A 43,765-nucleotide genomic window follows, 5' to 3' on the forward strand; every position below is an offset into this window, starting at 1 on the left:
CGCCATCCTCGCGCAGCGCGGCGCCGACCCGCAGGCGCTCGCCGCGGGCTACCTCGGCGAGGCGGTGCCGGGCGTGAAGGAGGCGCTGGAGGGCGCGCGGCAGATCCTCATCGAGGAACTGAGCGAGAACGCCGCCCTGCTGGGCCGGCTGCGCGAGTTCATGCGCGCCGAGGCCGAGATCACCGCCCGCGTCACCCCCGGCAAGGAGGAGGCGGGCGCCAAGTTCTCCGACTATTTCGACCACCGCGAGAAATGGTCCGGCATCCCCTCGCACCGCGCGCTCGCCATCCTGCGCGCCGCGAAGGAGGAGGTGGTGACCGTGGCCATCGCGCCCGAGCCGGAGGCCGGCGTGGCCCGGGCCGAGGGGATCGTGGCCTCCGAGATCGGCATCACCGGCACCGGCCCGGGCGACACCTGGCTGCGCGAGGCCGCCGCCTGGACCTGGCGGGTGAAGCTCTCGCTGTCGATGTATCTCGACCTGATGACCGAGCTGCGCCGCCGCGCGCATGAGGAGGCGATCGAGGTTTTCGCCCGCAACCTGAAGGACCTGCTGCTCGCCGCCCCCGCCGGCGCGCGCCCCACGCTGGGCCTCGACCCCGGCATCCGCACCGGGGTGAAGGCCGCGGTGGTCGACGCCACCGGCAAGCTGGTCGAGACCGCCACCCTCTACCCGTTCCAGCCGAAGAACGACCTGCGCGGCGCGGAGGAGACGCTGAAGCTGCTCATCCGCCGCCACGGCATCGAGCTCGTGGCCATCGGCAACGGCACCGCCAGCCGCGAGACCGAGCGGCTGGTGGCCGAGGTGCTGAAGGCGCTGCCCGAGGGCGCCGCGCGGCCCACGAAGGTGATCGTTTCCGAGGCCGGCGCCTCGGTCTACTCCGCCTCCGAGCTCGCGGCGAAGGAGTTTCCGGACGTGGATGTCTCGCTGCGCGGCGCGGTCTCCATCGCCCGCCGCCTGCAGGACCCGCTGGCCGAGCTGGTGAAGATCGAGCCCCAGTCCATCGGCGTCGGGCAATACCAGCACGACGTCGACCAGCGCCGCCTCACCAAGGCGCTCGACGCCGTGGTGGAGGACGCGGTGAACGCCGTGGGTGTGGACCTCAACATGGCCTCCGCGCCCCTGCTGGCGCGGGTGGCGGGGCTCGGCCCCTCGCTCGCGCAGGCCATCGTTTCGCACCGCGACGCGCAGGGCGCCTTCGCCACCCGCAAGGCGCTGATGAAGGTGGCCGGCCTCGGGCCGAAGGCCTTCGAGCAGAGTGCCGGTTTCCTGCGCATCCGCGACGGGGCGGAGCCGCTCGACGCCTCCTCCGTCCACCCCGAGGCCTACGGCCTCGCGCGGCGCATCGTGGCCGCCTGCGGGCGCGACATCCGCCAGATCATGGGCCATGCCGGCGCGCTGAAGGGCCTGCAGCCCGAGCGTTTCGCCGACGAGACCTTCGGCCTGCCCACGGTGCGCGACATCCTCTCCGAGCTGGAGAAGCCGGGGCGTGACCCGCGCCCCGAGTTCCGCACCGCGAGCTTCGCCGACGGGATCGAGACCATGGCCGACCTGCGCCCGGGCATGCTGCTCGAGGGCACGGTGACCAATGTCGCCGCCTTCGGCGCCTTCGTCGACATCGGCGTGCACCAGGACGGGCTCGTCCACATCAGCCAGCTCGCCGACAGGTTCGTGAAGGACCCCCACGAGGTGGTGAAGGCCGGTGACGTGGTGAAGGTGCGCGTGACCGAGGTCGACCCCGCCCGCAAGCGCATCGGCCTGAGCATGCGCAAGGAGGCGGCCGAGCCCCGCGCCCCCGGTGGCCGCCCCGCGCAGGGCCGCCCGGCCCCCGGGGGCGGCCGCCCGCCGCGCGGCAACGGCCCGAAGCCCGGATCCGGCCCCGGATCGGGCTCCGACGGCATGGGCGCGCTCGGTGCCGCGCTCTCGAAGGCGATGAAGCGCAAGGACTGACCGGGAGAGCACCCGGCGCGCGCGTTCCGCGCGGCCGGGTGCGGTCAGCCCCTGCGGTTGTCGTTCGGCCGCACGGTTTCGCGGATGCGCAGGGGTTCCTGCCCGTTCGGCAAGGGCCGGGGGCGACAAGCGGCGGAGATGGCGAGTCCCACCGTGGGCGCCCCGGGAATGCCCGGGCGCCGGGAGAGCGTCGCCGGGGCGTGCAAGGGGGCGTTCGGCGCGCTATACCCCGGGAAGCAGACCCGAGCCGGAGAGGAGCAGTCGCCCGTGCCCAGCGGCCCAGAGCATCCCGACCCCGCGGCGCGTCCGGCGGAGGCGCCTGCGCGCCGGGGGCGTCCGCGCTCGGTGGCCACGCAGCGCGCGATCCTGCGCACCGCCTACCGAATGATGGCCGGGGAGGGGCTGGCCGCCACCAGCATCGAGGCGGTGGCCCGGCGCGGCCGGGTGTCGAAGATGACCATCTACAAGTGGTGGCCCTCGCGCGAGGAGCTGCTGATCGACGCCTTCCTCGGGGAGGCGGCGGAGCTGCTGGAACTGCCCGGCGAGGGCGCGCCGCTCGCCACGCTGGAGAGCCATGCCGCCCGCTACGCCGAGGCGCTGGCCGGCGAGTTCGGCCGCGTGCAGCTCGCGGTGGTGGCCGATTGCGTGGCGCGCAGGGGCTCGGCGGAGCTGTTCTCCGAGCGCTACCTCGGGCCGCGCCGCGCGGCGATCTCGGCGGTGATCGCGGCCGGGCAGGCGGCGGGCGAGGTGACCGCGCAGCGCCCCGCCGAGGAGCTCTACGACCAGATCTACGGCACGCTCTTCTACCAGCATGCCTTCGGCTTCCGTCGCCCTGAGCCCGAGCGGGCCCGCACCCTCGTGCGCGCCGTGCTCTGCCCCGGGGAGGCGAAGGGGAAGTAGCGGGCAGGGCCCCCCGCTCCGGCACCGCGCGGCAACCGGGCAGGGGCCCCGACGCGCCCCCCCAACCGCGGGCAGGGCATGGGCACCATAACTGTCACCGTCTTGCGCAGCCGGCTCGGGCCTTCCGCCCGGGCGACCAGCCCGGGCCGCGCCCGACCCTCTCCATGGGAGGGCGCGATGGCGATGTTACCGGCCGTTCAGCCCGCGTCCGGGCTTTCGGGATAAACCGCTGACCACAGGCGGAGCGGCGCCCACCCGGGGTCGGGCGCGGCCCTTCGTGCCTGGCAGAGGTCGGGTTGAGTGTCGGGGAAGGGTCCGGTGCGCCCCGCTCTGGCGCCGCCGGGACAACCGGGCATGAGCCCCCGCTCATCGCTGCCGCAGGCACGGCAGGGGCATCACGGCCATCACCGTCTTGCGCACCCGGCTCAGCCCTCTCGCCCGGGCGACCAGCCCGGGCCGCGCCCGACCCTCCCCCCGGGAGGGCGCGATGGCGATGTCTCCAGCCGCACAACCCCGGTCCGGGGCTTTCACGATAAACCGCTGACCACAGGCGTGGCTCGCGCCCACCCAGGGTCGGGCGCGGCCCTTCGTGCCTGGCGGAGAGCGGGAGTGGCGCTGCGTGCGCGCTCCCGGCCGCCGCGCCCGCTCAGGCCCGGCCGCCGCGCGCGGCGCGGAACCAGGCCCAGGTCTGGCGGGTCACGGCGCGGTAGCCCCGGCCGGGGTGGCGGATGCGCCCCGAGATCACCGTGTTGAGCGCTGGCAGGGCGTGGAAGGGCACCGAGGGGTAGGCGTGGTGCTCCACGTGATAGGGCATATTCCAGGCAAACCAGCGCACGAGTGCCGCCGTGTAGGTGGTGCGGGTGTTCTCGTAGGCGCTGCGCGTGTGCTCGCAGCCGGTGTGCTCGGCATAGAGATAGGGGCGCAGGAAGAGCTGCCCCAGCACCAGCGGCACCGCCCACACCCAAAGCAGCAGGCCCGAGCCGAACGCCACCGACCCCGCGATCAGCGCGAGATACCCCGCCATGTAGAGCCGCACCTCGGCCACCACCCGGCCGCGCTTCTTCTCCGGCACCCAGGGCGCGCGCACCCGCCCCGTGAGCGCGTGGCGCAGGTGCAGGCGGATGCGGTTCACCAGCTGCACGATGCCGGTGTAGGCGATGGCGAGCCGGGTGTCGGAGCGCGGGATGCTGGCGGAGACCAGCTCGGGGTCGCGCTCGGGGTCCTGGGTGTAGCGGTGATGGTCCCAGTGGAAGAGCTGGTAGTACTCGTAGGGAAACACGATCAGGAAGCCCGAGAGATGCCCGAGGGCGAGGTTCGCCCGGCGCGAGGTGAACACCGTGCGATGCGCCGCCTCGTGCAGCGCCATGAACAGGAAGGCGATGAAGAAGCCCTGCAGCAGCATCAGCGGCAGGGCGAGGAGCAGGCCGTAGCGCCCCGACACCCACCAGATCAGCGCGCCGGTGGCGAGGATGGCGCCGAAATGGGAGGCGGCGCGGACGAGGCCGGGGCCGGGGCGGCGCTCCGAGAAGGCGCGCACTTCGGCCGCACTGAGGGGGGCACTGAGTGCGGGATCGGGGCGGGTCATCGGCGGGCGCTCCTTCGGTCAGCCGCGCAGGAAGGCGGAGACGGTGTCGTTGAGGAAGGCCCGGTCCGCCGGAATGCGGATCGGGTTGCCGGCGCGGTGGCCGTGCAGCGAGGGGATCGGGCGCAGCGATACGGAGGCGGCCCCGGTGAGGAGCGGCACCTCGTCCTCGCTGTCGCGGCGCTGGAAATAGGCGTCGGTCTCGCCCGGCATCAGCAGCACATGGGCGCGGATGGCGGCCATGGCGGCGGCGAAGTCTCCTCCCCAGCGGGGCGAGGCGCTGATGTCGCCGCGCTGCCAGGTGGCGAGCTGGGCGAGCAGGTCGTTCGCGTCGCGGTGGGCGAAGGCCGTATCCCAGGAGCGGGAGAGATAGTCCTCGAGCGAGGTGAAGCCGCCCTCGCGCCACAGCTCGTTCCGGTAGAAGCCGTGCGACATCGCCCAGCCGGCATAGACCCGGCCCATGGCGCGCAGGCCGGCGGCGGGCCGGGCGGTGAAGCGGGTGCCGTCGAAGGCGGGGTCGGTGGTGAGCGCCGCGCGCACGCTTTCCAGGAACACCGCGTTGTAGGGCGCGCAGCGCGCGCTGCCGCAGACCACGGCGATGCGCTCGACCATCCCGGGGTAGAGGCTCGCCCAGTGATAGGCCTGCATGCCGCCCATCGACCAGCCGTAGACGAGGGCGAGCCGCTCCAGCCCCAGCTCCTCGGTGAGCAGCCGGTGCTGCACCGCCACCGCGTCATGGTAGCTCACGAACGGGTAGGCCCCCGCGAAGCGCGCCCCGGCGTTCGACGGCGAGGCGGAGAGCCCGTTGCCGAACAGGTCCGCGATCACGATGAAATACCGCTCGGGGTCGAGCGCGCCGCCGGGCTGCACCAGCCACGCGATGTCGCTGTGCTGCGCGCCGAAGGAGGTGGGGTAGAGGATGGCATTGTCGCGCGCGGCGTTGAGCGTGCCGTAGGTCTGGTAGGCCAGCACCATGTCCGGGTAGACGGTGCCGCAGCCCAGGGTAACGTCGCCGGCGCGGAACAGGCGGGGGGCGGTCATGCGACGAGCTCCGTGTAGAGGGCGGTGATCTCGGCCTCGCCCAGGGGGCGGGGGTTTGTGGGGCGGGAATGGTCGGCGAGGGCGCCGACGGTGAGCCCGGGGATCATCTCCGCCCGCACCCCCATCTCGCGCAGCGAGCAGGGCAGGCCGAGCCGGGCGTTCAGCCCCTCCAGCGCGTCGGCGAGCGTGGTGCCGGCGGGCAGGGCCAGCGCCTCCTCCAGCGCCTCCAGCCGCGCCTGCGCCGCGGGGCGGTTGAAGCGCAGCACCGCGGGCATCACCGCGGCGTTGCAGCTGCCGTGATGCAGCGAGAGCCCGGGCAGCGCGCCCAGCGGGTGGCTCAGCGCATGCACCGCGCCGAGGCCCTTCTGGAAGCCCAGGCCGCCCTCGATGGAGACCATCATCATCCCGGCGCGGGCGTCGATGTCGTCGGGGGCCGCGACGGCGCGGGGCAGGGCGGCCCAGCCGCGGCGCAGCCCGTCGAGCACGATGGCATCCACCGGCGGGTTCCAGCGCGGCGAGAGCCAGGCCTCGATGCAATGGCTCAGCGCGTCCACCCCGGTGGCGGCGGTAAGGCCGGGCGGCAGGCCGAGGGTGAGCCCGGGGTCGCAGAGGGCCACCACCGGCAGCAGGTGCGGCGAGGCGATGACGAGCTTCTCCCCGGTCTCGAGCGTGATCAGCGCGCCGCGCCCCACCTCCGAGCCGGTGCCCGCCGTGGTGGGCAGCACGATCACCGGCAGGCAGGGCCCGATGCGCGCGGCACCGCCGCGGATGGCGGCGTAATCGCCCAGCGGGCCCGGGTGGGTGGCGCTCAGCGCCACCGCCTTGGCGAAGTCGATCGGCGAGCCGCCGCCGAGCGCCACGATGCCGTCGCAGCCCGCCTCGAGGCAGAGGGCGCGCGCCTGCGCCACCGCCGCCTCCGTGGGGTTGGCCGGCACGGCGAGGAACTCCGCCGCAGGCGCCGGCATCAGCCCGCGCAGCCGCGCGACGAGCCCGGCGGCCACGAGCCCTTCGTCGCTCACCAGCAGCGGCCGGCGGATGCCGGCGGCGGTGAGCTCTTCGCCCAGGGTTTCGGCCGCCCCGGGCCCGAAGACCACGCGGTTGAGGAAATGGAACTGCGAGACGGTCATCGGAGCCTCCGGCGACGGGGCGCCCGGCGGGGCGCTCCTATTTACTGTACGGATGGTACACTAAAAATGACGCCACGCCAGCCTTTTCACGCGGGCGTGTTCAGGAACCTCCGGAAGCATGATTCAAATCAAGTTCCTTTCCCCACCGGCTGGTTAACCTTTGCTCCGGACGCCCCGAACACCCCGGCCCGGCCGGCGGACGGCAGGCCCGCGCGACAGGTGGCGGGGCGTCGGCGGTTCCTTCCCGGGGGGAAGGGCCGCCGGGCGGGAGCTCCCGGATCGCATCCGGGCGCGCCCCGCTCCGGCGATACGGCGGGTGCCGGGCCCGTCGCCGCCTTGCGGATGCTGAACGTGAAAGGAACCCGTCGTGGGCTACGCAACTACCTACCCCTTCACGGGCGAGGTCCTGAAGACCTTCCCCGATGCCACCGACGCCGAGGTGCAGGCCGCCATCGCCGCGGCGCATGAGAGCTTCCTCGCCTGGCGCGAGACCGGCTTTGCCACCCGCGCCGCGGTGATGCAGAAGGCCGCCGACATCCTGCGCGCCGAGGCCGATGCCTTCGCCCGCCGCCTCACCACCGAGATGGGCAAGCTGCTCGCCGAGGCGCATGCCGAGGTGGAGCTCTCCGCCCGCATCTTCGAGTATTACGCGAAACACGCCGAGCGCCTGCTGGCCCCCGAGCCGCTGCCGGTCGATGACCCCGCCGAGGGCGAGGCGGTGCTGGTGCACGAGCCGCTGGGCGTGCTGCTGTGCATCGAGCCCTGGAACTTCCCCTATTACCAGATCGCCCGGATCATCGCGCCGCAGCTCTCGGCCGGCAACACGATGCTGCTCAAGCACGCCTCCAACGTGCCGCAGAGCGCCGCTGCCTTCGACGACCTGATGCGCCGCGCCGGCCTGCCCGAGGGCGCCTTCCGCAACCTCTACGCCACGCGCGAGCAGATCCGGATGATCCTGGAGGACCCCCGGGTGCAGGGCGTGGCCCTCACCGGCTCGGAGGGGGCGGGCGCCGAGGTGGCGGCCATCGCCGGCCGGGCGCTGAAGAAATCCACCATGGAGCTCGGCGGCGCCGATGCCTTCGTGGTGCTCGCCGATGCCGACCTGGAGAAGACGGTGAAATGGGCGGTGTTCGGCCGCCACTGGAACGGCGGGCAGGTCTGTGTCTCCTCCAAGCGGATGATCGTGGTGGACGAGGTGTTCGACGCCTTCCTCGAGCGCTACACCGAAGGCGTGGCCGCGCTGAAGGCGGGGGATCCGTTCGACCCCGACACCACGCTCGCGCCGCTCTCCTCGCAGGGGGCCGCGGACGAGGTGAAGCAGAAGATCGCCGCCGCCGTGGCCGCCGGTGCCACCGCGACCGAGGTCGGCGCCCCGGTGCCCAACCGCGGCGCCTTCGTGCAGCCCACCATCCTCACCGATGTGGGCGAGGACAACCCGGCCTACTACCAGGAGTTCTTCGGGCCCGTCTCGATGCTGTTCCGCGCGAAGGACGAGGCCGACGCGGTGCGCATCGCCAACGACTCGCCCTTCGGTCTCGGCGGCTCGGTCTTCACCTCCGACCCCGCCCACGGCCGCGAGGTGGCGGCGCGGATCTCCACCGGCATGGTGTTCGTGAACCATCCCACCATGGTGAAGGCCGACCTGCCCTTCGGCGGCATCCGCCGCTCGGGCTACGGGCGCGAGCTGCTGGGCCTCGGGCTCAAGGAATTCGTGAACCACAAGCTCATCGACGTCGTCGACATCGACGCGCCGTTCTGAGCCGGCCCTGCCGCGCGCCGGGGAGGGGCCCCGGCGCGCGGCCCCGGCAGAGAGACAGGAACAGGAGAGATCCGATGGAAAAGACCATGAAGGCGGCAGTTGTCCGCGACTTCGGCAAGCCGCTGGTGATCGAGGAGGCGAAGGTGCCGCAGGTGGGCCCCGGCACCATCCTTGTGAAGATGGCCGCCACCGGCGTGTGCCACACCGACCTGCACGCAGCCGAAGGCGACTGGCCGGTGAAGCCGAAGCCGCCCTTCATCCCCGGCCACGAGGGCGTGGGCCACGTGGTGGCCGTGGGCCAGGGTGTCACCCATGTGCGCGAGGGCGACCGGGTGGGCGTGCCCTGGCTCTACACCGCCTGCGGGCATTGCAAGCACTGCCTGGGCGGCTGGGAGACGCTGTGCGAGCAGCAGCAGAACACCGGCTACTCGGTGAACGGCAGCTTCGCCGAATACGTGCTGGCCGACCCGAACTACGTCGGCCATCTGCCCGACAACGTGGGCTTCACCGATATCGCCCCCATCCTCTGCGCCGGTGTCACGGTCTACAAGGGCCTGAAGGTGACGGACACGAAGCCGGGGGACTGGGTGGTGATCTCGGGCGTCGGCGGCCTGGGCCATCTCGCGGTGCAATACGCGAAGGCGATGGGGCTGAACGTGATCGCGGTCGACATCGACGACGGCAAGCTCGCCCTCGCCGAGCGGCTGGGCGCGAGCCTTTCGGTGAACGCGCTGAAGGCCGACCCCGCCGCCTTCGTGAAGAAGGAGATCGGCGGCGCGCAGGGCGTGCTGGTGACGGCCGTCTCGCCCAAGGCCTTCGAGCAGGCGCTCGGCATGGTGGGGCGCGGCGGCACGGTGTCGCTCAACGGGTTGCCGCCGGGTGACTTCCCGCTGCCGATCTTCGACACGGTGCTCAACGGCGTGACGGTGCGCGGCTCGATCGTGGGCACCCGGCTCGACCTGCAGGAGGCGCTGGACTTCGCCGGCGCCGGCAAGGTGAAGGCCACCGTGCGCACCGACCGGCTGGAGAACATCAACGACATCTTCGCGAAGATGCACCACGGCGACATCGAGGGCCGGGTGGTGATCGACTACGCCGCCTGAGCCGGAACCCGAGCCTCAGCGCACGCGCCCGGCCGTCTCCCCGACGGCCGGGCGCTCCGTTTCCCGGCCTGCAGGCGCCAGCCCTTGCTCCGGCGGATGAGGAACGCCGCTGCCATCCGGGCCCCCATGCCCCGGCCCGGACGCGCGAAGAGCTCCTTCCGGCCCGGGACAGCCGGGGCGACGGCCCATGTCCGCGCGTCCGCCGGCCCTCCCCGTTGCGCCCGGCACGGGCCCCTCGCCCTCGGGGGCATCGAGCCCCCTTCGGCCGAGGGCCGGCGCTGCCGGCCGGCGCCCGGCCCCGCGCGGATCCTTGAGGACACGCCGGGGGTCACACGCCCCGGCGGTTGCCCCAGATCAGCACGTGGAGCTGGGGCAGGATGCGCGGTGCGAACCAGCCGGCGCCGGCGGTGCGCTCGACCAGCCAGAGCATGCGGTCGGCGAGGGACTGGGGGTCGACCGGCGTTTCGGGGTCGGTTTCCGGGTTCCCGGGCTGCAGGAACAGGGGCAGCCCGGGGTGGCGGGCGGCGGCCTCGCGCGCCCAGGCGAGGTCGGCCTCGTCGAAGATCACGATCTTCATCACCGTGCGGGCCCCCCCCGCGCCGGCCGCGACACAGGCGGCGAAGGCCTCCCAGTCCACTCGTTCACCGCTGGAGGGCGGTTTCGGCGAGAGCACCAGCGTGTCGAGCGCGCCGAACCAGGGCCGGGCCACCGAGCCCTGCGTTTCGCAGGCGAAACGGTAGCCCTCCGCCCGGCCGAGCCCGATGAGCGGCCCGAAATCCTGGAGCGCCGGGTTGCCGCCCGAGAGCGAGACGGTGAGCGGGCGGCCGCCGGAGAGGCGCTTCACCTCGGCCCAGACCGCCGCGCTCTCCATCCGCGCCCATGTGTAGCGATGGACGCTGTCGACCGCGTGCAGGCTGTCGCACCAGCTGCAGCGGTAGTCGCAGCCGCCGGCGCGCACGAAGACCGTGGCCTCGCCGATCAGCACGCCCTCGCCCTGGATCGTGGGGCCGAAGATCTCGGCGATGCGCAGGGGCGCGGCCGGGCCCTCGTGCCGGCTCACGGCCGGTACTCGGCCCAGGTCTTGGGCGTCTCGGAGACCCTCACCGCGGTGGTCTCGGGCCAGCGGGCGGCGCACCAGTCGTAGAGGTGGCGCGAGAGGTTCTCGGCGGTGGAGGGCACATTCAGCACGTCGTTGAGATGGCGGTGGTCGAAGCGCTCGTCGAGATAGGTCTTGAGCGGGGCGAGGTCGTGGTAGTCGCGCACGAAACCGTCGGCGTTGAGCTCTCGGGCGGCGAGCTCGACGACCACGATGTAGTTGTGCCCGTGCAGCCGGGCGCACTGGTGGTCGTCGGGCAGGTGGGCGAGCCGGTGGGAGGCGGAGAAGTGGAACTCCTTCGAGACGCGGTACATCAGCGTCCCTCCCGCGCGGCCACGGCCTCGGCCCAGTAGTCCGGGTCGTCGTAGGCGGTGGGGTCCGCGACGCCGGCGAGGTGGAAGGCCTCGCGACGCTCCACGCAGGTGCCGCAACGCCCGCAATGCCGCGCGCCGCCCTTGTAGCACGACCAGGTCTCGGCGAAGGGGGTGCCGGCGCGGGCGCCCTCGGTGACGATATCGGCCTTGGTGCGGTGCACGAAGGGCGTGTGCAGGGCGATCTCGGCGTAGCCGTCGAGCGCGGCGGCCTGCATGCGGGCGAAGGCCTCGGTGAAGGCGGGCCGGCAGTCGGGGTAGATGAAATGGTCGCCGCCATGCACGGCGGTGGCGACCGCGTCATCCCCCGCCGCCGCCGCCACGCCGAAGGCGATGGCGAGCATGATGGCGTTGCGGTTGGGCACCACGGTTATGCGCATCGTCTCCTCGGCGTAATGGCCGTCGGGCACGTCGATGTCATCGGTGAGGGCGGAGCCGGTGAGCGCCGCGCCGATGCCGCGCATGTCGATCACCGCATGCGGCACCGAGAGCCGCCGGGCAGCGGCGGCGGCGAAATCGAGCTCCTTGGCATGGCGCTGGCCGTAGTTGAACGAGATGAGCCGGGAAAGCCGGCCCGCGGCCGCCTCGACATGGGCGAGCGATACGGAATCGAGTCCGCCAGAGCAGACGACAGCAGTCTTCATGATGTGAACCCTTGTTTTGATGACCGGGTAGGCTGCGACCGGTTGCGCGGCCAGATATCCCCGATCCGCGCCACATGCAAGCCGCGCGGGGCAGGGAGGAGGGGGCCATTGACACGCCGCCCGCCCCGGCGCTGAAGCCCCGACAGGTCTCCGGCACCTGCCGCCTGCGGACGAAAGTCACGGTGAAGCCCGGAACGCGCGCCCCCCCATCCTCACCCCGGACGCATTTCGGCGGTGGGCAATGCAGGCCCCCCGACCGCAGCCGGACTGCGCTCCGGAGGAGTGAACGGTGACCTGTGGACGTCTCGCGGACACCATTCGCCACAATCCCCCGCCGCCCTTGCCGATGTCCGGCAGGGGCACGCTTCCGGGCCGATCCGGCGGGCCGGCCGCCCGGGTGCCGGCATGAGCGGGCTCACCACCGCCGCGGCGAAGGCCCTGCGCCGCCCTCGCGGCGCAGGGCACCGCCGTCTTGCATGCGCAGGCGCTCGAGCTTCTCGCCCGCCCGCACGGCGCGCGGGACTGGAACACCCTGCACGCCCGGCTCGCGGACGCCCGGACGGGTGGCGCCGAAAGTGCCGCACAGGCCGTTGCGCCGGGCCCCTTCCGGCTGGACCAGCGGGTGCGGGGGCTCTACCTCGGCCAGCCGTTTTGCGGCGAGATCGTGGCGCTGGCGGCCACGGGCGAGAGCGCCTTCCGGCTGGAGCTGGCGCTCGACAGCCCGGTCGACACGGTGCGCTGCGCGCGCTTCCCGAACCTGCGCCGGCGCATCCGCGCCACGGTGGGGGCGGATGGCCGCTCGCCCCGGCGCACCGGGGACGGCGCGCCGCAGCTCATCCTCGAGCGCGCACGAGCGGGGGGGCGGTGCCCCCCTTAGCCGAGGTCGCCGCGCAGCAGCACGATCTCGCGCTTCGCCGATTTCAGCGCCCAGGCCTTCGCCTCGGCGTATTCGGGGTCGTCGTAGCAGGCGCGGGCCTGCTCGTAGCTGGGGAATTCCACCACGATGAACCGCGTGGTGCCCAGCCGCTCCAGCAGCGCGGCCTCCACCTCGGCTGGGTTCACCCGCACGCCGTAGCGCTGCGCGATCGGCGCCCAGAGGCTGCCGTACATCTTCTGTGCCTCCGTGTCGGTCACCTCGCCGCCGAGCACAAGCCAGTAGCCCTTCATCCCGCTCTCTCCTCGCAGTGCCGGCCTGATCCGGCGGCCGCAGCCTAGGGCGACGGCGCGGGAAAGGACAGCCCCCGCCGCCGCGCATTCCCGCTCGACCGGGCGGCGCGCTTGCGGCAGGCTGGCCCGGCAGCCGCCCGGAAAGGACCCCCCGATGAAGGACACGCCCGAGACACAAGCCCCATGGCCCCCCGCGCCCTGGACCGCCGGCGCCGCCTTTCTCGACGGCCGCTACATGCCGGTGGGGGAGGCCCGCATCCCGGTGACCGACTGGGGCTATCGCCGCTCCGACGTGACCTATGACGTGGTGGGGGTGTGGGAGGGCGCCTTCTTCCGGCTCGACGATCACATCGCCCGTTTCCGCCGCTCGATGGAGGCGCTGCACCTGCGCCCGCCCGAGACCGACGACGAGATCCGCGCCATCCTGCACCGGGTGGTCGCACTCTCCGGCCTGCGCCACGCCTATGTGGCGATGGACTGCCTGCGCGGCGCGCCGCCCCCGGGCGCCCTGCGCCACCCGGCCTTAGGGCGCGCCTATCTCTCCTGCTACGCCGTGCCCTGGGTGTCGGTGGCAAGCGAGGAGATGCTCGCCCGCGGCATGCACCTGATGATCCCGCAGGTGCGCCGCATCCCGCCCGAGAGCTTCGACCCGAGGGTGAAGAACTTCCACTGGGGTGATCTCACCGCGGGCATGTTCGAGGCGCAGGCGGCGGGTGCGGATTTCGCCATCCTGCTCGACGGGCAGGGCAACGTGACCGAGGGGGCCGGCTTCAACGTGTTCTGCATCACCGACGGCGTGGTCGCCACGCCGGCGCGCGGCGCGCTGGAGGGGGTGACCCGCGCCTCGGTGATGGAGCTCTGCGCCGAGGCCGGGCTGGCCTGCGAGGTGCGCGACATCCCGGCGGAGGAGTTCCGCGCCGCCGACGAGATCTTCGCCTGCACCACCGCGGGCGGCATCATGCCGGCAAGCCGCATCGACGGCCGGATCCTCCGCAATGACCGCCCCGGCCCGATCTCCGAGCGCCTGCGCGCCCGCTTCTGGGAGAAACGCGCCGAGGGCTGGCACGCGACGCCGGTGAACTACGCGCTGGCGGAAGAGCCGGCGGGCTGAGGCCCCGGCTGCCCGCCGCTGCGCCCGCGCAAACGCGTCCCCGGCCTCCCGCACCTCGGGTTGGCCGGGGATGCCCGCATCCCGGACAACCCGCCCCGGCGCAGCCGCGCAGACCTGCGCCCCCACCACCGCGCAAACCCGCCGCCCGGCGGCCGGGCAAGCCCGCCCCTCGACACAGCCACGGCCCCCCGCGGCGGCCCTGTGAGGGAAATCCTGTATGTACAGCCGGCCCGGGGCGGCGCTATGCCTGCGCTTCCAGCCCCCGATACGGAGACCACGCGATGGAGAGCGCCCCCTGCATCAGCTTCGATGACGTGAAGGAGGCCGCCGCCCGCCTGAAGGGCCACGCGCTGCGCACGCCGCTGCTGCGCTCGGCGGCGCTCGATGCGCTGGCGGGCGGGCCGGTGCTGCTGAAGGTCGAGGCGCTGCAGCACACCGGCTCGTTCAAGTTTCGCGGTGCGTTCAACCGGCTGTCGCGCATCGCCGAGGGCGACAGGCCGCGCGGTGTCGTCGCCTGGTCCTCGGGCAACCACGCGCAGGGCGTGGCGGCGGCGGCGGCGCGGCTGGGCATGCCCGCCACCATCGTGATGCCGGCCGACGCGCCGCGCATCAAGGTGGAGAACACCCGCGCCCTCGGCGCCGAGGTGGTGTTCTACGACCGCGAGACGGAATCGCGCGAGGACATCGCCACCGCCCTTGCCGAGGCCCGCGGCGCCGTGCTGGTGCCGTCGTTCGACGACCCCCACGTGATCGCCGGCCAGGGCACCGCCGGCATCGAGATCGTCGAGCAGGCGGGCGCGCAGGGCCTCGCCCTCGGCCGGGTGCTGGTGTGCTGCGGCGGCGGCGGGCTCACGGCGGGCATCGCCACGGCGGTGCACGCGCTCTCGCCCGGCACGGCGGTCTACTCGGTGGAGCCCGAGAGCTTCGATGACACCGCGCGCTCGCTCGCCAGCGGCCGGCCCGAGGCCGTGGTCCCCGGCGCGCGCTCGATCTGCGACGCGCTGCTGGCGCCGATGCCCGGTGCGCTCACCTTCCCCATCAACCGCCGCCTGCTCGCCGGCGGCCTGAGCGTGAGCGACGAGGAGGTGCGCGCCGCCATGCGCTTTGCCTTCGGCACGCTGAAACTGGTGGTGGAGCCCGGCGGCGCGGTGGCCCTCGCCGCCCTGCTGCAGGGCCGCGCCCCGGCGGCGCAGGGCGCCACGGCGGTGGTGATCTCGGGCGGGAATGTCGACCCCGGCGCCTATGCGGCCGTGCTGGCGGGCTGAGGCTCAGCCGCCCTCGCAGGCGCCGCGCGGCAGGGCCTCGGCGGCGGCGAAGATGTCGCGCAATTGCGCCCGGCCGGCGAGCACGTCGGCCAGCGAGTAGCCGTCGAGCACGGCGTAGAAGGCCTGCAGCGCCTCGCGCAGCATGCGCGGCAGGCTGCAGGCCGGCGCGATCAGGCAGGTCGAGCAATCCACCAGCCCGGGGCCCTGCTCGGTGTGGCGGATGAGCGCCCCGATGGAGATCTCCTCCGCCGGGCGGCCCAGCCGCAGCCCGCCGTTGCGGCCGCGCACGGTCTGCACGAAGCCGGCCTGGCCCAGGTCCTGCACGATCTTCATCAGGTGGTTGCGCGAGATGCCATAGGCCTGCGCGATCTCCGCGATCGACGACAGCTTCCCCTCCTCCTGCACCGCGACATGCACCAGCACGCGCACCGCGTAATCGGTGTAGCGGCTCAGCTGCATGGCGCGGCTCCGGTGTGGGTGCGGGCAGGGCAGGGCATCGGCGCGGGGTCCTCGGGGGCTGTGGCCCGGCCCTTTTAGCATGCCGGGGCGGGACGGAAACAGCGGGTGCGACAAAGAGGCATTTGCAGTGCATCTTATATGTTCTTAATACATGCATTGTAAATGCATGTAAAGGAGATGCACCATGACCGGTGACGCCCTTCCCGAGGACGCCGCGATCCGCCCGCTGATCGAGGCCTTCTACGCCCGTGTCCGTGCCGACCCCGAGCTGGGGCCGGTCTTCGCCGCCGCCGTGACCGACTGGGACGACCACCACGGCCGCCTCGCCGATTTCTGGTCTTCGGTGATGCTCACCAGCGGCCGCTACAAGGGAAACCCGCTGGCGCTGCACATGCGCCACGCCGCCGCCATGACCCCGGCGCGCTTCGAGCGCTGGCTCGCCCTCTGGGCCGAAGTGACGGCGGAGCGCATGCCCGCCCCTGTCGCCGCCGCGATGCAGGAGCGCGCCGCGCGCATCGCCGCGAGCCTGCAGGCCGGCATCGGCCGCCTGCGCCCCGGCCCGCCGGTGTTCCGCTATTCCGCCCCGGCCCCCGAGGCCGGCTCCGCAGCCTGATCCCCACCTCGTCCGCACACACAGGAGACACCCCATGCCCCGGACCCTGAGCCCCGAGACCATCGCGCTGGTGAAAGCCACCGTGCCCGCCATCGCCGCCCATGGCAGCGACATCACCCGCACGATGTACGCGAAGCTCTTCGAGGACGCGCATATCCGCGCCCTGTTCAACCACTCCAACCAGGAGAGCGGCGCGCAGGTGAACGCGCTGGCCGCCGCCATCCTCGCCTATGCCCGGCACATCGAAACCCCGCAGGCCCTGGGGCCGGTGGTGGAGCGCATCGCCCACAAGCACATCGGCTATTCCATCCTGCCCGAGCATTACCCCTACGTGGCCCGCGCGCTCATCCGCGCCATCGAGGAGGTGCTGGGCGCGGCCGCCACGCCGGAGATCCTCGCCGCCTGGGGCGAGGCCTACTGGTTTCTCGCCGAGGTGCTGATGGAGCGCGAGGAGGTGCTGCGCGCCGAGCTGCTGGCCCTCGAGGGCGGCTGGACCGGCTGGCGCCGCTTCGAGGTGGCCGAGCGCCGGCCCGAGAGCGAGGTCATCACCTCCTTCGTGCTGCGCCCGGCCGACGGCGGCCCGGTGGTGCGCCACCGCCCCGGCCAGTACCTCACCCTGCGCTTCGACATGCCCGAGCAGCAGGGCGCGAAGCGCAACTACTCGATCTCCTCCGCCCCCTCGGACAGCACCTACCGCATCTCGGTGAAGCGCGAGGCCGCGGGCCAGGGCGGCTCCCGCCACCTGCACGACCGGGTGGAGGTGGGCGACGTGCTCGACATCGCACCGCCCGCGGGGGATTTCTTCCTGCCCGAGCGCCCGGAGCGCCCGGTGATCCTGCTTTCCGGCGGCGTGGGCGTGACCCCGATGATCGCGATGGCCGAGACCATTGCCGAAGCGCATCCCGGGCTGGAGACGCATTTCGTGCACGGCGCGCTCAACAGCGCGGTGCACGCGATGGCCGGCCATGTGCGCGGCCTCGCCGCCCGCCACGGCCGCATCCGCGCCACCACCTTCTACAGCGCGCCGCTCCCGCAGGACGTGCTGGGCGCGAGCCATGACGCCGAGGGCTTCATCTCGGTCGACTGGCTGGCGGCGAACACCCCGCTGGGGGAGGCGGATGTCTTCCTCTGCGGGCCGAAGCCCTTCCTGCGCGGGCTGATCACCGGGCTGCAGGCGGCGGGCGTGGCGCCCGCGCGCATCCATCACGAGCTCTTCGGCCCCACCGACGAGGCCGTGGCCGCCTGAGCCCGTCCCCGACCCCGCGCGCCCTCCCGCGCGCGGGGCCTTCGACCGGCGGCCGGCCCGCCCATACCAATGGATAGGCTTGTCCCCCCTGTCAGCCGCGTGCAGGCTTCCCATGTCTGTTGCAGTGCAGCACCCCTGACGGAGGAGACCCCCGCATGCGCCTGCCCCTGATCGACCCGAGCAAGCTCACCGAGGCCCAGAAGCCGCTCTACGCGGACATGAAGGAGGGCATCGGCCAGAAGTTCAACGCCTTCGAGACCATCCACGAGAGCGGTGCCCTGATGGGGCCGTGGAACCCCTGGCTTCACGAGCCGCGCATCGGCGGCGCGATCTGGGAGCTGACCAAGGCGATGTCGATGGAGGCCACGCTGCCCGACAACGCGAGGCAGATCGCCATCCTCGTCACCGGTGCGCATTTCAACGCGGGCTACGAGATCTATGCCCATGCGGCCGTGGCGATAAAGGAAGGCATGAGCGCGGAGCGTCTCTCCACCCTCTCCGCCGGCGTGAAGCCCACCGGGCTGGAGGCCGAGGAAGAGGTGGCCTATGACGTGGCCCACGCCCTCGTGACCGGCGGCACCCTGCCGCGCCCCACCTACGACATGGCGGTGAAGAGCTTCGGCCAGCACGGCGCGAACGAGCTGATCTACCTCGTGGGCCTCTACTGCCTCGTGTCGGTGACGCTGAACGGCTTCAACGTGCCGGTGCCCGAATGCGACTGAGGGGCGAAGGCGCAACCTGACGCCCCGGCCCGCCCCGCGCCGTATGGCACGGGCGGGCCGTGCCTTTCTTCATGCCGCGTGCCGGATAGGTCCGGGCGCACCCGGAGGGGTTGTGATCACGAAGCGATTGCGGCGCCGGTTCGGCTAAGCGGCATGCAGCGCGCCCTGTTTGTGATCACGAACTGTCATTGCGGCGGTTCCCGGTGCCTGGGATGAAGGGAACCACGCCGGCCGGCCGCGCTGCGCAACGAGTACCAAAACGTTGAGACGTGCATCGGTTTCGGGTGTTGTTCCCCACGGTGTCGTGCACGCTGTGATCACATCAGAGCCTCAGCAGTTTCGTTGAAGCCAAGGCGGATCACCAATCGGATGCTTCCGCGCCGTGATCACAGCCGTGGTTGAGGCAGATGTGCCGCGTCAGGGTGTGAGCCGGTCTCCGCGTGGTGGCAATGCATCGTGATCACATCGGTGAAACGCCTGATAGCCACCGGTTCGTGTGACGATCGGGTCCGCCCACCAGCTCCCACACCGATGTGATCACAAACCCCACGCACATCCGCGTCATGCACCACCGCGCGTCGGCTCAAGGCAGCCTTGCCCTTCGGGACTGTGATCACACGCCGGGCGGGGCGTTCACAGGCCGAGTGCGGTCGTCGTGTGGTGGGCGATCATCCGTTCCTCGTCCGTCGGGATCACGTAGGCGGCCACGGCGCTGCCGTCGGCGCTGATGAGGGGGCCGCCGGCGAGGTTTGCCGTGGTGTCGGGCGCAAGGCCCAGCCAGCGGCAGCCGTCCATGATCCGGGCGCGGATCTCGGGGGCGTGCTCGCCGATGCCGGCGGTGAAGACGATGGCGTCGACCCCGCCGAGGGCCGCGGCGAGCGAGCCTGCCATGCGTGCCGCCCGGTAGCAGAACAGCGCCACCGCCTCGGCCGCCTCGGGCGCGGGGCTGGCGAGCACGTCGCGCATGTCGTGGCTCACGCCCGAGACGCCGAGCAGGCCGGAGCGGTTTGACAGCAGATCGTCCACCTCCGCCACGCTCATGCCGCGGTCGCGCATCAGGTGGAGGAGCACGCCGGGGTCGATCTCGCCGCTGCGCTTGCCCATCATCAGCCCGTCGAGCGCGGTGAACCCCATGCTGGTGGCCACGCTGGCGCCATTCTCGAAGGCGCACATGCTCGCCCCATGGCCGAGATGGGCGGCGATGATGCGCCCCTGCGCCCGCGCGCCCATGTACTGCGGCAGCACCGAGGCGATGTACTCGTAGGACAGGCCGTGGAAGCCGTAGCGCAGCACGCCTTCGTCCGACAGCGCGCGGGGGATGGCGAAGAGCTGCGCCAGCCGTGGCTGGCTGCGGTGGAAGGCAGTGTCGAAACAGGCCACCTGCGGCACGTGCGGCAGGGCGGCGGCCAGCGCGTCGACACCCGAGAGGTTGTGCGGCTGGTGGGCGGGGGCGAGGGGGCTGAGGGCCGCGAGCTTCGCGTGCACCTCCGGTGTCACGATCACGGGGGCGGAGAACTCGGCCCCGCCATGAACCACCCGGTGCCCGCCGGCGATGATTTCTATGCCGTCGAAGCGCTGCATGAGGGCGGCCACCAGCCAGTGCATGGCGCCGGCGTGGCTGTCGCCGTGGCCCTCGGGCACCGGGGCCACGGGGTCATGCCCGAAGCGGTACATCGCGCCCGCGCCGATGCGCTCGATCAGCCCGCTCACCAGCGCCTGCGTGTCGGCCGGCCCCTCGGCCGAGAACAGCGCGAACTTGATCGAGGAGGAGCCGGCGTTGAGGACGAGGACCGCGTCGCTCATTCCGCCGCCCTCCGGTGATGGTGCACGAAGAGCTGGGCGAGAGCGGCGGAGGCGAGGCGCGCCAGCGCCCCGTCGGCCCGGCTGGTGAGCATGATCGGCACCCGCGCGCCCAGCACCAGCCCGGCGGATTCGGCGCCGGCGAGATACATGAGCTGCTTGGCGATCATGTTGCCGGCTTCCAGATCGGGCGCCACCAGGATGTCGGCATCCCCCGCCACGGGCGAGGTGATGTGCTTGGCCTCGGCCGCCGCCTTCGAGATGGCGTTGTCGAAGGCGAGCGGGCCGTCGAGCAGCCCGCCGGTGATCTGGCCGCGGTCGGCCATCTTGCACAACGCCGCGGCATCGAGAGTGGAGGCGATCTTGGGGTAGATGGTTTCGACCGCCGAGAGGATCGCCACCTTGGGCAGTTCGATGCCGAGGGCATGGGCGAGGTCGATGGCGTTGGCCACGATGTCGCGCTTGGTGTCGAGGTCGGGGTAGATGTTGATCGCGGCGTCGGTGATGAAGAGCGGCTTGGGGTAGGTGGGCACGTCGAGGGCGAAGACATGGCTCATCCGCCGCTCGGTGCGCAGGCCCCGGGTGCGGTCGACCACGGCGGACATGATCTCGTCGGTGTGCAGCGCGCCCTTCATCAGCGCCTGGGCCCGGCCCTCGCGCACCAGCGCCACGGAGGCACTGGCGGCGGCATGGCTGTGCGGCGCGTCGAGGATCTCGAGCCCGGAGATGTCGACCCCCGCAGCCTCGGCCGCCGCACGGATCTTGCCCTCCGGCCCCACGAGGATGGGCTCGATCAGCCCCTTCTCGCGCGCGTCCACCGCGCCTTCGAGCGAATTCGCGTCGCAGGGGTGGGTGACGGCGGTGGGAATGGGCGAGAGCTCGGCCGTGGCGGCGATGAGCCGGTCGTAGCGCGCGCCGCGCTCGTGCAGGTGCACCTCGGGCAGGGTGGTGCGCGGGCGGCGCACCTTCTCGGTGGGGGCGATCACCTCCGCCTCGCCGCGGATGGCGAGGGAGCCGTCGGCGAGTACCCCCTCGCAATCGAGGATCACCCGCTTCTTCGCGTCGTTCTTCTCGCGCACGGTCACCCGCACGGTCACCGTGTCGCCGAGGCCGATGGGCTTGCGGAAGCTCAGCGACTGGTTGAGGTAGATGGCGCCGGGGCCGGGCAGCTCGGTGCCCAGCACCGCCGAGATCAGCGCGCCGCCCCACATGCCGTGCGCGATCACCTTGTGGAACATGTCGTCGCGCGCGTAGTCGGCGTCGACATGGGCGGGGTTCACGTCGCCCGACATCACGGCGAAGAGCTCGATGTCGCGCGGCCCGAGGGTGCGGGTGATCTCGGCGCTGTCGCCCACCGACATCTCCTCGTAGGTCTTGTTCTCGATGTATTGCACGGGTTTTCCCTCAGGACATCACGTGGTAGCCGCCGTCGATGTAGGCGATGTTGCCGATCACCGAGCGCGAGTAGTCGGAGACGAGATAGGCGGCCATCTCGCCCACCTCCTCGATGGTCACCAGCCGGCGGATGGGCGCGCGGGAGCGGGCTTCGTCGATCAGCTCGTCGAAATGCCCGATGCCGGAGGCGGCGCGGGTCTGCAGGGGGCCGGGGGAGATGGCGTTCACCCGGATGCCCTGCGGGCCCAGCTCGGCGGCCATGTAGCGCGTGACGCTCTCCAGCGCCGCCTTCACCGGGCCCATGAGGTTGTAGTTGTCCACCACCTTCTCGGCGCCGTAATAGCTCACCGTGAGCAGGCTGCCGCCCTCCTTCATCAGCGGCTCGGCGAGGCGGGCCATGCGGATGAAGGAATGCACCGAGATGTCCATCGCCATGGCAAACCCCTCGCGCGAGCTGTCGACCACCCGGCCGTGCAGGTCTTCCTTCGGGGCGTAGGCGATGGAGTGGAGCAGGAAGTCGAGCTTGCCCCATTTCTCGGTGATCTCGGCAAAAACCGCCTCGAGCTGGCCGTCGATCTCCACGTCGAGCGGCAGCAGGAGCGCGGCCTCCACCTCCTCGGCCACCGGCGCGACGAAGCGCTTCGCCTTCTCCGAGAGATAGGTAACCGCGAGCTCGGCCCCCGCGGCGTGGAACTGCTTCGCACAGCCCGCGGCGATGGACTGGTCATTCGCGATGCCGATCACGAGGCCCTTCTTGCCCTCGAGAATGGTGTTGGTGAAGGACATGCGCTCACTCCATCAGGACATAGGTGCCGGGCGCGGGGCCGAGCGGGGCATAGCCCTTGTCGGGTGCGCCTGTCGGCGGGGGAGAGACCGGCGCGCCGGAGCGCGCGCCGAGCCAGGCGGCCCATTCCGGCCACCAGGAGCCCTGTTTCAGCTCCGCCGCCCCGGCCCATTCCTCGGCGTCCATGAACGGATCGTCGCGCAGGGTGGTGTGCACCCGGTAATGGCGGCGCGGGTGGCCCGGCTCGGAGACCACGCCGGCATTGTGCCCGCCCTTGGTGAGCACGAAGGTCACGTCGGTCTCGGTGAGCCGGTGCACCTTGTAGGCGGATTTCCACGGCGCCACGTGGTCGGTCTCGGTGCCCACGGCGAAGATAGGCGCGTCGATGTCGGTGAGCGACACAGGCCGGCCCTCGACGTCGAACTTGCCGTTGGCGAGGTCGTTGTTCAGGAACAGCCGGCGCAGGTACTGCGAGTGCATGCGGTAGGGCATGCGGGTGGAATCGGCGTTCCAGGCCATGAGGTCGTTGAGCTCCGGGCGCTCGCCCATCATGTAGACCTTGAGGTTGCGCGACCAGATCAGGTCGTTCGAGCGCAGGATCTGGAAGGCGCCGGCCATCTGGCTGCTGTCGAGGAAGCCGCGCTCCCACATCATGTCCTCGAGGAAGGCGACCTCGCTCTCGTTGATGAACAGCATCAGCTCGCCCGCCTCCGAGAAGTCGGATTGTGCCGCGAAGAGCGTGATGGAGGCGAGGCGGTCGTCCCCGTCCCGCGCCATGGCCGAGGCTGCGATGGTGAGCAGCGTGCCGCCGAGGCAATAGCCCACGGAATGCAGCTTCCCGGCCCCGGTGATGGTGAGGGCGGCGTCGAAGGCCGCCATCGGCCCCAGGGTGCGGTACTCCTCCATGCCCAGCTCGCGGTCGCCCGCGTCGGGGTTCTTCCAGGAGATCATGAACACCGTGTAGCCCTGGCCGGTGAGGTAGCGCACCATCGAGTTCTCCGGCGAGAGGTCGAGGATGTAGTACTTCATGATCCAGGCCGGGCAGATCACCACCGGCTCGGGGCGCACGGTGTCGGTGGTGGGCTCGTACTGGATGAGCTCGATCAGCCGGTTGCGGTAGACCACCTTGCCGGGGGTGACGGCGAGCTTCTCGCCCACGCGCCAGTCTTCGCGGCCGGGAGCGGGCTTGCCGGTGAGCTCGGTGTCGAGGTCCTCGAGGAAGTTCACCATGCCGCGCACCAGGTTCTGGCCGCCTTCCGCGCGGGTGCGGGCCAGCACCTCGGGGTTGGTGAGCAGGAAGTTCGCCGGGGAGAACACGTCGAGCATCTGGCGGGCGGCGAACTCGATGGCGTTCTCGTTGGCCTTCGAGACGCCGCGCACCCCGGTGGTGGCATTGTGCCACCACTGCTGGGTGAGCAGGAAACCCTGGAAGAGGAAGTTGAACGGCGGCTGCTGCCAGGCCTCGTCGCGGAAGCGGCGGTCCTGGGGCAGGGGGGTGATGCAGGGCTCCTCGCCGCCGGTGCCGCCGCCCACCATGCAGCGGGTGACGTATTCGCGGAAGCGCGCGTGCTTGCGCAGTACCTTGACCACCAGCTCGCTCTGCTTGCCGGGCGATGCGGCGAGGTGGATCGCCCAGTCGGCGTAATGCTCGATCATCGCGGCGGGCGAGAGGCCGCTGGTGGTGCGGGCGAGGGCGGCGCGGGTGGCATGGTCGATCAGCCGCGCCCATTCGGACATCGGGTCGACCGGGTGGTTGGTCTGCGGCTCGGGCAGCGGCGCCATCGGGGCGGTCGGCACGGCGGGCACGGGCACCGCTTCGGCCGGCGGTTCGGCGGGCGCGGGGCCGGTGGAACGGGGGGCGGGGCCGGCGCGCCGCTCGGGGCTGCGGGCGGTCCGTCGCGCCGGGGCGGGCGACGGTTTCGGGTCTTGGGCAGGCATGGTTTCCCCTCGCCGTTGAGAGTGCAGGATCTCGGGACCGGAAAGTGTGAAAACGCGACGTTGCGGGCATACTGCACCGCACAACCCTTTCATGCAAACCCTTTAACCAATTCTCGCCGGGCGGGAATGTCGCGGTGGCGGGCCATCGGCCACGGCAGCTAAACAACAGCTATTACAAGGCGGTAATTGTTTCGCCCTCGCGCGGCGCAGCGTCGCGGCCCGGGCCGGGCGCTTGCCCCGGCGCCCGGAGCTGTGACAGGCTGCCGCCACAGAGGCCGGCGCCCGAGTCCCCCTTCATGGCCCCGCGCGGCTGGTCTCCCGAACCCCGGGGGAGGGAGCAGATGCCGAGCAACAGATGGGTGGCGATCGTCGTGGTTCTCGCGGTGGCGCTCGGCGCGGGGGCCTACTGGTATTTCGGCCGCGAGCCGGGCCTGCCGCCGGGCTTCGCCTCCGCCAACGGGCGCATCGAGGCCGAGCGGGTGACCGTGGCCACCAAGTTCGCCGGCCGCCTCGCCGAGGTGCTGGTGCACGAGGGCGACACGGTGGAGCAGGGGGAGGTGATCGCCCGGCTCGACGCCTCGCAGATCGAGGCGCAGCTGCGCGAGGCGAAGGCGGGCGTGACCCAGGCCGAGCAGAGCCTCGCCGAGGCCCGCGCCGTGCTGCGCCAGCGCGAGGCCGAGCTCTCCTTCGCCGAGCAGGAACTTTCCCGCGCCGCGAGCCTGGGTGACCGGGGTGTGGCCAGCCGCCAGACCCGCGAGCTGCGCCAGTCCGAGCGCGACACGGCCGCGGCGGCGGTGCTCTCGGCCCGGGCCGGCATCGCGCGCACCGAGGCGGGGATCGAGGCCGCCCGCGCCACGGTGGACCGGCTGCAGGCCGACCTCTCCGAATACGTGCTGCGCGCGCCCCGCGCCGGCCGGGTGCAGTACCGGCTGGCCGAGCCGGGCGAGATCCTCGCCGCGGGCGGCGGCATCGTGACCATCCTCGACCTCGCGCAGGTCTACATGACCGTCTACCTGCCCACCTCCGCCGCCGGCATGCTGCGCTACGGGGCGGAGGCGCGCATCGTCTTCGACGCGGCGCCGCAATACGTGGTGCCGGCCAATGTCACCTTCGTGGCGAGCGAGGCGCAGTTCACCCCGAAATACGTCGAGACCGAGAGCGAGCGCGAGAAGCTGATGTTCCGGGTGAAGGTGACCATCCCGCCCGAGCTGCTGGCCGCACACTCCCGCATCGTGAAGGCCGGGGTGCCGGGCGTGTCCTACGTGCGCCTCGACCCCGGTGCCGAGTGGCCGCAGGATCTCGCGGTGGCCCTGCCCGATGCCGAATGACGAGCGCCCCGAGGCCGGCGCGGTGGCCGTCCGCATCGAGGGGGTCAGCCACCGTTACGGGCGCAAGGCGGCGCTGAGCGGGGTGAGCCTCAGCCTCGGCGCCGGGCGCATGGTGGGGCTGATCGGGCCGGACGGGGTGGGGAAGTCGACCCTGCTGGGGCTCGTCGCCGGGGTGCGGCGCATCCGGGAGGGCCGGGTGGAGGTGCTGGGCGGCGACCTCGGCGATGCCGCCACCCGCGCGCGGCTGAGCCAGCGCATCGCCTACATGCCCCAGGGGCTGGGGCGAAACCTCTACCCCACGCTCTCGGTGCGCGAGAACATCGACTTCCACGCCCGGCTCTTCGGCCAGGCCGAGGCGGAGCGCGCGGCGCGCATCGCCGACCTGCTGCGCGCCACCGGGCTCGACCCCTTCCCCGACCGCCCGGCCGGCAAGCTCTCCGGCGGCATGAAGCAGAAGCTCTCGCTGTGCTGCGCCCTCGTGCATGACCCCGACCTGCTGATCCTCGACGAGCCCACCACCGGGGTGGACCCGCTGTCGCGCCGGCAGTTCTGGGAGCTGATCGCCCGCATCCGCGCCCGCCGGCCGGGCATGAGCGTGATCACCGCCACCGCCTACATGTCGGAGGCCGAGGGCTTCGAGGACCTCGTGGCGATGGACGCGGGCCGGGTGCTCGCCACCGGCACGCCGCAGGAGCTGCGCGCCCGCACCGGCCGCGACACGCTGGAGGAGGCCTTCGTCGCCCTCCTGCCCGAGGAGAGCCGCGCCGGCCACCACGCCGTCACCCTGCCACCGCGCGAGCGCGCCGAGGGCCCGCCCGCCATCGAGGCCGAGGGGCTGAGCATGCGCTTCGGCACCTTCACTGCGGTGGATGACGTGAGCTTCCGCATCGAGCGCGGCGAGATCTTCGGCTTTCTCGGCTCGAACGGCTGCGGCAAGACCACCACGATGAAGATGCTCACCGGGCTGCTCGCGCCCAGTGAAGGCACGGCGAAGCTCTTCGGGCGGGAGGTGAACAGCGGTGACATCGCGGTGCGCCGGCGGGTGGGCTACATGTCGCAGTCCTTCTCGCTCTACGCCGAGCTCACCCTGCGCCAGAACCTCGCGCTGCACGCCGATCTCTTCGGCATCCGCGGGGCGGAAAAGGCCGCGCGCATCGAGGAACTGCTGGAGGAGTTCGACCTCGCCGACGTCGCCTCCGCCCGGCCCGAGAGCCTTCCCTTGGGCGTGCGCCAGCGCCTGCAGCTCGCCGTCGCGGTGCTGCACCGGCCGGAGATCCTGATCCTCGACGAGCCGACAAGCGGGGTCGACCCCGTGGCGCGTGACGGGTTCTGGCAGCTGCTCATCGACATGTCGCGGCGCGACGGCGTGACCATCTTCATCTCCACCCATTTCATGAACGAGGCCGGGCGCTGCGACCGCATCTCGCTCATGCATGCCGGCCGGGTGCTGGCGGTGGGCGCGCCGGAGGAGCTGCGCCGCGAGGGCGGCCACGACAGCCTGGAGGAGACCTTCGTCGCCTGCCTCGAGGAGGCCACCGCCGGCGGCCCGGCCGAGGCCGCGCCGGAGGTGCCGGTCTCCGACGCGCCGGCGGAAGAGGCGCGCCGGCCCCTCTTCTCGCCCCGCCGGGTCTGGGCCTTCGCGCGGCGCGAGGGCACGGAGCTGATGCGCGACCCCATCCGCCTCGCCTTCGCGCTGCTCGGGCCGCTGGTGCTGATGCTCGCGATGGGCTTCGGCATTTCCTTCGACGTGGAAAACCTCTCCTACGCCGCCCTCGACCAGGACCGCTCGGAGGAGAGCCGCGCCCTGCTGCGCCAGTTCGAGAGCTCGCGCTACTTCTCCGAGAAAGCCCCGGTGGACAGTTTCGCCGAGCTCACCGGGCGCATGGTGGCGGGCGACATCGGCTTCGCCCTCGTCATCCCGCCCGACTACGGCCGCGACCTGGTCGCCGGCCGCGCGCCGGAGGTGGCGGCCTGGCTCGACGGCTCGATGTCCAACCGCGCCGAGACCGCACGCGGCTACATCCAGGGCGCCTTCTCCGCCTATCTCACCGAGCTCGGCACCACCCGCAGCGGCGCGGCCCCGCAGCTCTCGCAGGTCGATGTCGTGCCGCGCTTTCGCTACAATCAGGCGTTCCTCTCGGTCTATGCCATCCCGCCCGGCGTGCTGATGCTGCTGCTCATCATGATCCCCACCATGATGACCGCGCTCTCGGTGGTGCGCGAGAAGGAGCTGGGCTCGATCGCCAACCTCTACTCCGCCCCGGCGCGCAAGATCGAGTTCCTGCTCGGCAAGCAGTTGCCCTACGTGGCCGTGGCGCTCCTGAGCTTCCTGTCGCTCGTCGGGCTGATGCGGGTGGCCTTCGGGCTGGGGATCACCGGCAGCTTCGCAGCCCTCGCGCTCGGCGCGCTGCTCTACACGGTGGCGGCCACGGGCTTCGGCCTCGTGGTGTCGACCTTCGTGCGTTCGCAGATCGCGGCGGTGTTCGCCTCCGCGATCATCGTGATGATCCCCACGGTGAACTTCTCGGGCATGATGTACCCGGTCTCCACCCTCGAGGGCTCGGCGCGGGTGGTGGGGCAGGCGTTTCCGCCGCTCTATTTCCAGAAGATCTCCGCCGGCGTGTTCAACAAGGGCCTCGGCCTCGCCGACCTGTGGAGCAACCATCTCGCCCTCGCGGGCTTCTGCGCCGCCTTCTGGCTGCTCGCCACCCTGCTGCTGAGCAAGCAGGAGGCCTGAGCGATGCGCGCGCTCACCAACATCTTCCGGCTCGGGGTGAAGGAGCTCTACTCGGTGATGCGCGACCCGGTGCTGGTGGGGCTCATCCTCTACACCTTCACCATCGCCATCTACTCGGTGGCCAACAACGTGAAGACCGAGGTGAGCAACGCCTCCGTCGCCGTGGTGGACGAGGACCGTTCGGTGCTCTCCGAGCGCATTCGCGGCGCCATACTGCCGCCCTATTTCAAGCCGCCGGAGCTGATCTCCTGGGCCGAGGTGGACGCGGCGATGGACCGGGGCCTCTATTCCTTCGTGCTGGTGATCCCCGCCGATTTCCAGCGCGACCTGATGCGCGGCGAGGTGCCCTCCGTGCAGCTCGACATCGACGCGACCGCGATGACCCTGGCCGGCAACGGTGCGGCCTACCTGCAGAGCATCGTGCAGGAGGAGGCGGCGAAATACCTCGCGCGCGCCGAGCCGGAGAGCGCCTCACCGGTGAGCCTCGAGATCCGGGCGATGTTCAACCCCAACCTCGAGTCGAGCTGGTTCATGGCGGTGATGCAGATCGTGAACAACGTGACCATCCTTGCCATCATCCTCTCCGGGGCGGCGGTGATCCGCGAGCGCGAGCGCGGCACCATCGAGCATCTGCTGGTGATGCCGGTCACCCCCACCGAGATCATGCTGGCGAAGATCTGGGCGAACGGGCTGGTGATCGTGGCGGCCGCCGTGGTCTCGCTGCATCTCGTGGTGCAGGGTTTCCTCGGCATCCCGGTGGCGGGCTCCACCGCGCTCTTCGCGCTGGGGACGGCGGCCTATCTCTTCTCGATGACGGCGCTCGGCATAGCGCTCTCCACCGTGGCGCGCTCGATGCCGCAGTTTGGGCTGCTGTCGATCCCGGTCTTCGTGGTGCTCAACATGCTCTCGGGCGGCACCACGCCGCTGGAGAGCATGCCCGAGCGGCTGCAGCAGGTGATGCAGGTCTCGCCCGCCACGCATTTCACCACCTTCTCGCAGGCGGTGCTCTACCGGGGCGCGGGGCTCGACGTGGTCTGGCCCAGCCTCGCGGCCATCGTCGGCATCGGCGCGGTGTTCCTCGCCGTGGCGCTGCTGCGCTTCCGCCAGACGATGTCGGCGCGCTGACATCGGTCCGGGCCGCGGCGCCTCACCCCCGATGAAGCCGCACAACCGAGGGCCGGCGCCCGTCCGCGGGTGGGCGCCGCCACGCCTGTACCGCGCGTTTCATGGTGACGTTTCTGCGGGGCTCGCTCGTAGGCGCCTGTGTCGACGAAGCGCCCGCCCGGGGGGCGGACGGGCGCTGGCCCGGCGGCACTGCGTGCCTTGTTCCGGGCCGGGGCATCGTCCGGTCGGTGAGGCGAAAGCGCGGCGCAGATCGTCCCCCTTGGGCCGGGCCGCGCTCTGGCCGTTACGGCGCGTGTCTTTTCCCGGCATCCTTCGCAACAAAGGGCCGGTGCCCGTCCGCGGGTGGGCGTCGCCACGCCTGTGCTGCGCGTTTCATGGTGACGTTGCTGCCGAGCTCGCCCGTAGGCGCCTGTGTCGACGAAGCGCCCGCCCGGGGGGCGGACGGGCGCTGGCCCGGCGGCACTGCGTGCCTTGTTCCGGGCCGGGTGCCCTGCTCGGCGCCCCGAAATTCTCAGCGGGTGATGCTGCCCCAGAGATCGTATTCGGAGGCCTCGTCGACCGTCACGGTCACCATGTCGCCGGGCTTCAGCGCCTCGAACCCCTCGTCGATGAAGAGGTTGCCGTCGATCTCCGGCGCGTCGGCCTTCGTGCGGCACACCGCGCCGTCACCGTCGACCGAATCGACGATCACCTGCTGCACGCTGCCCACCTTGGCCTCGAGCTTCTCCGCCGAGATCCGCTGCGCCACTTCCATGAAGCGCTCGAAACGCTCCTGTTTCACCTCCTCGGGCACATGGTCGGGCAGGGCGTTGGAGCGCGCGCCGTCCACGTTCTCGTATTTGAACGCGCCCACGCGGTCGAGCCGGGCCTCCTCCATCCAGTCGAGCAGGTGCTGAAACTCCGCCTCCGTCTCGCCGGGGAAGCCGACGATGAAGGTCGAGCGCAGGGTGATGTCGGGGCAGATTTCGCGCCAGCCCGCGATGGTCTCGAGCGTCTTCGCCTGGTTGGCGGGGCGGGCCATGCGCTTCAGCGTGTCCGGGTGGGAGTGCTGGAAGGGGATGTCGAGGTAGGGCAGCACCAGCCCCTCGGCCATGAGCGGGATCAGCTCGCGCACATGCGGGTAGGGGTAGACGTAGTGCAGCCGCACCCAGGCGCCGAGGCCGCCCAGCTCGCGCGCGAGGTCGGTGATGTGCGAGCGCACCTCGCCGCCTTTCCAGGGGTTCAGGTCATGCTTGCGGTCGAGCCCGTAGGCCGAGGTGTCCTGCGAGATCACCAGCAGCTCGCGCACGCCCTTCTCCACCAGCTTCTCCGCCTCGCGCAGCACCGCGTGGGCGGGGCGGGAGGCGAGCTTGCCGCGCATGTCGGGGATGATGCAGAACCGGCACTTGTGGTTGCAGCCCTCGGAAATCTTGAGGTAGCTGTAATGCCGCGGCGTGAGCGAGACCGAGCTCGCCGGCAGCAGGTCGATGAACGGGTTCGGATCGGCCGGCACGGCGGCATGCACCGCGTCGAGCACCTGCTCGTACTGGTGCGGGCCGGTGACGGCGAGCACGCTGGGGTGCGTGCCGCGGATATACTCCTCCTCCGCGCCGAGACAGCCGGTCACGATCACCCGACCGTTGGAGGTGAGCGCCTCGCCGATCGCCTCCAGGCTCTCGGCCTTCGCACTGTCGAGGAAGCCGCAGGTGTTCACGATCACCGCGTCGGCACCGGCGTAATCCGGCGAGATCGCATAGCCCTCGGCGCGCAGCCGGGTGAGGATGCGCTCGCTGTCCACCAGCGCCTTCGGGCAGCCGAGGCTCACCATGCCGACACGCGGCTGGCCGGGGCGGGCGGTGCCGTCGAGAAGCGGGGCTGGAGCGCGGTCGGGGCGCAGATCTGGCGGATTGGTGCTCATCCGCGCGATATAGGCGAAACCGGGGGGATAGGGAAGCGTGCAGGCAGGCTTGCCGGGCGCCCCGGCGCAGGCGAGAAAGGCAGGCGCCATCCGCGCCCGTCCCCGTTCAGAGGTATCCCATGCCGGCCCTGCTTCCCTGGCTCCTGCCGCCCCTGCTCCTGTGCCTGTCCAATGTCTTCATGACCTTCGCCTGGTACGGACACCTGAAATACCGCGCCGCCCCCCTCGCGGTGGTGGTGCTGGTGAGCTGGGGCATCGCCTTCTTCGAATACTGCCTCGCGGTGCCGGCAAACCGCATCGGCCACCAGGTGTATTCCGCCGCCACCCTGAAGGTGATGCAGGAGATCATCACCCTCACGGTCTTCGCCGGCTTCTCGGTGCTCTGGCTGCGCGAATCGCTGTCGCTGAGCCAGCTCGCCGGCTTCGGGCTGATGGCGGCCGGCGCGGCGCTGGTGATCCTGAAGCCCTGAGGCTTCAGGCCCGGGCCACGCAGGCGCGAATTGCCTTCGCCACCGCCCCCGGCGCCTCCCAGTGCAGCGCATGCGCGGCCCCCGCCACGGCCTCGGTGTGAAAGCCGAGCCCGGCGAAGCCTTCCAGCACCTGCGGCGGGGCGATGACATCCTCCGCCCCGGTCATCGCCAGCGCCGGGCAGGCGAGGGGGGTGAGCGCCGCGGGCTCCGCGAACTCCGGCAGCACCGCCGCCTGGGCGCGAAACGCCTCCGCCGGCTGGAGCTGCGCATAGCCCACCGCACGCGCCGCCGCTGCGGCCACCGCGCCGGGCTTCGCGTGAAACCCCTCCGAGAACAGGAACTGGAACAGCAGCGCGAACCACGGCTCCGACGAAGGCTCGAGCCGCGCCAGCGCCTCGAACAGCGCCAGCGCCCGCGGCCGCACGCCCCGCGCGCAGGAAAGCGCGGTGAGCGAGAGCACCCGCTCCGGTGCCGCCGCCGCGAGGTCGAGCGCCAGCATGCCGCCCAGCGAATGCCCGGCCACATGCACCCGTTCCAGCCCGAGCGCGTCGAGCAGGCCGAGCACGTCTTGCAGCATCGCGGCGCGCGAGATCGGGCAGGGCAGGGGCCGGGTGCGCCCGGCGCAGCGGTTGTCGGGCAGGATCAGCTCGAACCCGCCGAGATGCGGCAGCAGCGGCGCCCAGCTCGCCGTGTCGCTCGCCATGCCCGCGAGCAGCAGCAGCGGCGGGCCCTCGCCTTGACGCTCGTAATGCTGCTGGATACCGTTTTGCGTCAGCTCGGGCATGGGGGCGTTCCTTTTCGTGCGCGGGGGGACCTGCCGAAATCACCACGCGGCCCCGCCGGCCGCAAGGGGGCGCATGGCCCCGGGCCGGAGAGCGCCATGATCGCCGATTGTCTCGGAAACCCGGTGAGTTGCAGGGGCGCTGCCCTCGACGCGGTGAATGATTTCACCGACGGGTTCCTGCGCTATCACCCCAAGGCCACCAACGTGCTCGGCGTGATCGAGGGGCTCGACGACTGCCTGCCGCATGTCTTTGCCGGCTACCTGTGGATGTTCCTCCAGCGCCCCGAGGCGCCGGAGCGCGCCCGCCCGCATGCGCTGGCCGCCGCCGCCGCCGCGCCGCGCGCCCATGCCCGCGAGCGCGCGCATCTCGGCGTGCTGCAGGCGTGGATGGCGGGGGACTGGCCGGAGATGATCCGCCGCGCCGAGGCGATCACCGCCGAGTGGCCGCATGACCTCGTGGCGCTGAAACTGGTGCAGACGCAATATCTCAACCTCGGCGATTCGCCCGGCATCCTGCGCTCGGCCCTGCGGCTGCTGCCGGCGAACGCGGGCAACGCGCATGTCCACGGCATGGCCGCCTTCGGCTTCGAGCAGTGCCACCTGCTCGACGAGGCCCGGGCTGCCGCCGAGGCGGCCCTTGCGCGTGACGAGACCGAGCCCTGGGCGCATCACGCCCTCGCCCATGTGCACCTCACCCGCGGCGAGATCGACGCCGGGCGGCGCTTCATGGCCGGGGTGAGCGGGCATTGGGAGGGGCTGAACTCCTTCATGTACACGCACAACTGGTGGCACACGGCGCTGTTCGACATCTCGGCCGGCGACGGCGCGGCGGCGCTCGCCATCCATGACGCGCATTGCTGGGGCATCGCGCCCGACTACAGCCAGGACCAGGTGGGGGCGGTGTCGCTGCTCGCCCGGCTCGACTTCGCCGGCATCGACACGGGCGGGCGCTGGCAGGCGCTGCGCCCCTGGCTCGAGACCCGCGGCGCGGATGTGGAGAGCGCGTTTCTCACCCTCCAATACCTCTACGGGCTCGGCCGCGCCGGCTCGCCGGTGGCCGACGATCTGATGGAGGCGGTGCGCAGGCGCGCGGCCGGGGCCCCGCCCTGGGCGGCGGAGATGTGGCGCGAGACGGCACTGCCCGCCTGCGAGGGCGTGCTCGCCGCGGCCCGCGGCGCACATGCCGAGGCGATCCGCCTTCTCGGCCCGGCGCTCCCCACGCTGTGGAAAGTCGGCGGCAGCCACGCGCAGCGCGATCTCTTCGAGCAGATCTTCCTCGACAGCCTGATGCGCGAGAGCGCCTGGGTGAGCGCCCAGCAACTGCTCGAGGCGCGGCGGGCCTTCGACCCCTCGGGCGTGCCGCTCAACCGCATGCTGGCCGAGGTCTACGGCCGCCTCGCCCTCCCCGACCAGCAGGCCGCCGCCGCCGCCCGGGCCCTGCGCGTGGCCTGACGGCCGGGGGGGGCAGTCGCCCCCTCGCGGCCCCCCCCCGCAATCCGGTCACAGCTCAGGCGGAGCGTCGCGCCGCGAGCAGGCTGCTGCACCCTCTCCGCTCAGCGCAGAGGGCCGCGCCCGACCCTGGGTGGGCGCGGCTCGGCCTGTGGTCAGCGATTTATCTCAAAAGCCCCGGACGAGGGTTGAACCACGACCGACATCGCCATCGCGCCCTCCCGGGGGGAGGGTCGGGCGCGGCCCGGGCTGGTCGCCCGGGCGGAAGGGCCGGGCGGGGAGCGTCCGATCTCATCGCCTGCCGGGCTGCTCCCGGTTGTGGCCATTGACAAGGACGCCACGTCGTAGGGGTGTCGCCTGGCGCTGCAGCCGCGCCGCAGGCGCGGCCCGGCCCAAACCGCAGGAGACGCGCCCGCGAGGGCGGGTCGACGCAGGGCGGGAGGGCTCCGTCTCCGCTCGCAAGGGGCCTGTCGGCCGGGGGCGCTCCCGCGAGGCGCCCACCTGTCGGTGTCCGCCTCTTTGGGCCGGGCCGGGTGCTGCGCACCCGGCGCCCGCGCCTTTGCCAGGGTGTGTTCCGATGGATGGAACGGCTCAGTACCCCGTGTAGCTCTTCTCCTCGACGATGTCGGAGCCGAGGGCGAGGTTGATCTCGCGTTTCAGCGCCGCGCGCCGGTCGTTCGTGCGGTAGACCGCGCGGGCGAGGGAGATGAAACCGGGGCCGAAATCGCCCCGGCGCTCGCAGTCGCGGATCGCGTCCTCGATGTCCCAGAGCTCGGCGTTCACCCCCGCGAGCGCCTCCGTGAGCCGGGTGATCCCGCCGCCCGGGGGCACGTGGGCAGCGAGGGTGTCCTCGAGCAGGGCAAGCTCGCGGCACACGTTCTCCCGTGCCTCGCCCGCGCCGATGCGCGCGGCCTTCAGGCGCAGGATGGTGATCTTGTCGATCAGCTCGCCCGGCGCGACAGGGGTGAGGATGGTCTTCATGTCCGCACCGCCCCCCGCGCGGCAGCGAGGGCCGTGAGGTCGGCCGTCACGGTGTCGAACACGCTGTCCCAGTCGTCGAGCACCGGCTGGCGGACGAGGCGCATCGAGGGATACCAGGGCGTGGAGGCGCCCTCGGGCCCGTAGAGCCAGTAGGCCGAGTGGTGCAGCAGGTTCCACACCGGCCGGCCGAGCGAGCCTGCGAGATGCACCACGGCGCTGTCCATCGACACCACGAGATCGAGCTCGCTCACCAGGCCCGCGGTGTCGGCGAAATCGCGGTCATGGCCGCCGGCGTCGATCACGAGCGAGGCGAGGGGCGAGGCGCGGAACGCGTCGAGCAGCGGGCCCTTGTAGAGGCTGAACAGGCTCACGCCCGGCACCTGCGCGAGCCGGAAGAATCGCTCCTGCGCGAAGGAGCGCTTGTGGTTGGCCCGGTAGGTGAGCGAGCCCGACCAGAGCACCCCCACCGTGAGCCGCCCGCGATGCGGGGCGAGCAGGCGGCGGGCGCGGGCGCGCGCATCCGCCGGCACGGTGAGGGCGGCGGGCGGCGGAATGCTGCCGGGGGTGAGGCCGGTGCGGTGCGGCAGGCTCATCATCGGCACCCAGAAATCCGCCTCCGGCCGGCGGGTGCCGGTGACGGCCACCGCGTCGCAGCCCGGAATGCCCTCGAGCAGGCGCTGCAGGGCGGGCTTGACCACCAGGATGATGCGCGCCGCCCCCAGCCGCCGCAGGGCCGGCAGGAAACGGGCCATCAGCATCGTGTCGCCGAAGCCCTGCTCGGGAAACACCAGCAGCGTGCGCCCGGTGAGCGGCTCGCCGCGCCACTCGGGAATGCCGGGGGCGTTCTTCTCGATCTCGCCGGTCTCCCAGCGGGCCTCGAAATCGGCGAAGCCCCCGGCGTAGTCGCCCAGGGCCAGCCTGGCCATGGCGCGCTGCAGGCGCAGCTCGGCATGCTCCGGCGCCCGGGCGAGCCCCGCGTCGCACACCGCGATCGCTTCCTCGAAGCGGTTCATCGTGCGCAGCGAGGTGGCGACATGCTGGAGCGTGCCGGGGGCGTTCCCGCTCAGCCGCGCCACCTCGCGGCGGCAGGCCAGCGCCTCCTCGTGCAGGCCCTCGTCGAAGAGCGCGTTGCCGAGGTTGTTCACGATGTCGCTGCGGCCGGGCTCCAGCTCATGGGCGCGGCGCTGGCAGGCGAGGGCGGCGGTGAACTCGCGCCGGGCGCGGTGCAGGGCGCCGAGATTGCTCCACATCGAGGCGTCGTCCGGCGCGCGGGCCAGGATGGCGCGGTACTTCGGCAGTGCCACCTCGAGCTGTCCGGCCCGATGCGCGGCCACTGCCTCGTCGCGCAGCGCGCCAAGCGGGGTCCGGCCGGTGGGCAGCAGCTCTGTCGTCACGCGCGGTGCTCGCTTTCCTCGGGGGCGAAGGGGTGGCGCAAAGCCTATGCCAAGCCGCCGCGCCGGTAAACCGCGCCGCGCTGCCGCGCCCGCATGTTGCGGCGCTTTCCATTCCAACGGCCCTTCTGTAGAACCTGTGGGCCCGACGCGACACACACGCCACGCCGAGACAGGATGCAGCCATGACTCATGCCGCCGAGCCCGCAGTCGACCCGTCCGACGACGCCTACGGCCTGGATGCGGCGGTGGTGGACGCGATCCTCGCGGCGGCGGAAGTGGGCGCGCGCGAGCGGCTCGTCGCCCTGCTCGAGCCGCTGCACGACGCCGATATCGCCGACCTTCTCGAGCAGATCGACCAGCCGAGCCGCGAGAAGCTGATCACCCTCTGGGGCGCGGACATCGCGCCCTTCGCCATCACCGAGCTGCGCACCGGCGTGCGCGACCTCGTGGTGCCGCTGCTGAGCGCCGAGCAACTTGCCCGGGTGGCCCAGGAGCTCGAGACCGATGACATGGTCTACCTCGTCGAGGACCTCGACGAGCCCGACCAGGAGAAGGTGCTCGAGGCGCTGGACGATGCCGACCGCCTCGCGGTCGAGCGCTCGCTCACCTACCCCGAATACTCCGCCGGCCGCCTCATGCAGCGCGAGCTGGTCTCCGCCCCCGAGCACTGGACCGTGGGCGAGATCATCGACTTCATGCGCGCCTCCGACGACCTGCCGGACGATTTCTACGACGTGATCATCGTCGACCCGCGCCACCGCCCCGTCGGCATGGTCGCCCTCTCCAAGATCATGGCCAACCGGCGCGAGACCCGGCTCGACACGCTGATGAACGAGGATTTCCGCACCATCCCCGCCGACCAGGCGCAGGAGGACGTGGCCTATGCCTTCAACCAGTACCACCTGATCACCGGCCCGGTGACCGACGCCGAGGGCCGGCTGGTGGGTGTCATCACCATCGACGACGCGATGGAGGTGCTCGAGGACGAGGCCGAGGAGGACATGAAGCTGCTCGCCGGCGTGGGCGACGAGGAGATCTCCGACCGGGTGTGGGAAACCGCCCGGGCCCGCTTCCCCTGGCTCGCGGTGAACATCTGCACCGCCCTCATCGCCTCGGCGGTGATCGCGCTCTTCTCCTCGACCATCGAGGCGATCGTGGCGCTCGCCGTGCTCATGCCCATCGTCACCTCCATGGGCGGCAACGCCGGCACCCAGTCGCTCACCGTGGCGGTGCGCGGCCTCGCCACGCGTGACATCACCGCGAAGAACATGTGGCGCGTGGTGCGCCGCGAGGTGATCGTGGGGCTGATGAACGGCGCGGTCTTCGGCCTGCTCATCGGCGCGGTGGGGCTGATCTGGTTCGGCACGCCCATGCTCGGCGCGGTGCTGTGGATCGCGATGCTGATCAACCTGCTGGTGGCAGGCCTGGTGGGCATCCTCATCCCCATCGGGCTCGACAAGGCGGGGGCCGACCCCGCGCTCGCCTCCGGCGTGTTCGTGACCATGAGCACCGACGTGATCGGCTTCCTCGCCTTCCTCGGCCTCGCCTCGGTGATGCTGCTCTGAGGGGCGGGGGCGGCACCAAGGTGCAGGCCCGCGGCTTTTGGCCTTGAACTCCCCGGGGCGCGGGGCTTGAGTGGGCGCAGGCCGCCCGAGGAGACAGCATGACCGCCATTCCACAGTCCATCGACGCCACCGAAGCCCTGCTGGCCTCCACCGGCTACGTCTCCAGCCGCGCGCTCGCCACGGTGGTGTTCCTGTCGCTCAGGCTCGGCCGGCCGCTGTTCCTCGAGGGCGAGGCCGGCGTGGGCAAGACCGAGATCGCCAAGGCGCTCTCCGCCGCCCTCGGGCGAAGGCTCATCCGCCTGCAGTGCTACGAGGGGCTCGACGCGGGCTCGGCGGTCTACGAGTGGAACTTCCCCGCCCAGATGGTGGCGATCCGCACCGCCGAGGCCGCCGGCCAGGCCGACCGCGCGGCGCTCAACGCCGAGCTCTTCTCCGAGGACTTCCTCATCCGCCGCCCGCTGCTGGAGGCGATGAGCCCGCAGGCCGGCGGCGCCCCGGTGCTGCTGATCGACGAGCTCGACCGCACCGACGAGCCCTTCGAGGCCTTCCTGCTCGAGGCACTCTCCGACTTCCAGGTCACCATCCCCGAGCTCGGCACCGTGAAGGCACCCGAGCCGCCCATCGTGATCCTCACCTCCAACCGCACGCGCGAGGTGCATGACGCGCTCAAGCGCCGCTGCCTCTACCACTGGGTGGACTACCCGGATTTCGAGCGCGAGCTGGAAATCCTCACCGCCCGCGCGCCGGAAGCCGCCGAAACCCTCTCGCGCGAGGTGGTCGCCTTCGTGCAGAAGCTGCGCACCGAGGATCTGTTCAAGAAGCCCGGCGTGGCCGAGACCATCGACTGGGCGAAATGCCTCGTGGCGCTCGATGCCATCCAGCTCTCGCCGCAGGTGATCGCCGACACGCTCGGCGCCATCCTGAAATACCAGGACGATATCGCGAAGCTGCAGGGCTCGGAGGCCAAGCGCATCCTCGACGACGCCCGCGCCTCCCTCCAGCCGGTCTGAGGCCGGCGATGACCGCGCCCTTCCAGCGGCTGCTCAGGGCCGAGAGTGCGGCCGTGGCCCTCGGCCTCGCCGTGCTGCTCGCGGTGCAGGGGCCGGCCTGGTGGCTGGTGGTGGCGGTGCTGGCCGCACCCGACCTCGCGCTGCTGGCCTATCTCGCCGGGCCGCGGGCGGGCGCACTCGTCTACAATGCCGCGCATTCCTATGCCGGGCCCGCGCTGCTCGCGGCGGCGGCGGGGCTCGCGGGGTGGGAGGCCGGGCTCGCCGCGGCCGGCACCTGGGCGCTGCATGCGGCCATCGACCGCGCGCTCGGCTTCGGGCTGAAGAGCCGGGAGGGCTTCGCCGTCACCCATCTCGGGCGCATCGGGAGGAGCTGAGCATGGCCGAATACGCCGACCTGCCGGTCAACCCCGAGGGGCGCCTCGCCCTCAACATCATGCATTTCGCCCGCGCCCTGCGCCGCGCCGGCCTGCCGGTGGGCACCGGCCGGGTGGTGGACGCGGTGCGCGCGGTGGAGGCGGCGGGCTTCACCGAGAAGGAGGATTTCTACTGGACCCTGCACGCCTGTTTCGTGTCCCGCCCCGAGCACCGGGCGATCTTCTCCCAGGTCTTCCGCCTCTACTGGCGCGACCCGCAGTTCCTCGAGCACATGATGTCGATGATACTGCCCGCCATCCGCGGCGTGCAGGAGGAGCACAAGGCCGCCTCCGCCGAGCGCCGCGCCGCCGAGGCCCTGCTGGCCGAGGCCGACACGCCGCCGCCGCCCCCGCCGGAGGAAGAGGGCGACGAGCTGGTGGAGTTCGACGCCACCCTCACCTTCTCGGCCGACGAGAAGCTGCGCGCCCAGGATTTCGAGCAGATGTCCTCCGCCGAGCAGGAGCAGGCGAAACGCGCCATCGCCCGGCTCGAGCTGCCGGTGCAGCCCATCGCCTCGCGCCGCACCCGCGCCGCCCCGCGCGGCCATGTGCCGGACTGGCGCGGCACCATGCGCGGCGCGATGCGCACCGGCGGCGACATCCGCCGCCTCGCCCTGCGCGAGCGGCGCGAGCGCTGGCCGAACCTCGTGGCGCTCTGCGACATCTCGGGCTCGATGTCCTCCTACTCGCGCATGCTGCTGCATTTCCTCCACGCGGCGGCGAATGCGAAGGGCGCGGGCTGGGCGAAGGTGCATGCCTTCACCCTCGGCACCCGCCTCACCAACATCACCCGCCACCTCCACACCCGCGACGCCGACGCGGCGCTGGCCGCCGCGGGGCGCGAGGCGCGGGACTGGGAGGGCGGCACCCGCCTCGGCGCCACGCTCGAGGAGTTCAACCGCACCTGGTCGCGCCGCGTGCTGGGGCAGGGCGCCGTGGTGCTGCTGATCACCGACGGGCTCGACCGCGAGGACCCCGCCCTGCTCGGCCGCGCGGCGGAGCGGCTGTCGCTCTCCTCGCGCCGGCTGATCTGGCTCAACCCGCTGCTGCGCTGGGACGGGTTCGCGCCCAGGGCCGGCGGCATCCGCGCCTTGCTGCCGCATGTTGATGTGTTCCGTGCCGCACACAATATCAATTCCCTGGAGGAGCTCTCCGCCGCCCTCACCCGCGCCGGCGACACCGGGGAGAAGACCCGCCTGATGCGGCTGCTCGATGCCTGAGCGGCCCCCGAGCAAGGAGACCCGCGATGACCGCAGATCATGACAGCATGCCCGAGATCGCCCTCGACTGGGTGCGCGCGGGCAAAGGTGTGGCGCTGGCCACGGTGATCGAAACCTGGGGCTCGGCCCCGCGCCCGGTGGGCTCGCAGCTCGTCATTTCCGGCGAGGCCGAGATCATGGGCTCGGTCTCCGGCGGCTGCGTGGAGGGCGCGGTGGTGGCCGAGGCGCTCGACGCGCTGGAGGACGGCACCCCCCGCGTGCTCACCTACGGCGTGTCGGACGACGACGCCTTCGCCGTGGGCCTCGCCTGCGGCGGCACCATCCGGGTGATGGTGGAGCCGGTGGGTGTGGGCCAGGGCTTCCCCGTCGAAATGCTCGAGGCGCTGGTCGCCGCCCGCGCCGCCCGCCGCGCCACGGTCTGCGCGGTGAACACGGAGACCTGGGAGCGCCGGCTGATCGGCGCCGGGCCGGATGCGCTCATCGCCGAGGCCGATGCCGCCCGCCACGCCGACCGTTCGGGCTTCGCCGGCGCGTGGTTCCTCGGCGTGCACAACCCGCCGCTGCGCATGGTGGTGGTGGGGGCGGTGCACATCGCCCAGCCGCTGCTGCAGATGGCGCGCGTCGCGGGCTATGACGCCACCCTCGTCGACCCGCGCGAGGCCTTCGCCGCCGACGCCCGCTTCCCCGGCGAGACCATCCTGCGGGACTGGCCCGACGAGGCCCTGCGCGGGCTCGGGGTCGACGCCCGCACCGCCGTCGTCACCCTCACGCATGACCCCAAGCTCGACGACCCCGCCATCCGCGTGGCGCTGGCCTCCGAGTGCTTCTACCTCGGCTGCCTCGGCTCCACCCGCACCCACGCAAAGCGGCTCGACCGGCTGGGGGCGGAGGGGGTCTCGGCCGAGGCGCTGGCCCGCATCCACGCCCCGGTGGGCGCCGATATCGGCGCGAAATCACCGGCCGAGATCGCGGTGTCGATCCTCGCCCAGATCACCGAGCGCCTGCGCCGCCCGGCCACCCGGCCCGGCGTGGCGGCGAGCGCGGCATGATCTTCGGCCGGCTGGCGCTGGAGGAGGCGGAAGGCGCCGTCCTCGCCCATTCGCTGATGGTGGCGGGCAAGCGGCTGCGCAAGGGCCGGGTGTTCTCTGCCGCCGACATCGACGCCCTGCGCGCCGAGGGGCTGACGAGCGTCATCGCCGCCCGCCTCGCGCCCGAGGACATGTCGGAGGATGCCGCCGCCGCCCGCGTGGCCGAGGCGCTGGTGCCGGGGGCCGCCGCCCTCGGCCTCACCGTGCAGGCGCCCTTCACCGGCCGGGTGAACCTGCATGCCGCACAGCCCGGGCTCTTCGAGGTCGATGCCGATGCCGTGGCGCGGTTCAACGCGGTGGACGAGGCGGTCACCCTCGCCACCCTCGCGGAGCACGCGCGGGTGGAGGCGCGCGACATGGTCGCGACCGTGAAGATCCTGCCCTACGCCGTGCCCGCCGCCACGGTGGAAGCCGCCATCGCCGCCGCCCGCCCGCAGGGCCCGCTGATGCGGGTGGAGGCCCCGCGCCTCACCCGCGCGGCCCTGTGCAGCACCCGCATCCCCGGCATGAAAGACAGCGTGATCGCCAAGGGCGTGGAGGCGGTGCGCACCCGGCTCGCCGGGCTCGGCGCCGAGCTGGTGCACGAGGAAGTGGTGCCGCACGAAACCGGCGCGCTCGCCGCGGCGCTCACGCGCGCGGCCGATGCAGGCGCCGAGCTGCTGCTGGTGCTCGGCGGCTCGGCCACGCAGGACCGCGAGGACGTGGGCCCCGCCGCCCTTGCCGCCTGCGGCGGCGTGCTGGAGCGCTTCGGCATGCCGGTCGACCCCGGCAACCTGCTGTTCCTCGGCCGGCTGGCCGACTCCCGCCCGGTGATCGGCCTGCCCGGCTGCGTGCGCACGCTCGCGCTCAACGGCGCGGACTGGGTGCTGGAACGGGTGATCTGCGGCGTGCCGGTGGGCGATGCCGAGATCGCCGCCATGGGCGTGGGGGGGCTGCTGAAGGAGATCCCCTCGCGGCCCCAGCCCCGCGGCGGCAGCACCGCCCGCGGCCGCCCGGTGGTGGAGGTTCTGCTGCTCGCCGCCGGCAGCGCGCGGCGCATGCGCGGGCGTGACAAGCTGCTGGAGGAGCTCCCCGACGGCCCGCTGCTGCGCCATTCCGCGAAGGCCTGCGCGAAGGCACAGGTGCGCCGCGTGCACGTGGTGCTCGACCGGCTCGACGGCCCGCGCGCCGCGGCGCTGGAGGGGGTGGAGGGGCTCGGCCTCGTCGCCAACCCGCAGGCGGCCGAGGGCATGGCCGCCTCCATCCGCGCCGGCATGCGCGAGCTCGCCGGCGACGTGGACGCGGTGATCATCGCCCTCGCCGACATGCCCGAGGTGGGGCCCGCCCATCTCGACCGGCTGGTGGCGGCCTTCGACCCGATGGAGGGCCGCGAGATCTGCCGCGCCGTCACCGCCTCCGGGCAGCCGGGCCAGCCGGTGCTCTTCGGCCGGCGCTTCTTCGAGAGCCTCGCCGGGCTGACGGGCGATCGTGGCGCCCGCGGCATCCTGCGCGATGCGGCCGGCTTTCTCACCGATGTGCCCACCCCGGGCGAGGCGGCGGTCATCGACCTCGATTCGCCCGAGGCCTGGGAGAACTGGCGCCGCCTGCAGGCCGAGCAGGCCGGGGCCTGACCGCCGGGCGGGCGGTTGCGCCGCGCGTCCGGGGCGCGGCCCGCCGCGCCGGCTGCGCCTACTTGTGGGGGATCTTCAGCACCTGGGTCTCGCCGGAGCGCAGCAGGTGCACGGCATCCTCGCTGATCGCCGCCACCTTCCAGCCCTCGAAGGAATCGCCGCGCGTGACGCGGACATACTTGCCGGTGGGCAGGCGCAGCAGGGCGCGGCGGCTGTGCTCGGTGCCGTAGATGCCGATCAGGTTCAGGGCGTCGCGGTCGAACAGGCCGCTGTCGGTGGCGGCGGCGGAGGTAGAGATGTTCACGGGGGTCTTCACCACGGCTACTGCGGTTGTGGGTACGGCGCCGGCGGGCTGGCGCACGGCCTTGGCGGCGATGCGGGCCGGGCGCTCGGGCGGCTGGGGCGTGCGGCCCACGGCGTAGCGGCTGGCCGAGGAGATCTCCGGCGCCGGGGCCTGGGCGCGCACCGAGCCGGGGCGCGGCTTGGGCTCGTCCGCCTCCTTCGGCGAGAGGGCCGAGGCCGGCTGCGTGGTCGCGGCGGCCCGCGGTGCGGGTGCGCTGCTGCCAGGCCGGGCCTGCGGCTGGGCGGACTGGCGGACGTTCGCCTCCCTCCGGAGCCCGGTC

The 43,765-nt window shown here is 72.2% G+C and carries 38 protein-coding genes (1 of these 38 running past the window's edge); 21 read left to right on the forward strand and 17 right to left on the reverse strand.

Annotated elements, in window-relative coordinates:
* Together D3P35_RS17480 and D3P35_RS17485 are read left to right on the forward strand one after the other, a co-directional pair.
* On the forward strand, positions 1–1,948 hold the 3' portion of the coding sequence (locus D3P35_RS17480) for a Tex family protein (RefSeq protein WP_118136148.1). Its footprint begins 389 nt before the window's first position; the window shows 1,948 of its 2,337 coding nt (coding positions 390–2,337); the start codon falls outside the window, past its left edge; the stop codon is at positions 1,946–1,948.
* 345 nt (positions 1,949–2,293) lie between these two features.
* Complete coding sequence (locus D3P35_RS17485; RefSeq protein WP_198670678.1) at positions 2,294–2,848, forward strand: TetR/AcrR family transcriptional regulator; 555 nt, start codon at positions 2,294–2,296, stop codon at positions 2,846–2,848.
* A 646-nt stretch (positions 2,849–3,494) separates the two neighbouring features.
* On the opposite strand, the gene D3P35_RS17490 is transcribed toward D3P35_RS17485, so the two are convergent.
* Genes D3P35_RS17490 through D3P35_RS17500 form a run of 3 tightly spaced genes read right to left on the reverse strand, consistent with a single transcriptional unit; the run spans position 3,495 to position 6,598 of the window.
* Positions 3,495–4,433: a fatty acid desaturase gene (locus tag D3P35_RS17490; RefSeq protein ID WP_118136153.1), complete on the reverse strand. Its 939-nt coding sequence runs from the start codon at positions 4,431–4,433 to the stop codon at positions 3,495–3,497.
* A gap of 18 nt (positions 4,434–4,451) precedes the next feature.
* The gene (locus D3P35_RS17495; protein WP_118136155.1) at positions 4,452–5,471 is read right to left on the reverse strand and encodes an alpha/beta fold hydrolase; all 1,020 of its coding nucleotides are present in this window, start codon (positions 5,469–5,471) and stop codon (positions 4,452–4,454) included.
* Positions 5,468–6,598: an iron-containing alcohol dehydrogenase gene (locus D3P35_RS17500; protein ID WP_118136158.1), complete on the reverse strand. Its 1,131-nt coding sequence runs from the start codon at positions 6,596–6,598 to the stop codon at positions 5,468–5,470. Before D3P35_RS17500 ends, D3P35_RS17495 begins: the two co-directional genes overlap by 4 nt.
* 367 nt (positions 6,599–6,965) lie before the next feature.
* On the opposite strand from D3P35_RS17500, the gene D3P35_RS17505 reads away from it, so the two are divergent.
* Both D3P35_RS17505 and adhP read left to right on the forward strand, forming a co-directional pair.
* Positions 6,966–8,357 (forward strand): NAD-dependent succinate-semialdehyde dehydrogenase, encoded by a 1,392-nt coding sequence (locus D3P35_RS17505; RefSeq protein ID WP_118136160.1) that lies wholly within the window; start codon positions 6,966–6,968, stop codon positions 8,355–8,357.
* Between the two features lie 74 nt (positions 8,358–8,431).
* Complete coding sequence (gene adhP, locus D3P35_RS17510; protein ID WP_118136162.1) at positions 8,432–9,460, forward strand: alcohol dehydrogenase AdhP; 1,029 nt, start codon at positions 8,432–8,434, stop codon at positions 9,458–9,460.
* Between the two features lie 328 nt (positions 9,461–9,788).
* On the opposite strand, the gene queE is transcribed toward adhP, so the two are convergent.
* From queE to queC, 3 genes are read right to left on the reverse strand one after another with little or no spacing between them, the layout of a single operon-like run.
* Positions 9,789–10,520, reverse strand: coding sequence for a 7-carboxy-7-deazaguanine synthase QueE (gene queE, locus D3P35_RS17515; RefSeq protein ID WP_232830535.1), 732 nt, complete (start codon positions 10,518–10,520; stop codon positions 9,789–9,791).
* A complete protein-coding gene (locus tag D3P35_RS17520) occupies positions 10,517–10,870 on the reverse strand; it encodes a 6-pyruvoyl tetrahydropterin synthase family protein (protein WP_118136164.1) in 354 nt (117 codons plus the stop codon). The genes queE and D3P35_RS17520 overlap by 4 nt, the downstream gene beginning before the upstream one ends.
* Positions 10,870–11,571: a 7-cyano-7-deazaguanine synthase QueC gene (gene queC, locus D3P35_RS17525; protein ID WP_118136166.1), complete on the reverse strand. Its 702-nt coding sequence runs from the start codon at positions 11,569–11,571 to the stop codon at positions 10,870–10,872. The genes D3P35_RS17520 and queC overlap by 1 nt, the downstream gene beginning before the upstream one ends.
* A gap of 472 nt (positions 11,572–12,043) precedes the next feature.
* On the opposite strand from queC, the gene D3P35_RS17530 reads away from it, so the two are divergent.
* Positions 12,044–12,448 (forward strand): glyoxalase superfamily protein, encoded by a 405-nt coding sequence (locus D3P35_RS17530; RefSeq protein ID WP_198670679.1) that lies wholly within the window; start codon positions 12,044–12,046, stop codon positions 12,446–12,448.
* On the opposite strand, the gene D3P35_RS17535 is transcribed toward D3P35_RS17530, so the two are convergent.
* Positions 12,445–12,738 (reverse strand): DUF1330 domain-containing protein, encoded by a 294-nt coding sequence (locus D3P35_RS17535; protein ID WP_118136169.1) that lies wholly within the window; start codon positions 12,736–12,738, stop codon positions 12,445–12,447. The two genes, D3P35_RS17530 and D3P35_RS17535, sit on opposite strands and share 4 nt — an antisense overlap.
* 154 nt (positions 12,739–12,892) lie before the next feature.
* On the opposite strand from D3P35_RS17535, the gene D3P35_RS17540 reads away from it, so the two are divergent.
* Entirely contained in the window at positions 12,893–13,849 is a 957-nt protein-coding gene (locus tag D3P35_RS17540) for an aminotransferase class IV (protein WP_118136171.1), read from the forward strand.
* Positions 13,850–14,130: 281 nt separating this feature from the next.
* The gene (locus tag D3P35_RS17545) at positions 14,131–15,114 is read left to right on the forward strand and encodes a threonine/serine dehydratase (protein ID WP_118136174.1); all 984 of its coding nucleotides are present in this window, start codon (positions 14,131–14,133) and stop codon (positions 15,112–15,114) included.
* Positions 15,115–15,117: 3 nt separating this feature from the next.
* Here the strand turns inward: D3P35_RS17545 and D3P35_RS17550 are convergent, their stop codons facing one another.
* Positions 15,118–15,573 carry an Rrf2 family transcriptional regulator gene (locus D3P35_RS17550; RefSeq protein ID WP_118136176.1) on the reverse strand — a complete coding sequence of 152 codons (456 nt, stop codon included), beginning with the start codon at positions 15,571–15,573 and terminating at the stop codon, positions 15,118–15,120.
* Between the two features lie 184 nt (positions 15,574–15,757).
* On the opposite strand from D3P35_RS17550, the gene D3P35_RS17555 reads away from it, so the two are divergent.
* The 3 genes from D3P35_RS17555 to D3P35_RS17565 all read left to right on the forward strand — a co-directional run bounded on the left by D3P35_RS17555 (position 15,758) and on the right by D3P35_RS17565 (position 18,154).
* Complete coding sequence (locus tag D3P35_RS17555; RefSeq protein WP_118136179.1) at positions 15,758–16,186, forward strand: group III truncated hemoglobin; 429 nt, start codon at positions 15,758–15,760, stop codon at positions 16,184–16,186.
* Between the two features lie 34 nt (positions 16,187–16,220).
* Positions 16,221–17,432 carry an NO-inducible flavohemoprotein gene (gene hmpA / locus D3P35_RS17560; protein ID WP_118136181.1) on the forward strand — a complete coding sequence of 404 codons (1,212 nt, stop codon included), beginning with the start codon at positions 16,221–16,223 and terminating at the stop codon, positions 17,430–17,432.
* A 155-nt stretch (positions 17,433–17,587) separates the two neighbouring features.
* Positions 17,588–18,154, forward strand: a complete 567-nt coding sequence (locus tag D3P35_RS17565; protein ID WP_118136183.1) for a carboxymuconolactone decarboxylase family protein — start codon at positions 17,588–17,590, stop codon at positions 18,152–18,154.
* 633 nt (positions 18,155–18,787) lie between these two features.
* Here D3P35_RS17565 and D3P35_RS17570 read toward each other — a convergent pair.
* From D3P35_RS17570 to D3P35_RS17585, 4 genes are read right to left on the reverse strand one after another with little or no spacing between them, the layout of a single operon-like run.
* The gene (locus tag D3P35_RS17570; protein ID WP_118136185.1) at positions 18,788–19,957 is read right to left on the reverse strand and encodes an acetate/propionate family kinase; all 1,170 of its coding nucleotides are present in this window, start codon (positions 19,955–19,957) and stop codon (positions 18,788–18,790) included.
* Positions 19,954–21,348 (reverse strand): bifunctional enoyl-CoA hydratase/phosphate acetyltransferase, encoded by a 1,395-nt coding sequence (locus tag D3P35_RS17575; RefSeq protein WP_118136187.1) that lies wholly within the window; start codon positions 21,346–21,348, stop codon positions 19,954–19,956. Before D3P35_RS17575 ends, D3P35_RS17570 begins: the two co-directional genes overlap by 4 nt.
* A gap of 10 nt (positions 21,349–21,358) precedes the next feature.
* Positions 21,359–22,117, reverse strand: a complete 759-nt coding sequence (fabI, locus tag D3P35_RS17580; protein ID WP_198670680.1) for an enoyl-ACP reductase FabI — start codon at positions 22,115–22,117, stop codon at positions 21,359–21,361.
* 22 nt (positions 22,118–22,139) lie between these two features.
* Positions 22,140–23,915, reverse strand: a complete 1,776-nt coding sequence (locus D3P35_RS17585; protein ID WP_370031742.1) for a PHA/PHB synthase family protein — start codon at positions 23,913–23,915, stop codon at positions 22,140–22,142.
* A gap of 497 nt (positions 23,916–24,412) precedes the next feature.
* Between D3P35_RS17585 and D3P35_RS17590 the strand changes: the two genes are divergently transcribed.
* The 3 genes from D3P35_RS17590 to D3P35_RS17600 are packed head-to-tail and all read left to right on the forward strand — an operon-like array spanning position 24,413 to position 29,261.
* On the forward strand, positions 24,413–25,399 hold the full coding sequence (locus D3P35_RS17590) for an HlyD family secretion protein (protein WP_118136193.1): 987 nt from the start codon (positions 24,413–24,415) through the stop codon (positions 25,397–25,399).
* The gene (rbbA, locus tag D3P35_RS17595; protein ID WP_118136196.1) at positions 25,389–28,136 is read left to right on the forward strand and encodes a ribosome-associated ATPase/putative transporter RbbA; all 2,748 of its coding nucleotides are present in this window, start codon (positions 25,389–25,391) and stop codon (positions 28,134–28,136) included. Before D3P35_RS17590 ends, rbbA begins: the two co-directional genes overlap by 11 nt.
* Before the next feature lie 3 nt (positions 28,137–28,139).
* On the forward strand, positions 28,140–29,261 hold the full coding sequence (locus D3P35_RS17600) for an ABC transporter permease (RefSeq protein ID WP_118136198.1): 1,122 nt from the start codon (positions 28,140–28,142) through the stop codon (positions 29,259–29,261).
* A 511-nt stretch (positions 29,262–29,772) separates the two neighbouring features.
* Here the strand turns inward: D3P35_RS17600 and rimO are convergent.
* On the reverse strand, positions 29,773–31,158 hold the full coding sequence (gene rimO / locus D3P35_RS17605; protein ID WP_118136231.1) for a 30S ribosomal protein S12 methylthiotransferase RimO: 1,386 nt from the start codon (positions 31,156–31,158) through the stop codon (positions 29,773–29,775).
* Positions 31,159–31,277: 119 nt separating this feature from the next.
* On the opposite strand from rimO, the gene D3P35_RS17610 reads away from it, so the two are divergent.
* The gene (locus tag D3P35_RS17610) at positions 31,278–31,628 is read left to right on the forward strand and encodes a DMT family protein (protein WP_118136200.1); all 351 of its coding nucleotides are present in this window, start codon (positions 31,278–31,280) and stop codon (positions 31,626–31,628) included.
* Between the two features lie 4 nt (positions 31,629–31,632).
* Here the strand turns inward: D3P35_RS17610 and D3P35_RS17615 are convergent, their stop codons facing one another.
* Positions 31,633–32,412, reverse strand: a complete 780-nt coding sequence (locus D3P35_RS17615; protein WP_118136202.1) for an alpha/beta fold hydrolase — start codon at positions 32,410–32,412, stop codon at positions 31,633–31,635.
* A 96-nt stretch (positions 32,413–32,508) separates the two neighbouring features.
* Between D3P35_RS17615 and D3P35_RS17620 the strand changes: the two genes are divergently transcribed.
* Positions 32,509–33,864, forward strand: a complete 1,356-nt coding sequence (locus D3P35_RS17620; protein WP_118136204.1) for a tetratricopeptide repeat protein — start codon at positions 32,509–32,511, stop codon at positions 33,862–33,864.
* Positions 33,865–34,452: 588 nt separating this feature from the next.
* Here the strand turns inward: D3P35_RS17620 and D3P35_RS17625 are convergent.
* Both D3P35_RS17625 and D3P35_RS17630 read right to left on the reverse strand, forming a co-directional pair.
* Positions 34,453–34,842 carry a DUF6165 family protein gene (locus D3P35_RS17625; protein WP_118136206.1) on the reverse strand — a complete coding sequence of 130 codons (390 nt, stop codon included), beginning with the start codon at positions 34,840–34,842 and terminating at the stop codon, positions 34,453–34,455.
* Positions 34,839–36,236 (reverse strand): tetratricopeptide repeat protein, encoded by a 1,398-nt coding sequence (locus D3P35_RS17630; protein WP_118136208.1) that lies wholly within the window; start codon positions 36,234–36,236, stop codon positions 34,839–34,841. The genes D3P35_RS17625 and D3P35_RS17630 overlap by 4 nt, the downstream gene beginning before the upstream one ends.
* A gap of 182 nt (positions 36,237–36,418) precedes the next feature.
* On the opposite strand from D3P35_RS17630, the gene mgtE reads away from it, so the two are divergent.
* The 6 genes from mgtE (at position 36,419) to D3P35_RS27000 (ending at position 43,142) form a co-directional block, all read left to right on the forward strand.
* Positions 36,419–37,801 (forward strand): magnesium transporter, encoded by a 1,383-nt coding sequence (gene mgtE, locus D3P35_RS17635; protein WP_118136210.1) that lies wholly within the window; start codon positions 36,419–36,421, stop codon positions 37,799–37,801.
* 98 nt (positions 37,802–37,899) lie between these two features.
* Positions 37,900–38,811: a MoxR family ATPase gene (locus D3P35_RS17640; protein ID WP_118136212.1), complete on the forward strand. Its 912-nt coding sequence runs from the start codon at positions 37,900–37,902 to the stop codon at positions 38,809–38,811.
* 8 nt (positions 38,812–38,819) lie between these two features.
* A complete protein-coding gene (locus D3P35_RS17645) occupies positions 38,820–39,185 on the forward strand; it encodes a DUF4260 family protein (protein WP_118136214.1) in 366 nt (121 codons plus the stop codon).
* Between the two features lie 2 nt (positions 39,186–39,187).
* Complete coding sequence (locus D3P35_RS17650; RefSeq protein ID WP_118136216.1) at positions 39,188–40,444, forward strand: VWA domain-containing protein; 1,257 nt, start codon at positions 39,188–39,190, stop codon at positions 40,442–40,444.
* A gap of 26 nt (positions 40,445–40,470) precedes the next feature.
* Positions 40,471–41,493, forward strand: a complete 1,023-nt coding sequence (locus D3P35_RS17655) for an XdhC family protein (protein ID WP_118136218.1) — start codon at positions 40,471–40,473, stop codon at positions 41,491–41,493.
* Entirely contained in the window at positions 41,490–43,142 is a 1,653-nt protein-coding gene (locus D3P35_RS27000) for a molybdopterin-binding/glycosyltransferase family 2 protein (RefSeq protein WP_118136220.1), read from the forward strand. The genes D3P35_RS17655 and D3P35_RS27000 overlap by 4 nt, the downstream gene beginning before the upstream one ends.
* A 58-nt stretch (positions 43,143–43,200) precedes the next feature.
* Here the strand turns inward: D3P35_RS27000 and pilP are convergent.
* Positions 43,201–43,765: type IV pilus biogenesis protein PilP (gene pilP, locus D3P35_RS17665; RefSeq protein WP_157982186.1), on the reverse strand; the 565-nt coding region annotated here is incomplete at its 5' end.

It is taken from the genome of Oceanicella sp. SM1341 (genome assembly GCF_003448965.1).
In the GTDB taxonomy this organism is placed as follows: Bacteria; Pseudomonadota; Alphaproteobacteria; order Rhodobacterales; family Rhodobacteraceae; genus Paroceanicella.

Coding starts and splice junctions, on each gene's coding strand:
- rbbA (WP_118136196.1), top strand. CDS start 25,389: ATGCCGAATGACGAGCGCCCCGAGGCCGGCGCGGTGGCCGTCCGCATC.
- D3P35_RS17655 (WP_118136218.1), top strand. CDS start 40,471: ATGACCGCAGATCATGACAGCATGCCCGAGATCGCCCTCGACTGGGTG.
- D3P35_RS17620 (WP_118136204.1), top strand. CDS start 32,509: ATGATCGCCGATTGTCTCGGAAACCCGGTGAGTTGCAGGGGCGCTGCC.
- adhP (WP_118136162.1), top strand. CDS start 8,432: ATGGAAAAGACCATGAAGGCGGCAGTTGTCCGCGACTTCGGCAAGCCG.
- D3P35_RS17540 (WP_118136171.1), top strand. CDS start 12,893: ATGAAGGACACGCCCGAGACACAAGCCCCATGGCCCCCCGCGCCCTGG.
- D3P35_RS17600 (WP_118136198.1), top strand. CDS start 28,140: ATGCGCGCGCTCACCAACATCTTCCGGCTCGGGGTGAAGGAGCTCTAC.
- D3P35_RS17610 (WP_118136200.1), top strand. CDS start 31,278: ATGCCGGCCCTGCTTCCCTGGCTCCTGCCGCCCCTGCTCCTGTGCCTG.
- D3P35_RS17500 (WP_118136158.1), bottom strand. CDS start 6,598: ATGACCGTCTCGCAGTTCCATTTCCTCAACCGCGTGGTCTTCGGGCCC.
- D3P35_RS17495 (WP_118136155.1), bottom strand. CDS start 5,471: ATGACCGCCCCCCGCCTGTTCCGCGCCGGCGACGTTACCCTGGGCTGC.
- D3P35_RS17590 (WP_118136193.1), top strand. CDS start 24,413: ATGCCGAGCAACAGATGGGTGGCGATCGTCGTGGTTCTCGCGGTGGCG.
- D3P35_RS17490 (WP_118136153.1), bottom strand. CDS start 4,433: ATGACCCGCCCCGATCCCGCACTCAGTGCCCCCCTCAGTGCGGCCGAA.
- D3P35_RS17640 (WP_118136212.1), top strand. CDS start 37,900: ATGACCGCCATTCCACAGTCCATCGACGCCACCGAAGCCCTGCTGGCC.
- D3P35_RS17550 (WP_118136176.1), bottom strand. CDS start 15,573: ATGCAGCTGAGCCGCTACACCGATTACGCGGTGCGCGTGCTGGTGCAT.
- D3P35_RS17625 (WP_118136206.1), bottom strand. CDS start 34,842: ATGAAGACCATCCTCACCCCTGTCGCGCCGGGCGAGCTGATCGACAAG.
- D3P35_RS17650 (WP_118136216.1), top strand. CDS start 39,188: ATGGCCGAATACGCCGACCTGCCGGTCAACCCCGAGGGGCGCCTCGCC.
- D3P35_RS17570 (WP_118136185.1), bottom strand. CDS start 19,957: ATGAGCGACGCGGTCCTCGTCCTCAACGCCGGCTCCTCCTCGATCAAG.
- D3P35_RS17615 (WP_118136202.1), bottom strand. CDS start 32,412: ATGCCCGAGCTGACGCAAAACGGTATCCAGCAGCATTACGAGCGTCAA.
- mgtE (WP_118136210.1), top strand. CDS start 36,419: ATGACTCATGCCGCCGAGCCCGCAGTCGACCCGTCCGACGACGCCTAC.
- hmpA (WP_118136181.1), top strand. CDS start 16,221: ATGCCCCGGACCCTGAGCCCCGAGACCATCGCGCTGGTGAAAGCCACC.
- rimO (WP_118136231.1), bottom strand. CDS start 31,158: ATGAGCACCAATCCGCCAGATCTGCGCCCCGACCGCGCTCCAGCCCCG.
- D3P35_RS17645 (WP_118136214.1), top strand. CDS start 38,820: ATGACCGCGCCCTTCCAGCGGCTGCTCAGGGCCGAGAGTGCGGCCGTG.
- D3P35_RS17555 (WP_118136179.1), top strand. CDS start 15,758: ATGACCGGTGACGCCCTTCCCGAGGACGCCGCGATCCGCCCGCTGATC.
- queC (WP_118136166.1), bottom strand. CDS start 11,571: ATGAAGACTGCTGTCGTCTGCTCTGGCGGACTCGATTCCGTATCGCTC.
- D3P35_RS17520 (WP_118136164.1), bottom strand. CDS start 10,870: ATGTACCGCGTCTCGAAGGAGTTCCACTTCTCCGCCTCCCACCGGCTC.
- D3P35_RS27000 (WP_118136220.1), top strand. CDS start 41,490: ATGATCTTCGGCCGGCTGGCGCTGGAGGAGGCGGAAGGCGCCGTCCTC.
- D3P35_RS17535 (WP_118136169.1), bottom strand. CDS start 12,738: ATGAAGGGCTACTGGCTTGTGCTCGGCGGCGAGGTGACCGACACGGAG.
- D3P35_RS17585 (WP_370031742.1), bottom strand. CDS start 23,915: ATGGCGCCGCTGCCCGAGCCGCAGACCAACCACCCGGTCGACCCGATG.
- D3P35_RS17545 (WP_118136174.1), top strand. CDS start 14,131: ATGGAGAGCGCCCCCTGCATCAGCTTCGATGACGTGAAGGAGGCCGCC.
- D3P35_RS17565 (WP_118136183.1), top strand. CDS start 17,588: ATGCGCCTGCCCCTGATCGACCCGAGCAAGCTCACCGAGGCCCAGAAG.